At 56.3% G+C, this 56844-nt stretch carries 52 protein-coding genes and 1 pseudogene (2 of these 53 running past the window's edge); 29 read left to right on the top strand and 24 right to left on the bottom strand.

Annotated features, from left to right (window positions below; all coding sequences use genetic code 11):
• A protein-coding gene (locus tag VHE34_RS21775; RefSeq protein ID WP_325591818.1) for an ABC transporter permease crosses the window boundary here: on the bottom strand, positions 1-2307 show its 5' portion. The gene continues 81 nt to the left of window position 1, outside the view; only the first 2307 of its 2388 coding nucleotides appear in the window; its start codon is at positions 2305-2307; its stop codon lies beyond the left edge, outside the window.
• A 162-nt stretch (positions 2308-2469) separates the two neighbouring features.
• Between VHE34_RS21775 and VHE34_RS21770 the strand changes: the two genes are divergently transcribed.
• Positions 2470-2937, top strand: coding sequence for a DUF6934 family protein (locus tag VHE34_RS21770; protein WP_325591817.1), 468 nt, complete (start codon positions 2470-2472; stop codon positions 2935-2937).
• A gap of 60 nt (positions 2938-2997) precedes the next feature.
• Positions 2998-3186, top strand: a complete 189-nt coding sequence (locus VHE34_RS21765) for a hypothetical protein (protein WP_325591815.1) — start codon at positions 2998-3000, stop codon at positions 3184-3186.
• An 8-nt stretch (positions 3187-3194) separates the two neighbouring features.
• On the opposite strand, the gene VHE34_RS21760 is transcribed toward VHE34_RS21765, so the two are convergent.
• Positions 3195-4745, bottom strand: a complete 1551-nt coding sequence (locus VHE34_RS21760) for a serine hydrolase (protein WP_325591813.1) — start codon at positions 4743-4745, stop codon at positions 3195-3197.
• Between the two features lie 54 nt (positions 4746-4799).
• Between VHE34_RS21760 and VHE34_RS21755 the strand changes: the two genes are divergently transcribed.
• From VHE34_RS21755 to VHE34_RS21745, 3 genes and pseudogenes are all read left to right on the top strand, one after another.
• Positions 4800-6059 carry an ectonucleotide pyrophosphatase/phosphodiesterase gene (locus VHE34_RS21755; protein WP_325591811.1) on the top strand — a complete coding sequence of 420 codons (1260 nt, stop codon included), beginning with the start codon at positions 4800-4802 and terminating at the stop codon, positions 6057-6059.
• A 2-nt stretch (positions 6060-6061) separates the two neighbouring features.
• Entirely contained in the window at positions 6062-6850 is a 789-nt protein-coding gene (locus VHE34_RS21750) for an NIPSNAP family protein (protein ID WP_325591809.1), read from the top strand.
• A gap of 124 nt (positions 6851-6974) precedes the next feature.
• Positions 6975-9353, top strand: a pseudogene (locus VHE34_RS21745) (ABC transporter permease); the annotation flags it as partial.
• On the opposite strand, the gene VHE34_RS31195 reads toward VHE34_RS21745, so the two are convergent.
• Positions 9350-9397 (bottom strand): hypothetical protein, encoded by a 48-nt coding sequence (locus tag VHE34_RS31195; RefSeq protein WP_414709927.1) that lies wholly within the window; start codon positions 9395-9397, stop codon positions 9350-9352. The pseudogene VHE34_RS21745 and the gene VHE34_RS31195 sit on opposite strands and share 4 nt — an antisense overlap.
• A gap of 60 nt (positions 9398-9457) precedes the next feature.
• Between VHE34_RS31195 and VHE34_RS21740 the strand changes: the two genes are divergently transcribed.
• Complete coding sequence (locus VHE34_RS21740) at positions 9458-10195, top strand: ROK family protein (protein ID WP_325591805.1); 738 nt, start codon at positions 9458-9460, stop codon at positions 10193-10195.
• Positions 10196-10237: 42 nt separating this feature from the next.
• Here VHE34_RS21740 and VHE34_RS21735 read toward each other — a convergent pair whose 3' ends face one another.
• Positions 10238-11116 (bottom strand): sugar phosphate isomerase/epimerase family protein, encoded by an 879-nt coding sequence (locus VHE34_RS21735; RefSeq protein ID WP_325591804.1) that lies wholly within the window; start codon positions 11114-11116, stop codon positions 10238-10240.
• 84 nt (positions 11117-11200) lie between these two features.
• Between VHE34_RS21735 and VHE34_RS21730 the strand changes: the two genes are divergently transcribed.
• From VHE34_RS21730 to VHE34_RS21695, 8 genes are all read left to right on the top strand, one after another.
• Positions 11201-11668, top strand: coding sequence for a RidA family protein (locus VHE34_RS21730; protein ID WP_325591802.1), 468 nt, complete (start codon positions 11201-11203; stop codon positions 11666-11668).
• A gap of 4 nt (positions 11669-11672) precedes the next feature.
• Complete coding sequence (locus VHE34_RS21725) at positions 11673-12824, top strand: D-TA family PLP-dependent enzyme (protein WP_325591801.1); 1152 nt, start codon at positions 11673-11675, stop codon at positions 12822-12824.
• A gap of 357 nt (positions 12825-13181) precedes the next feature.
• Positions 13182-14498, top strand: a complete 1317-nt coding sequence (locus VHE34_RS21720; RefSeq protein WP_325591800.1) for an inositol-3-phosphate synthase — start codon at positions 13182-13184, stop codon at positions 14496-14498.
• Positions 14498-14965, top strand: a complete 468-nt coding sequence (locus VHE34_RS21715) for a phosphatidylglycerophosphatase A (protein WP_325591798.1) — start codon at positions 14498-14500, stop codon at positions 14963-14965. Before VHE34_RS21720 ends, VHE34_RS21715 begins: the two co-directional genes overlap by 1 nt.
• Positions 14962-15333 (top strand): GtrA family protein, encoded by a 372-nt coding sequence (locus tag VHE34_RS21710; protein WP_325591797.1) that lies wholly within the window; start codon positions 14962-14964, stop codon positions 15331-15333. Before VHE34_RS21715 ends, VHE34_RS21710 begins: the two co-directional genes overlap by 4 nt.
• Positions 15334-15339: 6 nt before the next feature.
• Positions 15340-17883, top strand: coding sequence for a DUF5686 family protein (locus VHE34_RS21705; RefSeq protein WP_325591796.1), 2544 nt, complete (start codon positions 15340-15342; stop codon positions 17881-17883).
• Between the two features lie 178 nt (positions 17884-18061).
• A complete protein-coding gene (locus VHE34_RS21700) occupies positions 18062-19474 on the top strand; it encodes a DUF4833 domain-containing protein (protein ID WP_325591794.1) in 1413 nt (470 codons plus the stop codon).
• 4 nt (positions 19475-19478) lie between these two features.
• Positions 19479-20456, top strand: a complete 978-nt coding sequence (locus VHE34_RS21695; protein ID WP_325591793.1) for a phosphatase PAP2 family protein — start codon at positions 19479-19481, stop codon at positions 20454-20456.
• On the opposite strand, the gene VHE34_RS21690 is transcribed toward VHE34_RS21695, so the two are convergent.
• On the bottom strand, positions 20453-21058 hold the full coding sequence (locus VHE34_RS21690; RefSeq protein WP_325591792.1) for a TetR/AcrR family transcriptional regulator: 606 nt from the start codon (positions 21056-21058) through the stop codon (positions 20453-20455). The two genes, VHE34_RS21695 and VHE34_RS21690, sit on opposite strands and share 4 nt — an antisense overlap.
• A gap of 46 nt (positions 21059-21104) precedes the next feature.
• On the opposite strand from VHE34_RS21690, the gene VHE34_RS21685 reads away from it, so the two are divergent.
• Entirely contained in the window at positions 21105-21602 is a 498-nt protein-coding gene (locus tag VHE34_RS21685; protein WP_325591790.1) for a response regulator, read from the top strand.
• Here VHE34_RS21685 and VHE34_RS21680 read toward each other — a convergent pair.
• Positions 21599-22033, bottom strand: a complete 435-nt coding sequence (locus VHE34_RS21680; protein ID WP_325591788.1) for a CBS domain-containing protein — start codon at positions 22031-22033, stop codon at positions 21599-21601. The genes VHE34_RS21685 and VHE34_RS21680 overlap by 4 nt on opposite strands.
• 91 nt (positions 22034-22124) lie before the next feature.
• On the opposite strand from VHE34_RS21680, the gene VHE34_RS21675 reads away from it, so the two are divergent.
• Positions 22125-23951 carry a glycoside hydrolase family 9 protein gene (locus tag VHE34_RS21675; protein WP_325591787.1) on the top strand — a complete coding sequence of 609 codons (1827 nt, stop codon included), beginning with the start codon at positions 22125-22127 and terminating at the stop codon, positions 23949-23951.
• Positions 23952-23957: 6 nt separating this feature from the next.
• Here VHE34_RS21675 and VHE34_RS21670 read toward each other — a convergent pair whose 3' ends face one another.
• On the bottom strand, positions 23958-26378 hold the full coding sequence (locus tag VHE34_RS21670) for an ABC transporter permease (protein WP_325591785.1): 2421 nt from the start codon (positions 26376-26378) through the stop codon (positions 23958-23960).
• A 230-nt stretch (positions 26379-26608) separates the two neighbouring features.
• Between VHE34_RS21670 and VHE34_RS21665 the strand changes: the two genes are divergently transcribed.
• Both VHE34_RS21665 and VHE34_RS21660 read left to right on the top strand, forming a co-directional pair.
• Positions 26609-28993 (top strand): ABC transporter permease, encoded by a 2385-nt coding sequence (locus VHE34_RS21665; RefSeq protein WP_325591783.1) that lies wholly within the window; start codon positions 26609-26611, stop codon positions 28991-28993.
• 11 nt (positions 28994-29004) lie between these two features.
• On the top strand, positions 29005-31422 hold the full coding sequence (locus VHE34_RS21660) for an ABC transporter permease (protein WP_325591782.1): 2418 nt from the start codon (positions 29005-29007) through the stop codon (positions 31420-31422).
• A 30-nt stretch (positions 31423-31452) separates the two neighbouring features.
• Here VHE34_RS21660 and VHE34_RS21655 read toward each other — a convergent pair whose 3' ends face one another.
• Positions 31453-32262, bottom strand: coding sequence for a DUF1080 domain-containing protein (locus tag VHE34_RS21655; RefSeq protein ID WP_325591780.1), 810 nt, complete (start codon positions 32260-32262; stop codon positions 31453-31455).
• Positions 32263-32457: 195 nt separating this feature from the next.
• Between VHE34_RS21655 and VHE34_RS21650 the strand changes: the two genes are divergently transcribed.
• Both VHE34_RS21650 and VHE34_RS21645 read left to right on the top strand, forming a co-directional pair.
• Positions 32458-34032 carry a carboxylesterase/lipase family protein gene (locus tag VHE34_RS21650; protein ID WP_325591778.1) on the top strand — a complete coding sequence of 525 codons (1575 nt, stop codon included), beginning with the start codon at positions 32458-32460 and terminating at the stop codon, positions 34030-34032.
• Positions 34033-34128: 96 nt separating this feature from the next.
• On the top strand, positions 34129-34713 hold the full coding sequence (locus tag VHE34_RS21645; RefSeq protein ID WP_325591777.1) for a hypothetical protein: 585 nt from the start codon (positions 34129-34131) through the stop codon (positions 34711-34713).
• Between the two features lie 2 nt (positions 34714-34715).
• On the opposite strand, the gene purE is transcribed toward VHE34_RS21645, so the two are convergent.
• Together purE and VHE34_RS21635 are read right to left on the bottom strand one after the other, a co-directional pair.
• Positions 34716-35234 (bottom strand): 5-(carboxyamino)imidazole ribonucleotide mutase, encoded by a 519-nt coding sequence (gene purE, locus VHE34_RS21640; RefSeq protein ID WP_325591775.1) that lies wholly within the window; start codon positions 35232-35234, stop codon positions 34716-34718.
• 12 nt (positions 35235-35246) lie between these two features.
• Positions 35247-36458: a 5-(carboxyamino)imidazole ribonucleotide synthase gene (locus VHE34_RS21635; protein ID WP_325591774.1), complete on the bottom strand. Its 1212-nt coding sequence runs from the start codon at positions 36456-36458 to the stop codon at positions 35247-35249.
• A 305-nt stretch (positions 36459-36763) separates the two neighbouring features.
• Between VHE34_RS21635 and hppD the strand changes: the two genes are divergently transcribed.
• Complete coding sequence (gene hppD, locus VHE34_RS21630; protein ID WP_325591773.1) at positions 36764-37897, top strand: 4-hydroxyphenylpyruvate dioxygenase; 1134 nt, start codon at positions 36764-36766, stop codon at positions 37895-37897.
• A gap of 146 nt (positions 37898-38043) precedes the next feature.
• The gene (locus tag VHE34_RS21625) at positions 38044-39273 is read left to right on the top strand and encodes a L,D-transpeptidase family protein (protein ID WP_325591771.1); all 1230 of its coding nucleotides are present in this window, start codon (positions 38044-38046) and stop codon (positions 39271-39273) included.
• A gap of 25 nt (positions 39274-39298) precedes the next feature.
• Here VHE34_RS21625 and VHE34_RS21620 read toward each other — a convergent pair whose 3' ends face one another.
• Positions 39299-40561 carry an aspartate kinase gene (locus VHE34_RS21620; protein ID WP_325591770.1) on the bottom strand — a complete coding sequence of 421 codons (1263 nt, stop codon included), beginning with the start codon at positions 40559-40561 and terminating at the stop codon, positions 39299-39301.
• A 78-nt stretch (positions 40562-40639) separates the two neighbouring features.
• On the opposite strand from VHE34_RS21620, the gene fbp reads away from it, so the two are divergent.
• The gene (gene fbp / locus VHE34_RS21615; RefSeq protein ID WP_325591768.1) at positions 40640-41650 is read left to right on the top strand and encodes a class 1 fructose-bisphosphatase; all 1011 of its coding nucleotides are present in this window, start codon (positions 40640-40642) and stop codon (positions 41648-41650) included.
• On the opposite strand, the gene VHE34_RS21610 is transcribed toward fbp, so the two are convergent.
• Entirely contained in the window at positions 41640-41858 is a 219-nt protein-coding gene (locus tag VHE34_RS21610; RefSeq protein ID WP_325591766.1) for a GNAT family N-acetyltransferase, read from the bottom strand. The two genes, fbp and VHE34_RS21610, sit on opposite strands and share 11 nt — an antisense overlap.
• Before the next feature lie 38 nt (positions 41859-41896).
• On the bottom strand, positions 41897-42202 hold the full coding sequence (locus VHE34_RS21605) for a hypothetical protein (protein ID WP_325593086.1): 306 nt from the start codon (positions 42200-42202) through the stop codon (positions 41897-41899).
• Between VHE34_RS21605 and VHE34_RS21600 the strand changes: the two genes are divergently transcribed.
• From VHE34_RS21600 to VHE34_RS21585, 4 genes are all read left to right on the top strand, one after another.
• Positions 42090-42458, top strand: coding sequence for a CAP domain-containing protein (locus tag VHE34_RS21600; protein ID WP_325593073.1), 369 nt, complete (start codon positions 42090-42092; stop codon positions 42456-42458). The two genes, VHE34_RS21605 and VHE34_RS21600, sit on opposite strands and share 113 nt — an antisense overlap.
• Before the next feature lie 92 nt (positions 42459-42550).
• A complete protein-coding gene (locus VHE34_RS21595) occupies positions 42551-43318 on the top strand; it encodes an ABC transporter ATP-binding protein (protein ID WP_325591764.1) in 768 nt (255 codons plus the stop codon).
• A 46-nt stretch (positions 43319-43364) separates the two neighbouring features.
• Positions 43365-43901 carry a YfiT family bacillithiol transferase gene (locus tag VHE34_RS21590; RefSeq protein WP_325591762.1) on the top strand — a complete coding sequence of 179 codons (537 nt, stop codon included), beginning with the start codon at positions 43365-43367 and terminating at the stop codon, positions 43899-43901.
• Entirely contained in the window at positions 43902-44468 is a 567-nt protein-coding gene (locus VHE34_RS21585; protein ID WP_325591760.1) for an NUDIX hydrolase, read from the top strand.
• A gap of 90 nt (positions 44469-44558) precedes the next feature.
• Here VHE34_RS21585 and VHE34_RS21580 read toward each other — a convergent pair whose 3' ends face one another.
• The 11 genes from VHE34_RS21580 to VHE34_RS21530 form a co-directional block, all read right to left on the bottom strand.
• A complete protein-coding gene (locus tag VHE34_RS21580) occupies positions 44559-45845 on the bottom strand; it encodes a folylpolyglutamate synthase/dihydrofolate synthase family protein (protein WP_325591758.1) in 1287 nt (428 codons plus the stop codon).
• Positions 45846-45864: 19 nt separating this feature from the next.
• Positions 45865-46752, bottom strand: a complete 888-nt coding sequence (locus tag VHE34_RS21575) for a hypothetical protein (protein WP_325591756.1) — start codon at positions 46750-46752, stop codon at positions 45865-45867.
• 77 nt (positions 46753-46829) lie between these two features.
• The gene (locus tag VHE34_RS21570; RefSeq protein ID WP_325591754.1) at positions 46830-47036 is read right to left on the bottom strand and encodes a hypothetical protein; all 207 of its coding nucleotides are present in this window, start codon (positions 47034-47036) and stop codon (positions 46830-46832) included.
• A gap of 42 nt (positions 47037-47078) precedes the next feature.
• On the bottom strand, positions 47079-47795 hold the full coding sequence (locus tag VHE34_RS21565; RefSeq protein WP_325591752.1) for an SDR family NAD(P)-dependent oxidoreductase: 717 nt from the start codon (positions 47793-47795) through the stop codon (positions 47079-47081).
• Between the two features lie 17 nt (positions 47796-47812).
• Positions 47813-49108 carry a radical SAM protein gene (locus VHE34_RS21560; RefSeq protein ID WP_325591750.1) on the bottom strand — a complete coding sequence of 432 codons (1296 nt, stop codon included), beginning with the start codon at positions 49106-49108 and terminating at the stop codon, positions 47813-47815.
• Positions 49109-49198: 90 nt separating this feature from the next.
• Positions 49199-49801: a hypothetical protein gene (locus tag VHE34_RS21555; protein WP_325591748.1), complete on the bottom strand. Its 603-nt coding sequence runs from the start codon at positions 49799-49801 to the stop codon at positions 49199-49201.
• A 50-nt stretch (positions 49802-49851) separates the two neighbouring features.
• Positions 49852-50421: a hypothetical protein gene (locus VHE34_RS21550; RefSeq protein ID WP_325591746.1), complete on the bottom strand. Its 570-nt coding sequence runs from the start codon at positions 50419-50421 to the stop codon at positions 49852-49854.
• 8 nt (positions 50422-50429) lie between these two features.
• On the bottom strand, positions 50430-51473 hold the full coding sequence (locus VHE34_RS21545; RefSeq protein WP_325591744.1) for an agmatinase family protein: 1044 nt from the start codon (positions 51471-51473) through the stop codon (positions 50430-50432).
• 152 nt (positions 51474-51625) lie between these two features.
• The gene (locus tag VHE34_RS21540; RefSeq protein ID WP_325591742.1) at positions 51626-52378 is read right to left on the bottom strand and encodes a LytTR family DNA-binding domain-containing protein; all 753 of its coding nucleotides are present in this window, start codon (positions 52376-52378) and stop codon (positions 51626-51628) included.
• A 1-nt stretch (position 52379) separates the two neighbouring features.
• Positions 52380-54014 (bottom strand): sensor histidine kinase, encoded by a 1635-nt coding sequence (locus tag VHE34_RS21535; RefSeq protein WP_325591740.1) that lies wholly within the window; start codon positions 54012-54014, stop codon positions 52380-52382.
• On the bottom strand, positions 54014-55219 hold the full coding sequence (locus tag VHE34_RS21530) for a TPR end-of-group domain-containing protein (protein ID WP_325591738.1): 1206 nt from the start codon (positions 55217-55219) through the stop codon (positions 54014-54016). Before VHE34_RS21530 ends, VHE34_RS21535 begins: the two co-directional genes overlap by 1 nt.
• 112 nt (positions 55220-55331) lie before the next feature.
• Here VHE34_RS21530 and VHE34_RS21525 point away from each other — a divergent pair, with 112 nt between their 5' ends.
• Both VHE34_RS21525 and fabF read left to right on the top strand, forming a co-directional pair.
• Complete coding sequence (locus tag VHE34_RS21525; protein WP_325591736.1) at positions 55332-55952, top strand: TetR/AcrR family transcriptional regulator; 621 nt, start codon at positions 55332-55334, stop codon at positions 55950-55952.
• A gap of 11 nt (positions 55953-55963) precedes the next feature.
• On the top strand, positions 55964-56844 hold the 5' portion of the coding sequence (gene fabF, locus VHE34_RS21520) for a beta-ketoacyl-ACP synthase II (protein ID WP_325591733.1). Its footprint extends 361 nt past the window's final position; only the first 881 of its 1242 coding nucleotides appear in the window; it begins with the start codon at positions 55964-55966; its stop codon lies off the right edge, out of view.

Below are 56844 nucleotides of genomic sequence, written 5' to 3'. Positions count from 1 at the left end.
CAGCGACAGCCCCGCCGTCACCCCAAACACCCACCACGAGATAGGCGCGCGGTACGCAAAATCGCTCAACCATCGGTTCATCACCCACCAGCCGATCGGCGAAGCGATCAGCAACGCCAATCCCACCAGCCGCAGGAAATCTTTTGACAATAAGGTCACGACCGACGCCACCGAGGCTCCCAGCACCTTTCGCACCCCAATCTCCTTCCGGCGCTGGATCGTGCTGTAGGACGCGAGTCCCAGCACTCCCAGGCAGGAGATAAAGATCGCCAGCGCCGCGAAATAAAAGAACAATCGGCCGAACCCCGCCTCTGCCGCATACTTCTTTTTAAAAGCTTCATCTAAAAAGATGTATTCGAATGGCCGGGTAGGGATCAGGCGGTTCCAGTTCCGTTCGATCGCCGCAATCGTCGCCGGCAGGTTTGCCGCAGAAACCTTCACCGACACATTCAGCCAGGCCCAGGTCTCCACCCGCATCACCAACGGCGAAATACTTTCCCGCAGCGATTTATAGTTGAAATCCCTCACCACCCCGATGATCTTCCCCTTGCGCCCCCACTGATCGAAATCGCGGCCGACCGCTTCCTGCGGACTCCGGTAGCCGAGCATCCGCACGGCGCTCTCGTTCATCACCATCGCGGCGCCCGTATCGCTGGCGTACGCCGGCGAGAATGCCCGTCCCGCCAGCACTTTCAAACCATACTGCCGCATAAAATCGAAGTCCACCAGGTACATATCGATATTCAGTTCCTGCATCTTGCCCTGCCGGTTCTCCAGCTTCGTATACGCCGATGTGACGCCGTTGTTGCCGGGGGCTCCGCTGGCGATACAAGTTGAAAGCACGCCGGGGATACCCGCCAGCGAAGCTTTGAAGGCATTGGCATTGGGGTCGAAATTCGTATCGATCTCTATCTCCTGGTCTTTGGCAAAACCAAGGTCCCGTGTCTCCATATATCTTACCTGTCTGTAGACGACGATCGTCCCGATGATCAGCACGGTCGAGATAAAGAACTGGAACACCACCAAACCCCTCCGTAGCAGCATTCCCTTTGTGCCCGTGGCAAAGCGGCCCTTCAGTACGGTCACCGGCCGGAATGCCGACAGCACCAGCGAAGGATAGATACCTGCCAGGATCCCGATCGCCAGCGAAAGCACAAACAACAGCGCAATATCCCGGGGATGCATGAAGACGGCCGTGCTCACCACCTTTCCCGCCAGGGTGTTGAACGCCGGCAACGCAACGCCCGCCAGTAACAGCGACACCGCAAACGCCAGCAGACAGATGAGCACCGACTCGCCGACGAATTGACGCGCCAGTTGCAGGCGGCCGGCGCCGATCACCTTTCTTACCCCCACTTCCCTGGCCCGCTCGGTGCTGCGGGCCGTTGTAAGGTTGACAAAATTGATGCAAGCGATCAACAGGATAAAAATGCCGACCGTCGAGAAGATCCAGACATTCCGGATGCTGCCCGTTACAAATCCGTCCAGTTTGGATCGCAGATAGACATCCCGAAGCCGCTCCAGGTGCAATACGTCGGACATCTGCAGTTGCCTCGCCTGCTCGCCGGTATGCCGTTCGAGGAAATCCGGCAGTTTCCGCTCGAATGCCGCGACGTCGGTATGCGGCCGGAACAACAGATACGTATAGTAGGCGTGGTTGGTCCATTCGCTGTCGGGTATCGGCCGGCCATAGAGTGCGCGGTAGGAAGACAGGGACACGAAAAGATCGGCCTTGATCTGTGAGTTTTCCGGGATATCCTTCATCACCCCCGTGACGGTCATCGGAGTCCCGCCGCCGCCGACCAGCAGCTCTTTGCCCATGGCGTCGGTGTTGTTGAAATATTTTCGCGCCGCCGACTCGGTCAATACCACACTCCCTGACGCCGTCAGGGCCGTATTGCGATTGCCCGCGATCAGCGGGAAATCGAAGACCTTAAAGAACCCCGAATCCGCCAGCACCGTCTTACGTTCAATAAAATGCTTCTCGCCTTTTCGGACGAGGATCCAGTCGGTGCTCAAACGCACCGCCTCCTCCACTTCGGGATATTCCTTTTTCAGATTCGGCCCGATGGGAGTGAAGGTCATCGCCTGTGAATCTACGGTCGCCGGCGTGCGCGTCGTCGACGTGATCCGGTAGATGCGGTCCGCCTTGCTATGGAAATTATCATAGCTGGTCTCGAGGTTTACCCAGGAAAAGATCAGGAAAAAGGCGGTCAGTCCCACCGCCAGCCCGAGAATGTTGATGAAGGAAAAGGCGCGGTTCCGCCAGAGATGGCGAAAGGCGACGACGAGGTAGTTCTTTAGCATGCTCGATTCCCCGCGAACAAAATGCCAAATTTGTATGTCGTTGTAAGCCAATTATAACCATTTTACTCCAAAAGAAAAATGTTCGGTTTTGATACTTGGCTTGTACCATTTTCATAGTTCAATCTTCAACTCGTCTTTTCTTATCAGTATCTTTAGTGCTTTATGTTCGGGCTGGAAAAATATAGTTATACCTCTGATAAGACACTAAGAGTCTATTCTTTCATTAGTAACGGACCCAGCGGACCTATCCGGAAAATCGCAAAGTTTACGAAAATAGGACAGAGCATTTTCAATTTTGGTTTTGGAGATCTTAATCCAATGACAAATGATATTTCCGATACCAGCATAAGTAATAATCAGGATACTGACGTTGTCATGGGGACGTTAGGCAGTATCATTTATGATTTCACAAACCTGTTTTTGGATGCTGCGATTTTCATACAGGGTACTAACAGAGCCCGTACCAGACTCTATCAAATGAATATTAATAAGCATTGGGAGAGGATTTTACCAATATTCGAGGTTTTTGGCCTCAAAGAAGACCAATGGGAACCATTCAAAAAAGGAGTTAATTACGATGCATTCTTAGGGCGCCGAAAAAGCGCCTCTTTCGTTATTGGTATTCAATAATTTAAGCGATTTGAATGGAAAATAGCAGCATAGGGTGGAATTTGATTATCTTTGTAGTGGATGGCACGTAAAGAAAAAAAGGCAATCTCAAAAGGAATCGGTACCAAACCTTTGGTTACTGTTGACCCTTCTTTGCCCTCCTTTGAGGGGAATGAATATTTTGAGAAGAAGGCTAATGCCGCCAAAAAGCTGTTGAAAAAGGTTGGTCTTCCTAAAGAACTAACACAGAGGCTAAATACGCCTCGGTAAGCCAGGTCTTATTTAACCGTTCCCTTGATCGTCATTTTCTTCTTCCCATAATCAAAGCTCGCCTCATCATCCATCGTCACGGTGTTCCCATCGAAATGACAGGTCATGGTCTCCGTATGCGGGCTCTCGATATACCGTAACACCAGCTCCAGCGTATTCTCGTCCTTCCAGTGGTAGCTCCCTGCCGTCATCACCGCCGGCATCCCCGCGAAATGATTTTGGGCATGATCCGTCAGGTTCGGCCCCAGCCGCGTGGTTGAGGTCCGCAGCCACTTGCCGTCGCCGAAGGGGAAGGAATATTCCCCCCTGGCGTCCTTGATCGCCACCTGCCAGGAGTTGTCGTCATTCAGCCGGAAGCCGATCGAGGTCATCTTCTTGTCGTTCGATTCGAGCGTGTAAGTCTTACCGTTAATGTTGAAATCGGCCCCCGTCGCATTCGCCTTCACCGGCGGCAGCGCCAACCCTGAAAGCATCGTCTTCAGCTTCGCGTCGGCATCCGCGTTGGCGTCCAGCGACCAGTTGACCATCGGCGGCAGCAGGTATTTCCAGACCAGGTTGATCTCGTCCTGCATATCCGGCGTCTCCGCCTGTATGGCCACGACGGCATCCTGGTCCGGCAGCATGATAATGAACTGCCCAAACGCCCCATCGGCCCGCACGCCATTGTGCCGGCAACGCCACATCTGGTAGCAATATCCCTGCACCCAGTCTCCATCGTTATCGGTTGGTGCGGAGATGGCCGGGTTTTGGAGGATCTTCGCCGTCGTCGCCTCTTTCACCCAATCCCTGGGGAGAATCGTTTTGCCCTTCCACTTGCCGCCCTGCAGATACAATTGCCCGAACTTCGCCATGTCTTCGGTCTTCAGCCGAAGCCCCCAGCCGCCGGTGTTCACGCCTTGCGGGCTCGTCTCCCAATCCTCGCCGGTGATCCCCAGCGGATCGAACAGCCGCGGCCGCAGGTAATCGATGACTTTCTCCCCCGTCACTTTTTGAACGATGGCCGAGAGCATATAGGTCCCCGCCGAGTTGTAGAGGAATTTCGTCCCCGGCTTGTTCACGATCGGCGTCGCCAGGAAGGCCCTGGCCCAATCCGGCGATTGGTCCACCGTACCGGTTGGGTCGGGGTCCATCCCGTCGGACATGATCAGCGCATCCTTGACGGTCAGCTCTGCCAGGTACGGGGGAACGGGGCTGGGCAGCTCTTCGGGGGGGAAGAAGGAGACCACCTTATCGGTCAGCTTCAATTTTTTCTCGGTCAATGCAAAGCCCACCGCCGCCGCGGTAAAGCTCTTGCTTGTCGAATACAGCGTATGCTTCAGGTTGGGCGCGTAGGGATTCCACCATCCCTCGGCGATGACCTTACCATGCCGGACGATCATGAAGCTATGGAGCTCGTTCTTGCTCTTACCGGCCGCCTGTACAAAGTCCATGATCGCCTGCGCAGGCACCCCTTCTTTCTCCGGCGTGCTACGGGGCAGCGGATCGATCTGGGCAGCGGCGTGCAGGGCGACAAAAAGGAGGAGAACCCAACCTTGTTTTATAATATTATAAGCAAACATATCGACTGATTTTTCAAACAAATTTATCGGTATGTTTGACGCAAACAAATTCATATGCGTTTTTATTTGCTCCTCGCCCTGGCCCTCAGCCCGGCGGCCCTCTCCGCCCAGATCGCCGATAGCACGCAAAAGGTGATCCCCGGCCGGTCCAACAGCAGGGAGCAGGAGCAAAAGCCGTATGTCATCTTTATTTCAGCCGATGGTTTCCGCTACGACCTCGCCGACAAATACAAGGCCACCCACCTGCTCGCCCTGCGCGCGCAGGGTGTCCGCGCCACGTCGATGACCCCCTCGTTCCCCTCCGTTACCTTTCCGAACCACTATAGCCTGGCTACCGGCCTCTACCCCTCGCACCATGGTCTCGTCGACAATAATTTCTTCGATGTGAAGAAGGGTAGGGGGTATACTATCCGCGACAGGGCCGCCGTCGAGGATCCCGATTTCTATGGAGGAACCCCCATCTGGGTCCTTGCCGAGCAACAGAAGATGCTCACGGCCTCCTTTTTCTGGGTAGGCTCCGAAACCGCGATCGATGGAGTCCGGCCGACGTATTACTACCGGTTCAACGACAAGATATCCCTCGACACCCGCCTCAAGGCCATAAAGGACTGGCTTACCCTGCCGGAGGCGCGGCGGCCGCATCTCATCACGTTCTATCTCTCCTGGGTGGATCACGCCGAGCATTTGTATGGACCTGAGTCGCATCAGGCGGAAGAAGCCGTTCACGAGGTGGATGATGCGATCTTTCGCATGACCCGGATAGTCGACTCCCTCCATCTGCCCGTCAACTATGTCTTCGTATCCGACCACGGCATGGCGCAGGTCGATACGACGCATGGGATTCCCCTCCCGGATGTTATCGACACCAACAAGTTTATCATCTCCGTGGGCGGCACCATGGTCCATCTCTATGCAAAGGAAAAGCAGGACATCGCCCCCACGTATGCGGCCCTAAAGGCCATCGCCACGGACTATTATGTCTATCTCCCTTCAGAAACCCCGTCGCGCTGGCATTACACCGACAAGGACGATCGCTATCATCGCATCGGCGACATTATCCTCGTCGCCCATTATCCCCTCATCTTTCACACCAAGGGTATGCGGATGATCGCCGGCGAACACGGCTATGACAATGCGGTCCCCGACATGGGCGCCACCTTCTACGCCTGGGGTCCTGCTTTCAAAAAGGGGATGACCCTTGCTCCCTTCGAGAACGTCAATGTCTATCCGCTGATCGCCCATATCCTGGGCCTGAACATCGCCGAACCTGTCGATGGATCGTTAAAAGTTCTCAGTAACACGCTCAAAAAATAACCATGAACAGACGCAATTTTGTCCGCTCCGCCCTCGTCACCGGCGCCGCTCTCCCGCTAAAAAACAACCTCATGGACGAATCCCGCACCCCCAAACAGCAGTGGTACGAACTCCGGACCTATACCTTCGCCGATACTGCGCAGCGGGACCTCACTTCCGGCTATCTCGAGCATGCCTATCTCCCGGCCCTCAACCGCGCCGGCTTGGCCAATATTGGCGTTTTTAGCGAGTCGCAGCCTGAATCGGGTGTTCCAAAAATGATTCTGCTGATCCCGTTTGGATCCATCGGGGACTTTGCCGGTATAAATGGGAAATTGACGCGCGATAGCGCGTATATCGCGGCTGCCGCCCCCTACCTCGATGCCCCGGCCGCGGCGCCGGCTTACCAGCGCATCGAAAGCGGTCTCCTAAAGGCATTCGCCCATATGCCCGTGATGGAAGTCCCGGAGAAGAAACCCCGGCTCTTCGAGCTTCGCCGCTACGAGAGCCCCACCGAGGCCGCGGGCCGGAAAAAGATCGAGATGTTCAATGACGCCGGGGAGATCGACATCTTCAAAAAGGTCGGCGCCCGCCCCGTCTTCTTCGGCGAGACCCTCATCGGGCAATATCGCCCCAACCTCACCTATATGCTCACCTTCGACGATATGGCCGATCATGACGCGCGGTGGAAAGCTTTCGGCAGCGATCCCGACTGGAAGACCGTCAGCAAAAGGCCCGAATACTCCGACGCCCGCCTGATCTCGAAGATCACCCGCACGTTCCTTACGCCAGCACCCTATTCTCAGGTATAGATCGCACACCGATCGTATCAAAACCGAACAACGGCGACCGGTGGCCAACCTGTAATGGCTTGAAAGACAATCCGGGTGATTTCCGGCACCTTCTTGGGTGTCCACAAGGTCCAACGCCAACTATATGCTAACAACCTATTTCCGTAACGCCGCCCGCGCTTTCCGCAGCAGCCGGCTCTTTAGCGTCATCAACATCCTCGGTCTTTCCATCGGCATCAGCGCCGCCCTGGTTATCTTCTGGGTCGCCGACTATGAACTTTCCTTCGATCGATTCGAACCCAACCGCGACCGCATCTTCGAGGTTGTACAGGAAGGCTCTTTCAACGGCAACGCCGCCCATGCGGGCGCCGTCCCGGGTCCGTTGGGTGAAGCCGTCCAAAACGAACTCACCGGTCTTGAACTCGCAGTACCTTATTTCACGTACCAGGTGGACGGCACGGCCAAAGTCATCGTTGGCGGCAATAAGCCCACGGAATTCAAAAAGCAAACCAACATCGTCTATACCACCCCCGAATATTTCACGCTCGTCCCGCATCGATGGCTGGCCGGCTCGCCGCAGGCCTCGATGAGCGATCCTTTCCGGGTCGTCCTGACCGAAAGCCGGGCCCGGCTCTATTTCCCCAATGAAACGCCGGCGGATGTCGTCGGCAGACAGCTCAGCTACGACAAGATGCTCGTGACCGTATCGGGGGTCGTAAAGGACGAAGACGAGCATACGGATCTTGGCGCCGCCGAATTCATCTCCCATGCGACTATTGCAAAAACCTGGTTACAGCATGAATTCATGATGAACAAATGGGATGACTGGATGGGCTATAACCACCTCTACGTGAAACTGGCTCCCGGCGTCACCCGGGCCCGCGCCGAAGCCCAGCTCGACGCGCTGTACCGAAAATACAATCCCTCCAGCGCCAAAAGCAAGGACGGCTGGCATCTCAAGCTGCTTGCCCTGGCCGATATTCATTTCGACCCGATCTACCACAGTCCGGGTCGTCGCGTCGCTTCCAAATCGGCGCTGTACGGTCTTCTGGCGATCGCCGCCTTCCTGTTGCTGCTGGCCACCATCAATTTTATCAATTTGTCCACTGCCCAGGCTACGCGCCGCGCAAAAGAGATCGGCGTCCGGAAGACCATGGGCGGCTCGCGTGGGCAGCTCATCCGGCTGTTCCTTGGCGAAACCTTCTTCCTCGTCCTGGTTGCTACCGCCCTTTCGATGGCCCTCACGCCCGTGCTGATCGAAGCCTTCTCCGGCTTTATTCCTCCCGATCTCCATGCCGATTGGTTGCGCCATCCCGGCAGCCTGCTCTTTCTCGCCTTACTGGTCCCTGTTCTGACCGTTTTGTCAGGCGCTTACCCTGCCTTCCTGCTATCGGGTTTCAACCCGGTAAGGGTCCTGAAGGATCAGCATTACTGTCCTGCCAGCAACACCAGCGGCGCCCGTCTTCGCCGAATCCTCACCGTAGGACAGTTCGTTATAGCCCAGTTCTTCGTCATTGCCACGCTGCTGGTCGGCAAGCAGATCTATTACGGCCTCAACCAGGACCTCGGCTTTCGTCGTACGGCCATCCTTACGTTCAATACCCCCTGGGATTCGGTGGCCACCCATAAAAAGCACTTGTTCGAGCTGGTTAAGGCTATTCCCGGTGTAGCAATGGCCAGCCGGGGGTTCTTTAGCCCGGGTGGCGACGGCGGCGCGGTCGGCGGGGTCAGTTTCAAGGCCCGGCCGGATATCAAGGCGGATGTATTGACCCGCTGGGGCGACAGCACCTACCTGCGTCTCTATGACATCCGGCTGCTTGCCGGCCGCAATCTTCGCAACAGCGACACGGCCACCGAAGTTCTCATCAACAACACCTATGCGCGGATCCTCGGGTTCAATAAACCTGCGGATGCCCTGGGCCAGCGGTTGACCTTTTATGGGAAGAAGGACATGCCCATCGTAGGCGTCATGGCAGACTTCCATGAGGAATCCATGCATGAAGCCATCCAGCCACTGGAGATGACCAATCGCGCAGGGGACATTTTTCATATCCGGCTCGCTTCGCTCGCCGTAGCGCCCGGCGTCATCGACCGGCTTCAAAAAGCCTTTCACGAGGTCTATCCCGACGGCGACCTGGAATATTCCTTCGTCGATCGCAAGATTGCCCAATGGTACAAAGCCGAGCAGGATATCATCCATTTGCTCTATTGGGCCACCGGCCTCACTATCGGCATCAGCTGCCTGGGCCTGTTAGGACTTGTCGTCTATACTACCAACTCCCGCACCAAAGAGATCGGCATCCGCAAGGTCCTCGGCGCCACTGTCGCCAATGTCATCGCCATTTTGTCGGCCGAGTTCCTCCGGCTCGTTCTGCTGGCCTCCGCTATCGCGATCCCCGTCGCCTGGTGGGCAGCCGACCGTTGGCTGAGCAACTTCGCTTACCGGACCCCGATGAGCGCCTGGGTCTTCGTCGCCGGCGGCGTGGGGCTGCTGCTGGTTGCTCTTGCGACCCTCAGCTTTCAAACGATCAAGACGGCGCTTGCCAATCCCGTCGAGAGTCTTCGGATCGAATAGGGTAGGGAGGCGGCCTAATTGTTGCAATCCCGTACCTTTATTAAAACAATTCAATGGACGCGACCGGCAACATCCTCGCCATCGACATTGGCGGCTCACATATCAAAGGCACTATCCTCGACCCTCAGGGCCATCAGCAGACCGAATACAAGAAATTCGTCACGCCGCCGCAGGTGACCTCCGGCGGCGTCTTGGATATCGTTCGCCAGATCGCGAAAGATATGCCGCCCTATGAGAAAGTCTCCGTCGGCTTCCCTGGCTACGTTCGTAACGGGATCGTATTCACCGCCCCGAACCTGTTCACCGAGCATTGGAAGGAGATACCCCTGGGACAGCGGATCGCCGATGCCCTGAGGACACCCGTTCGTCTCGTCAACGATGCCGATCAGCTCGGCCTTGGCGTCGTCAGCGGAAAGGGGTTCGAGCTCGCCGTCACCCTGGGTACCGGTTTCGGAACCGCCGTCGTCATCGACGGCTACCTGCTTCCCCACCTGGAGCTCGCGCATCATCCCATCAGCAAAGGCCGCGACTACGACGCCTACATCGGCGCGGCCGCGCTGGAAGAGGCGGGAAAAAAGAAATGGAACAAAAGAATGGAAAAGGTCTTCAAGGTGTTGAAGACCGTCTTCAACTACGACCGGCTCTATGTCGGCGGCGGCAATGTGGACAAGCTCAAACTGCCCGTCGAGCCGAACATCCACCGGTTTTCCAACCTGGACGGCATAAAAGGCGGCGCAAAATTATGGCTGTTGGAAGATAGATATCATATCACAACCAACTATCCTTCCTGAGGTGGCCGGATGGCGTATGGCCGGCATCGCGGGCAACGGGCTTTACAATTTGCGGATATATTTCGCGCTGTCCTCGAAGGTGTCGAAGCTCATTTCGACGAAGAAATTCTTCACCCCGCCCGTCTTCGCCGCGGCAAAGAACTCCTTCCAGTCGATAACCCCTTGGCCTACGGGTACTTCTTTCTTGTCGGCGGTCCAGTCGCTTAAATGGGATGAGATGAACCGGCCGGGATATTTATTAAAGTACGTCGCCGCCTTGTAGCCCAGGTTGATCACTTCGGTCTGGAACTGCATCCTGACCAGTGAGGCATCGAAGGCCTTCATCAATGCGTCGTAGATGAGCGTTCCGTCGAGGGTGGCAAACTCGAAGTCGTGGTTGTGGAAGCCGGCTTGCATCCCGGCGGCCTTTATCTTTTCGGCCGCTTTGTTCAGTTGCTCCGCGTGATCGGTGTAGTCCTTCAGCGTACTCGTCTTCGGCAGCCAGAAGGTGCTGCAGATCATCTGGCTAAGACCCAGCGCATGGGCGAACTCGATGGTCTTGTCGATCTTATCCGGCGCGAACTCGCCAAAACCATAGTGGCAGCTTGGACATTCCAGTCCCGCGTCGTTGATCGTCGCCTTTATTTCCTGCCCTGTCTTTCCCTTCAGGAAGCCGAACCCGATGGTCTCATAGCCCGCCGGTGAACACAACTCGGCCAGTTTATAGCCAAGACCCGCCATCGTCTTCAAGGTTCCGGGAAAGTCTTTGGCCATCCTCTCTTTTACCGCCCAGGTCTGAAAGCCAATTGGGATATTCATCATACGGGCGGCCTCCATGATGTGTCCGGTCCCGGCGATTCCCTTAAACGCGGGAAGGCCGGCAATCGCACCCAGCGTCAGCGCGGTGCGGGAAAGAAAATCTCTGCGGGATGTCTTTTTCATGATTACAAGCGTTGTCGTTAGTGTCTCTAAATATACTACATTCGCCAGCAAGTTTTTTATACAACCACCCACTAAGGTAAAAACATGAGCACTACACCCGAGCAGAATTTCGCGGCCCTCAACTTATCCCTTCCCCCCGCCCCGGCTCCCATGGGCGTCTACAAACCCTGTCTCACCGATGGTAAATATTTATATGTGTCCGGTCATGGCCCCTTGCGTGACGACAAGACCCTCATTGTCGGGCGGGTTGGCCAGGATCTCGACGCTGACCAGGGCAAGCTGGCTGCCCGTCAGGTGGGCCTCGCGATTCTCGCCACGGTCAGGGCTAACCTCGGCAGCCTCGACAAGGTCAGGCGCGTGATCAAGACGCTCGGCATGGTCGGCTGCACGCCCGATTTCGAACGCCATCCTTATGTGATCAATGGATGCAGTGAACTCTTCGCCCAGGTCTGGGGGCCTGATAATGGGGTAGGAGTGCGCAGCGCCGTCGGCATGGGTTCCCTGCCGGGTAATATTCCGGTTGAGATAGAAGTGATTTTTGAGCTACATTAGTGGTATGGACTGGTATCGAATTGCAAACGTCGAAACGCTGGACACTCCGGCGCTTGTCGTCTTCCCCGAGCGGGTGAAGGAAAACATCCGCGCCGCCATTGCGATGACGGGCAGCGCCGATCGCCTGCGGCCGCATGTCAAGACCCACAAGAGTCCCGATTGCACGCGCCTGCAGCTGGCCGCGGGCATCACGCGCTTCAAGTGTGCGACTATCGCCGAAGCCGAAATGCTCGCCATCGAAGGAGCTCCGGATGTGTTGCTTGCTTACCAGCCTATCGGTCCGAAGGCTGAGCGGTTTGCGCAACTCATCCGGAAGTATCCCGCCACACTCTTCTCCTGCCTGATCGACAACCCCGATGCTGCAACGGCGATGGCAAAAACCTTCGCGGGTGCGGGTTTGGATGTTCCTGTCTACCTGGACATCAACGTGGGGATGGACCGCACGGGCATCGCGCCCGGCGACGAGGCGATACAGTTGTATCAGTTGGCGGCAGAGACAAAGGGCATCACACCGGTCGGCCTGCATGCTTATGACGGTCATATCCGCGATGCCGATGTTGCCGAACGCACCCGCAAATGCGACGAGGGGTTCGCCAAAGTCGAAGCGCTGCGAGAGAGCATCGGCGCCATTGCCGGTGTAAAGGCGGCGCGGATGACCATTGTCGCCGGTGGTTCACCGACATTCCCGGTGCATGCGAAACGCGCCGCGATCGCCGATGATGGGGCGCGGACTCCGTCTGCGCCGGTCCAATGCAGTCCCGGCACCTTCGTCTACTGGGACAAAGGGTATGGCGACGGCTTCCCCGACCAGCCCTTTCAGCCTGCGGCCCTGGTCGTCAGCCGGGTGATCTCCAAACGAAGCGGAACCCGCTTGTGTCTCGACCTTGGTCACAAATCCATCGCCGCCGAGAACGAGCTTAGCCGCCGCGTCTTCTTCCTCAACGGCCCGGACCTGAAGCCCATCGGTCAAAGCGAAGAGCATCTGGTCGTCGAGACCGATGCAGCCGCGATGTGCCGGGTCGGCGATGTGTTCTATGGGGTTCCCTATCATGTATGTCCCACCGTCGCCCTTTACGACCGCGCCGTCACGGTCGAAGACGGCCGTGTCACCGGAAGTTGGAAGAACATTGCGCGCGACCGGGTCCTAACTATCTGAGCGCCGCAGCTTACCCTGCCAATCCGGCAATTCGCCCTCCAATCCCGACCGTTCGCCGACTTTAACTATCTTCGCTGGCCGTCCCCCGCTATCTTGTGACCCCAACTGCCTGCTTGCCATAGATAAACACCCGGTAATCCGCTAACTCGAAAATTTTAGCAAAATTTTTCGACCAAAAAACAATTTTGTTCGAAAATTGATTATTTCGATAATTTTGCCCATTCAACTCAAATTCAACTCTGCCCGGCAGGCCTCACAGCTGCCGGCCGAAGGCCCATCATTAGCCGTGCACCGGGGATGGTCACCTTCGGATCAAAACCATCCCGGCGCACGATTCACGCAAAAAACCAATCAACAATGGAAGTAAAAGAAGCGACAGGGCGTCTGGGCGTGTTGCTCCCCGGCATGGGCGCGGTGGCAACAACCCTAATCGCAGGCGTAGAAGCTATCAAGAAAGGCATTGCTCAACCGATCGGCTCTCTCACCCAGATGGGAAACATCCATCTCAACCGCAAGACGGGAAACAACTATCCGAAGATCAAGGATTTCGCGCCTCTCGCCAGCCTGAATGACATCGTATTCGGCGGATGGGACGTCTATGAAGATAATGTATACGAAGCTGCAAGCCGGGCAAAAGTGCTCGAAGCGGGCACCCTGCTGGCTCTCCGCAGCGAACTGGAAGCCATCAGGCCGATGAAGGCTGTTTTCGACAAGGCCTATATCAAAAATCTCGACGGCACCCATATCAAGCAGGCCGACACCAAAATGGCCCTCGCAAAAGCCCTCATGGAAGACATGCAGGCCTTCCAGGAAACAAGGGGCTGCGATCGTCTCGTCATCGTATGGTGCGGCAGTACCGAGAAGTACACCGAAGTATCCGACGTTCACGAATCGCTGGCAGCCTTTGAAAAAGGCCTGAAAGAGAACGATCCGCGCATCGCCCCCAGCATGATCTATGCGTATGCGGCGCTGAAGCTGGGCGTGCCGTTCCTCAATGGCGCTCCCAACCTGACCGTCGATATCCCTGCCCTCACCGAGCTTGCAGCCATCACGAGAACACCGATTGGCGGCAAGGACTTCAAGACCGGCCAGACCCTCATGAAGACCATCCTTGCTCCCGGTCTGCAAGCCCGGGCCCTCGGGGTAAAGGGCTGGTTCAGCACCAACATCCTCGGTAACCGCGATGGCTATGTGCTTGACGAACCGGATAATTTCCGCACCAAGGAGGTTTCCAAGCTCAGCGTTCTTGAAGATATCCTGAGGCCGGAGCTGTCCCCCGAACTCTACAGCGACCTTTACCATAAGATCCGCATCAACTACTACCCTCCACACGGCGACAACAAGGAAAGCTGGGACAATATCGACATCTTCGGCTGGCTGGGTTACTCCATGCAGATAAAGATCAACTTTCTCTGTCGCGACTCGATCCTTGCAGCCCCCCTGGTACTCGACCTGGCGCTTTTCGGCGACCTCGCCAAAAGAGCCGGCCTCAGCGGTGTACAGGAATGGCTGTCGTTCTATTTCAAGTCGCCGCAGACCGCTCCCGGATTCCGTCCCGAGCATGACATTTTCAAACAGCTGACGGTGTTGCAGAACGCCCTGCGAAAACTCATGGGAGAAGAGCTGGTCAATCCTGACCGCCTGACCTTCGCGGAGGAAGAAATCACAGCCTGATGGCGTTGATCCATAGACTCATTTCCACTTGCCTGGGAATAGGCTATACTCCAAAGGGTGGGGGAACAATTGCCGCTGCCGTCTGTTGTATAGCTTGGTATTTTGCCTGGGCGGGTGGAAATGAGCATTTTAGTGAAATGGCCCTCCAGTTGGGTGTCACCGGCGTTTTTTGGGCTCTCGGTGTCTGGAGTGCAAATAAAGTTGAGGCGGAATGGGGGGAAGACAGCTACCGGGTTGTTATCGATGAAGTGGCCGGAATGTGCCTTACCCTGTGTTTTGTGCCCGTCCGCTGGCCGTATATAGCCATCGGACTGCTGCTTTTTAGATTTTTTGACATTGCTAAACCGTTGGGTATCCGTAGGATGGAGCATTTGAGAAGCGGGTGGGGCGTGATGATGGATGATATGCTGGCAGGAGTCTATGCCAACCTGTTGCTGCAAGTCGTCGTATTGAGTAAATTGATATGATAACCTTTACAAAAGCTCAAGTCGTCTCCCTGCTCGCCACCGGCGTTGACTTCCTGGTGACCTTCCTGCTGATCCGTTTCGCGGGAGCGCCAATTGTAGCCGGCGGTGCAACGGGAACCCTCTGTGGAGGTGTCACACATTTCATGGTCAGCCGTAACTGGGTATTCAACGCCCGGGAAGGGAAATGGGCGGCACAGCTGAACCGCTACGTGCTGGTTTGGATCGGGAATTTTTTGCTGAATGTATCCGGGCTCTGGTTGATCACCCATTACACGGGAATAAAAGATATGCTCGCCAAGGTGATCGTCGCCACGACGGTTGCCGTATGTTATAACTATACACTGCAGAAAAGATTTGTATTTAAATAAAAAAGGATGATAAAGCCTGGATGTAGTTTCAAAGCCTGGATATTATTTTCATTGATCTTCGCTGCCGCCCTGCGAACGCAGGCGCAGGACGTCACGTTGCGCGGTTTCGTCAAGGATTCCGCGACCCAAACCATTATTACCAACGCCAGCATCTCCATCAAGGGATTGCGCGGCGGGGCCCGTTCGAACAATGAAGGCCGGTTCCGGATACCCACTCCTCAGCATGCGGTCACCATCACCGTCACCAGCGTCGGGTACAATTCAAAGACCCTTCATCTCGACTCGGTGCCGGCGGAGGAGATCGTCTTTTCCCTTTCCCGGTCGTTCAAAGCGCTGGCCGAAGCCAAGGTCGTCAACAAGAGGCAACGGTATCGGAATAAAGGCAATCCCGCTGTCGAATTGATCCGCCAGGTCATCGACCATAAGGATTCCAACCGCATGGAGGCCTATACTACGGCCACCTACCAGAAGTACGAGAAGCTCGTCGTCTCCGTGGACAAGGTCAACGGCAAGATCGAGAAGAGCGGCCTGCTGAAACCCTATCACTTCCTTATCGAGAACAGCGACACCACCAAGCTCGAAGGCCGTCGTCTTTCTCCTGTCTACCTGGAGGAGACCTACTCCGACAATTATTACCGCAAGAGTCCCGAGAAGACGAAATCCATCATCACGGGCAAACGGAACGTGGACTATGGCGAGCTGATCGATATGAAGGGGATCAGCATGTACCTCAACCGGCTCTACCAGGACTTCAATGTCTATGACAACAATATTTCCGTCTTTACCAACCTCTTCCTGAGCCCCATTGCCGAGTCGGCGCCCACCTTCTACATGTACTTCATCGAAGACACGACCGAGGTGGACAACATCAAGCTCATCCGGCTCAGCTTCCGTCCCCGCAACCCCAACGATCTCCTGTTCCGCGGGACGATGTGGATCACCCTCGACGGCCGGTACGCCATCCAAAAGTTGAGGCTTCTTGTCAGCAAGAGCATCAACTTCAACTTCGTCCGGGGAATGAACATCAACCAGGATTTCACCCGGCAGCCCGATGGCCGGTACCTGCTGACCAAAAGCGATGTGCTGGGGGACTTCGGGATCACCAAGTCGGGTACCGGTCTATATGGGGAACGCGTCGTCTCCTTTGTCAATTTCAAGGCGAATATGCCGCTTTCGGACAGCCTCTTCAAGGGTCCCGGCACCGAGATCCTGGACAGCGCCGAATCGCAGCCCGATTCATTTTGGGTAAACAACCGCGCCGATACGCTCACCAAATATGAAGGCAAGGTATACGCGAATGTGGACAGCCTGAAACGCATGAAGTCCTTCCGCCGCCTGGTGGACTGGAGCACATTTCTGATCGCGGGGTATAAGCAGGCCGGTCCTGTGGAGCTCGGTCCTGCCAGCACTTTCTACAGCTTCAACCCCGTCGAAGGTTTCCGCCTTCGCTTCGGCGGCAGAACGACCACGCACTTCAGCACCCGGTATTATTCCGAGGCTTATGCGGCGTATGGCTTCAAGGACCAGAAATGGAAGTACTTCGTGAGCGGCACCTATTCGCTGAACAACAAGTCGGTCTACGGCTTTCCACAGCACTATCTGCGGGTGTCGTATCAAAAGGAGACCCAGATCCCCGGCCAGCAGCTGCAGTTCGTCCAGGAGGACAACTTCCTGTTGTCTTTCAAACGCGGCAACAATGATAAGTGGATCTACAACGACAACTTCCGGATCAACTATATGCACGAGCTGCGGAACCATCTGTCCTATGCCTTCGGCTTCCGCTGGTGGGAGCAGACCCCGGCCGGCACGATCTCCTATGTCGCGAAGAATGGCGCCGACACCATCCGGACGATCACTACGACGGAGGTGTCCGGGGAGATCCGCTGGGCGCCCCACGAGCAGTTCTATATCGGGAAGCTCTACCGCGTTCCCATCATCAACAAATATCCCATCATCGATTTCAACGTCACGCAGGGCATCAAGAATGCTTTCCGGGGCCAGTACAACTATACCAACCTCGACCTCAATTTTTACAAACGGTTTTACGAGTCGGTCATCGGTTATACGGATGTGACGCTGGACTTCGGGTACGTCGTCGGGAAGGTCCCCTTTCCGCTGCTCGATATCCACCATGCCAACCAGACCTATGCCTATCAGCTGCAGTCGTACAACCTGATGAACTTCCTCGAGTTCGTCAGCGATCACTACGCCGCCGCCTATGTCGACCATTATTTCAATGGTTTCTTCTTCAACAAGATCCCGCTGCTGAAAAAGCTCAAATGGCGGGAGGTCATCGAAGGCAAGATCCTCTTCGGCGGGGTTCGCGATGAGAACAACCCTCTCAGGAACCCGGAGTTGGTGAAGTTCCCGCTCACCAACGGCAAGACGGAGACCTTCTCGCTCTCCAATACTCCGTATATCGAGGCGGGCTTTGGCATTGCCAACATCTTTAAGTTGATCCGGGTGGATTTCATCAAACGGTTCACATACCTGGATCATCCGGAGATCGCGCAGTGGGGCATCCGGGTACGATCGAAGTTTGATTTTTAGAACATACCCCGGGCGTCGCCGGACCTGCTTAGAACCTCACCGGAGCTGCTTCGCCACGCTCCGGTTCGTTCGGGCCCTTCGTCCCTCGGGCCCAGTCCTCCTCGCTCACAACCATCGCTATGCCTGGTTGCCACGACCGAAGATTTTTTAGTAGATTTGCCAATTGTTCGACTGACCCATGAGTACGCGAAAGAAATTACAGCTTGGAATATATAAGGTCATCAATCCGTTGGTGAGATTGTTGATCAGGATGGGCCTGACCCCCAATATGGTCACCACGATCGGGCTTGTCCTCAACATCGGCGTCGCCGTCATCTTCATCAGCGGCGCCGAAGAGGGCCGTCGTGGAGACCTGTCCTATGTAGGGTGGGCGGGGGCGCTGATCCTTTTTGCGGGCCTCTTCGATATGCTCGACGGGCAGGTCGCCCGTCTGGGGAATATGAGCTCGCCGTTCGGCGCTCTTTATGACTCGGTACTCGACCGGTATAGCGAACTGATACTATTCCTGGGCATCTGCTACTATCTCGTCGCCCACCACTATTTCATGAGCAGCCTCTTCGCCTTCATCGGCCTTATCGGCAGCATGATGGTCAGCTATACGCGCGCCCGTGCCGAAGGCCTCGGCATCGAGTGCAAGGACGGCCTGATGCAGCGGCCCGAGCGGGTCATCATCATCGGCGTTTCGGCGTTGGCCTGCGGCGTCGCCTCCCGCTGGATGGGCGGCGACTACAAGATTGCCTGGCCCAACAGCAATTTCCCCATCTTCGAGACCATCTCCATCTTTACCATCCCGCTGACTATTATGGCCTTCCTCGCCAACTGGACCGCCATCGGCCGGCTCCGCGATGCAAAGAAGACACTCGAGGCCCGGGCTGTCGCTGCCAGCGCCCCCGGCCCAACGGCTGCCGCCAATCCCAACGGCGCCGCCAAAGCGCCTGCTGCCGCCAAATCGGCCAGCAAGTCCTCCTTGCCCGGGGCTACTGTGCTAATAATATTTTCCTTATCGCTCATCGCAGGCATGCCCACCGGTGCGCAAACAGCCTCCGCGGCCACACCCGCGGTCATCACACCCGTTTCGCCGGGCGTGCTCCATCCCCGGCCTGCCGTGATCAACGACCCCGTCGACACTTTCCCGATCCCGCCGACGAACTCCAACTCTTTATTCTATCTTCAGCGTACGCCCAACACCAATACCATCATCTGCGAGCTGAACCAGAAAGACGGCGCTCTCGACAGGGATGAGCCGGTAAAAGTGTTGTGGATCCGGTATACGGAACAGCGCCAGCGGGCCGAACTTTCCTGGATCCAACGCCACTTCGCGTATGGCCTCAAGGAAAAGGATATGGGCAACGGCACCTACGAACTCCGGTTCGTGTCCTGGAAGAAGACACCTATGTACCTGATGAAGTCTTCCGCCGACAGCCGCTATCACGTTTATGTCAGTATCGATGGCCGCCAGGCCGTCCTCAACCGGGTGTATATCCGCATCGACCCCGGCGGCACCTTCTGGTCCCCCAATGTAAAATATCTCGAGCTGAAAGCTGTCGATGTTCAATCCGGCAAAGAGGTTGTCCAACGGATAAAAGTGTAGTTTTATGGATACGACGCTTTCATCGGCCTCCTCTGCCACCGGCACCCCGCTGACCCTGCGTACCGCGCTGACCGCCCTTGGCATTTCCGCGCTATACCTCATCCTCGCCGCGGCGCTCCTCGGCTTCAAGACCGATCAGCTCATCCTCGCCGGCCTGTTCAACGGCTTGTTTTTCCTTTCCGGTCCCACGCGCCGCTTTATCCTCGGCTTCACCGTCTTCATCGTATTTTGGGTGCTGTTCGACTCCATGAAGCTCTTTCCCAATTACCGCTACAACACCGTTCATATCGCGAGTCTCTATCATCTCGAAAAAAGCCTGTTTGGAATAAAAGGCGCCGACGGCGCGATCCTGACTCCCAATGAATTCGCGTATATCCACCGCAGTGAGTTGGCCGACATCCTCGCCGGCTGTTTCTATCTCTGCTGGATACCGCTTCCGCTGGCTTTCGCGGGTTATCTCTTTTATAAGGATAAAAACGCCTTCTTCCAGTTTGCGTTGAGCTTCCTCCTTGTCAATCTCCTCGGCTTTATCGTCTACTATGCCTGTCCTGCGGCGCCGCCCTGGTATGTCCAGTACCATGGCTTCGGCTTCAACGCCCATACTCCCGGCAACACGGCGGGCCTTGGCCGTTGGGATGAGTATTTTCATGTCCATGTATTTGCCGGTCTGTACGCCAAGAGCAGCAATGTCTTCGCCGCTATGCCTTCCCTGCATGCTGCCTATCCTTTGACCGTATTGTATTATGGGATAAAATTCCGCCTGCGTTGGATCAACCTGCTTTTTGCGGCGATCATGGTGGGTATTTGGTTTGCTGCCGTCTATAGCAGTCATCATTATGTGCTGGACGTCCTCGCCGGCATCACCTGCGGGACCATCGGAATTCAGCTATTTCAGTATTTGTATCGGAAGGGTGGGGGATTCACCCGGATGATAGCGCGCTGGGTACGTGCCGTGGAAGCGCCCGGAAAGGCCGCCGCCTAGCGGCGGCCGATGCCCTCGACCATGATATCCACTATGGAATCGATCTGCAGATCCAGTTTCGGACTTTGTGCTTGTCCCACCATCAACGGTACGGCCAGTCCGCGAAAGCTGCTGACCATCAGGTAGGCGATGAGTTCGATATTGTCCTCGTTGATCTTCTTGAACTCTCCGTTATTGACCCCTTCGGCCAGGATACCTTTCACGAGCTCTACGTGGGTCGTATCGAACCGGCTCTTCATCTCCGCCATAACACAATGCAATTCAGCAATTTCACTCTTCAATGCATCGCTCAGGTTACACAGCTGGCTTAGCTTTTCCAGCCGGCACCGGCAGTAGGCCGTTAGCTTGTCCTTGGAGGTGGTGGCCTGGCCCAGGGCATAGTGGATGGTTTCCAGCAATTCGTCCATTTCGGCATAGATCACTGCCTCGAAAATGTCCTCTTTGCTGGGATAATAGTAGTACAGGGAGCTTTTCGCCTTGCCCAGGCTACGGGCGATATCACCCATCGTCGTTTTTTTGAACCCCGATTTTTTAAACAGGGCCCTGGCCGTATCGACGATCTCCTTTACGACTATTTCATCCCGTTGAAGCGTTTCAGCCATACGGGCAAATTTACACGTTTTCCGTCCCAATGTTGGTTAATAGCTCGTGAATCTTGTATCTCTGGAAGACAATCTCTACATTTGTCATACCCCATCCGCCACCGGCAAAGCAACCCCCGCGTATTCTTCCATTCAACCTCTGCAAAACATGGGTACTCCATTGAACTGCATCCTGCTGATCGACGACGATGAACCGACCAACTTTTTGAATCGGCTGACCCTGGAGCAGGCGGGCTGCGCCCGGCACATCCGCATTGCTCAAAGCGGCCAGGAAGCCCTCGATTACCTGCAGGACGCCACCCCCCGGCCGGACCTCATCTTCCTCGATATCAATATGCCTGCCATGGATGGCTGGGAATTCCTCGAACGGTATCGTCATCTGCCGGCGGCCCGCAAGGCCGATATCGTCCTGATCATGCTCACCACTTCCCTTAATCCCGACGACGAGATACGCACCCTTGCGATCCCCGAAGTCGCGGGGTTCGAACACAAGCCCCTCGGCCAGGAACAGCTCGATGTTTTGCTGAGAAAGTACTTCGCCTAGATGCCGGAATGAAGATAGTCCTTCAGGTGAGTTATCGTCTCCTCATGCGTCCGGATCGTTTCGCGGACGAGATCATTGATCGAAACGATCCCGACAAGCTTCTCACTCTCGAAAACCGGCAGATAGCGGATATTCTTGTCCGACATCAGCTCCATACAATGCTCCACCGTATCGTTCGGTGTCACACCGGGAACATCCTTCGACATGATATCGGCGACGGGTGTGTCGGTAGATGATTTGCCCTTCAGGATCACCTTGCGGGAATAATCCCGTTCGGTCATGATCCCGACGTAATTGCTTCCATCGACCACCATGACCGAACCGATGTTTTGGTCGGCCATGATCCGAAGGGCGTCCAGGACTGTTGTTTGGGGTCCGACGGAGGTGATTCGGGCTCCTTTGTGGGAGAGGATGTCTGCTACTTTTCTCATTTTTGCCTGGTTTTAGTCCATATATTTCAATTTACGAAATATTTGATAAATCTCCAGCAATTCTATCTTTGCCTGCATCAACCACCTTCCCATGCGCAAAGCCCGTCCGCTCGCTCTCCTGATCTTCCTCCTGACGCCAGTTTGCCTCTTCGCACAACCCACAGCTACCCCTCCCATCCCGCCCCCCGCCATCGTTCTCAATCAATCAGGCTTTTACGCGGATGGACCCAAACAGGCCGTGGTCACCGGTCTTGCTCTAAAGGATGTATTTTATCTTGTTTCCGTCCATGACAATGCGCCCTCCTGGCAGGGGCGTGTCGATACCGTTTTCTTTGGCCGGTTAGGCCCCGGCACCGCGTCCGCGAATTCTTCGGTCGAGACCCGGCTTGCCGATTTCAGTACTTTTCGCCACCCCGGGACGTACCGTGTGGTCGTTCCCAACTACCCCAATTCCTGGCCGTTCACTATTGGCGCCAACCGGTTCACCCCGTTGACGGCCGCCGCCTTGAAGGGATATTACTACCAGCGTTCGGCGATGGCCCTGACCCCAGGTTATGCTGGTGAGTGGAGCCGGCCGGCCGGGCACCCGGATACGGCGGTGCTTGTCCATCCGTCCGCTGCCTCCGCGGAGCGACGTGCCGGCACTGCCGTCTCCACGCCCGGTGGTTGGTATGACGCCGGAGACTATAACAAATATATCGTCAACTCCGGCATTACCATGGGAACCCTGCTGGATGCCTGGGAAGACTTCCCCGGGTACTTCGATACCCTGCGCACCGACATACCCGCGTTGCCCATGCCCGCCGGCGCCCGCGATGCAGCGTCGCGCGTCCCTGACCTGCTCAACGAGGCGCTCTACAATCTAAGGTGGATGCTGACCATGCAGGACCCCAACGACGGGGGTGTCTATCATAAATGCACAAACGCAGTTTTCGATGGGATGGTCATGCCCGGGGTGACAAAGGCTCCGCGGTATGTCGTCCAGAAAAGCACCGCCGCTACCCTCGATTTTGCGGCGGTGACTGCGCAGGCCGCCCGGATCTTCGCGAAATTCCCGCGGCAGTTTCCCCGGCTTGCCGACTCCTGCCGCCGCGCCGCCCTCGCTGCCTGGCAATGGGCCCGTCAGAATCCGGCTGTCATCTACGACCAGGAGGCGATGAACAGGGCTTTCCAACCCGCCGTCACCACCGGCGCCTATGGCGACCGCCAGTTGGACGACGAATGGTTTTGGGCTGCCGCCGAGCTGCTCGTCACTACGGGCGATACGGCTTGCCTTTCCGTCGTGGCGTCGCAGATCGGCAGGCCCCTGTCCCTTCCCTCCTGGTCCAATGTCGCGATGATGGGTGACTATTCCCTGCTGCGTCACCGGGCGGTGCTGCCACGGGGTCTCCAGCCTGCCGTTGACAGTCTCAATCGGCAGCTACTGGACATGGCCGATGCCTATGTAAAGAAAATGCCCGCCACCGCTTTTCACACCGTGATGGGCGAGTCCACAAAAGACTTTATCTGGGGTAGCAATTCCGTTGCGGCTAACCAGGGCATGCTGCTGATCAATGCCTGGCTGTCGCAGCATGATCGAAAATATCTTGACGCGGCGTTGAGTAACCTCGATTATATCCTCGGGCGTAACGCTCTCAACCTTTGTTTTGTGACGGGTGTCGGGAGCCGTTCGCCGCTGCATCCGCATCACCGGCCGTCGATTGCCGACGGCATCGATGCGCCCGTACCGGGTCTGCTTGCGGGTGGGCCGAACCCGGGGCGCCAGGATCATGAGAATTATGTGTATACCGAGCCGGAGACGGCGTACCTGGATCAGAATGGCGCTTACGCGTCCAATGAGATTGCCATCAACTGGAATGCGCCGTTGGTTTACCTGGCAGGGGGGTTGGAGGCGTTGCAGGGATATTTCGCGCGTTAGCGGTCCTTATTCCGTTCGCAGCGCTTTTACCGGATTCTGCCGGGCCGCCCGTACGGTGTTGAACGCGATGGTCGCCACGGCGATCCCGATGGCCGTCGCGCCAACCAGCAGGAACATTCCAACCGTGATGTCGATCCGGTACGGATAGTGCTGCAGGAATTTGTCCATCAGCAGCCAGGAGATCGGCGTGGCGATCGCCACCGCCAACCCTACGAGGGCAATAAACTCCCGGGATACCATCACCGAGATGCTGCGCACACTGGCGCCAAGGACCTTCCGGACCCCGATCTCTTTTACCCGCCGCTGGATCATCAGCAAGACCATCGCCAGCAGCCCGCTACAGGATAACGCGATCGAGATCGTTGCCGCAATGCTGAAGATCAGCGATGCCCCCTTCTCATCTTTATACCAGTCCTCGACATTATCATCCACAAAGCTGCCGTTGAAATCCTGCCCCGGCTCCAACTCCGCCATCTCCCGCTTTATCGTCGCCATCGCCCCCAACATGTCCCTGCCGGTGGTCTTGATGAACACATAGGGGATCTGGGCGTTCATGTCCAGGCTGAGCGTCAGCGGCTCCATCTGTTCGGCCATCGTATACAAATGAAAGTCGGGGAACACGCCCACGATATGCCAGCCTTTTTTGTCCGCGCTGTCCGGGTAGATCGTCTTGCCCACGATCGCGCTGTCTCCCAGCGATTTGGCCATACTCTCGGAAATAATGCAGCCATTCGTCGTATCGGTCCCGTAAGCCGGGTCGAAGTCCCGTCCGGCCAGCGGTTTCACCCCGATGGTTTTCAGGTAGTCATAGTCTACCCATGCACGCAGTGTGCTGACGTCCCGGCCGTGATACGGAAAATTGGTGCCGATCTTCACCGTCCGGTGATCCGATCCCCGTCCCAGGTTGATATTGCTTCCCGAAACCGAAACAATGCGCGGATCGGCCGCCAGCCGGGTCCGCAACCTGGCAATGACGGCATGACCTGCGGCGGGCGAATGCAGCGGGACACTGATGATCGTTTCTTTTGCCATTCCAAGGTCGGCATGGGCCAGGAACCGGTATTGACGATACAGGATGAAGGTACAGCTGATCGTTACACAGGCGATGACGAACTGCAGTACGATCAGGCTGCGGCGCAGCGGACTCCGCCGGTGGATTTTCACGTTCCCTTTCAGGGTCTCCACCACTTTGAAGCGGATCATCACCAGGGCAGGGTATCCGCCTGCCATCAGGGAAACGAACAGCAGCAGACCCGCCATCAGGCCGATAAATCCCGGCCGCCACGCGAAATCCGCCAACGATATGCGCAGCACCTGGAAGGCGGGAAAGGAATGCAGGAGTATATTCAGCAGCACCAGGCTGAGGGCAAACGACAGGACACATACCAGCATGCTTTCCCCCCACAGCTGCCCGAACAGGCGCCACCGTTGCGCACCAAGACATTTCCGGACGCCCATCTCCCGGCTCCGGGTAAACGCGCCGGCCAGGCTGATATTGACAAAGTTGAAACAGGCGATCAGGATGATGAAGAGTCCCACCGATGCCGATATCAGCACTTCCGAGACCGATGTAGCCCGGTGGCCGTTCACCGTCGTATTGAAATACACGTCTTTCATCGGCAACAGGCGGGTTGCCCACACATCCCCCAAGGCATCCGGTTTCGCGCCTTTTTTCCGCAGATCGGTATAGATGTCCGGCACATGTTTCCGGTCGGCTTCCCGCAATTGCCCTTCAGCCAGCCGCTGCCCGGCGCTTTCCTTCAACTGGACATATAAGGAGACACTATGATCTTCCCAGTTATTCTTTTTCCGTGCATAGTCGGGCGCGTTCTCCAACCGCGCCAGCACCTGGAACCGGATCGTGCTTCGCACGGGATCCTTCACCACCGCCGACACCACCAGGTCCTGCATTCTGTCTCCCACACTCGCTCGGATATGCTTCCCGATCGGGTCCTCATTGCCGAAGATGGTTTTTGCAGTCTCCTCCGTCACCACCGCGTCCGTCAGGTCTCTGAGAGCGTCTGCCCCACGGCCCTTCACGACCGGGAAGGAGAACATGGACAGGAAGTCCTCGTCTACCGTCGTCAACGGGATCGAAATATCGCGTCCCTTGTATTCGATATGGTTCCCGCCGTCGCCGATCCGGGTCATCCGTTGGATCGCCGGCGCCTCCGCCTTATAAGCCGGCCCGGGGCCCAGGGAGAAGGAATTCTCATAAACATCTCCGGCAGGGTCGTGCGCCACCGTATAAACCTCGTAGAGCCGTTTCCCGTCATACTGATGATTGGTCTGGAATTGCAGGAACACGATCAGGATATCCGCGATCCCGATGGTAAACCCGATGATGAGCCCACCGATATTGATCGCCGAATGCAGTTTGTTGCGGAAAAGATTGCGCCAGGCAATCTTCAGGTTGTTTGGCAGCATGTGGAGTAGTTTAGAAATGCTTTTGAAAAGGTCCAAAAAGATGCCTGAAGAATACCGGGCTCTAAATCAGCCGGTTAAAGAATCCGGCGGACGGGATACTGTCCGATTCCGATACAGCCCCTGAACAAAATCGCACATCGACGAAAATGTTCGTATGTTCAACCGGCTGATCTTCAATAGGCTTATGAACTGGTACCATCTTGGCTGCGGCATCCCCACAATCATTCTTCATGCTTCAAAACTTCTTCACCATCGCCTGGCGCAACGTCCGGAAGAACAAGGCCTATGCCGGCATCAATATCCTCGGGCTCTCGCTGGGCATCGCCTGCAGCCTGCTGATCTTTACCCTCGTCCACTATCATCTCAGCTTCGACAATTTCCATCCCGGCAAAGATCGCATCTATCGGGTCGTTACCGAATGGCATGACGAAGCCACTTCCTATTCCCAGGGAACCCCGTCACCGCTGGGGAAAGCCGTCCGCAACGATCTCACGGCGGCCGAAAAGGTCAGTCGCGTTATTCAGTATACCGATCTGATCACCATTCAGACGGCCAGCGAAACAAAGAAATTCGAAGAAGGCTTCGCCTATGCAGAACCCGAATACTTCGACATCTTCAATTTCCCCCTGGTCCGTGGTGACAAAGCGACCGTACTCAGGGCGCCCAATCAGGCCCTCGTCACCGAGAAGCTCGCCAAAAAATACTTCGGCGCCACCGATGCCGCCATGGGCAAGACCATCCGTCTCGCCAACAAAACCGACTTTCTCATCGTCGGCATCCTCCGCGACATCCCGGTGAATACCGATCGGCCACAGCAGATCTATCTGTCCTATTCCAACCTGAAAGAACGCAATGCCCGTCTTGGCGGCGACAGCAGCTGGGGCAGTGTCTACAGCCAGTGTATGACCTTCGTCCGGCTGAAACCCGGCATGACCGTCGCCCGGATGAACCAGGGCCTGGCAATGATCGGCAAGAAATACCAGAAGGGCAGGGACGCAGGCACCGTAGTATTCCGTCTCCAACCCCTGGCCGATATCCATTTCAATCCCGATTTTGATGGGTCCGTCGACAAAAAATATCTTTGGGCGCTCGGCCTCATCGGGCTTTTTATCCTCATCACCGCCTGTGTCAACTTCATCAACCTCGCGACCGCCCAGGCGCTCAACCGCAGTACGGAAGTCGGTATCCGAAAGGTGCTCGGCGGGTTGAGCCGCCAGCTGTTCTGGCAGTTCATTACGGAGACGGCCCTTATCGCGATTTTCGCGGTGATCATCGGCTTCCTGGTGGCGACCGCCGTCTTACCGGCCCTGAATACGCTGTTCAAGACCGAGATCAGCCTCGGCTTCCTCACGGATCCGGCGGCCATTGGATTTGGCCTCGGCCTGCTTGCATTGGTGGTCTTTTTATCCGGCTCCTATCCCGGCCTGGTGCTGTCCCGTTTCCAGCCCGTATTGGCCCTCAAAAGCAGGCTGTCGCAAAAGCAGGTCGGTGGTTTCCCGCTTCGCCGCATCCTGGTGATCACCCAGTTCACGATTTCTCAGCTGCTGATCATCGCCGCGATCGTTGTTGCCGGTCAGCTGAATTTTGTCCGGACTACCGATCTGGGCTTCAACAAGAACGCCATTGTCCTGTTGCCCGTTCCACATAACGGCAGCGCCGAACTCAATACCCTCGATGTCCGCCTGCGCGAGATCCCGGGCGTCCAAAGCCTCAGTTTTTGTCAGACGGCGCCGGCCTCCGAAGCCAATAACTCCACCAACGCCCGCTTCGACAACCGCGCCGAGGACGAACATTTCGAAGTGTATACAAAAGATGGGGATGATCGCTATCTCTCCCTCTTCGGACTCAAGCTCGTCGCCGGCCGCAATTTCTTCAAAGGCGACTCGGTGGTCGAATTTCTCGTCAATGAGACGATGATCCGCCGCCTGAACCTTCATTCGCCCGCCGATATCATCGGCCGTCAGCTCACCATCGGCAGTAAGGTCAAAGGACCCATCGTCGGAGTCGTGAAGGACTTCTTCGACCAGTCTCTGCACAGTGAACAGAACGCCATCGCCATCCTGCCCGCCCGGTACAACTATTTCACCTGTGCGGTGAAGCTCGATCCTGCCAATATCCATGGCAGCCTGGCCGCCATCGAAAAGGTTTGGAACAGCACTTTCCCCGACTACCTCTATTCGTATAAATTCCTCGATGACAACATCGCGGAATTCTACGCGACCGACACCTCACTGCTGACCATGATCGAAGTTTTTGCCGCGATCGCCGTCTTCATCGGCTGTCTCGGCCTCTACGGTCTCACTTCGTTTATGGCGGTGAGGAAGACGAAGGAGATCGGCGTCCGAAAGGTCCTCGGCGCGGGCATCCCCAGCATCCTCTGGCTTTTCGGCCGCGAATTCACCCGGCTCGTTCTCATCGCGTTTGTAGTCGCTGCACCGATAGGTTGGTGGGTCATGCACAACTATTTGCAGGATTTTAAATACCGGATCACGATCGGACCGGGTATCTTCCTGCTATCGATCGGGGCTACCGCCGTGATCGTTCTGCTGACCGTCAGCTATCAGTCGGTGCGATCCGCCCTCGCCAACCCGGTTAAATCCCTTCGCACCGAATAATCTGCTCAACCATGCTAAAAAACTATCTAAAAACCGCCCTCCGCTTCCTGCGCAACAACAGGAGGTTCACGTTCATCAATATCATCGGTCTTTCCCTCGGAACACTCTGCTGCCTGTACATCCTGCTCTATGTCGGACAGCAGTACAGTTACGACCGGCATGAGGCCCAGGCCGCGGACATCTACCGGGTCAACACCGATATGAAGGTCTCCGGGGACCACCATCTTTCTTCCTGGTCCTCACCGGTGATCGTTCCCGCGATGAAAAAAGACTTCCCCGAAGTGCGGGAGGAGACGCGGGCCTTCGATGCGAGTCTTTTCGGCGCCGATAAGCACCTGCTGATATATAAGGATCGGTCTTTTTTCGAAAACGAAGCCCTTTTTGTCGACTCGAACTTCTTCGATGTCTTTACCTATCGCTTCCTGGAGGGGGATGCCCATACTGCATTGGTTGAACCCCATACCATTGTGCTGAAACGGGCCACCGCCGTCAAGCTCTTCGGTAAGGAAGATCCTATGGGTAAGATCATCCGCATCAGCAATAAGGCCGGGGATGAGACCCTCAAGGTGACCGGTGTCGTGGAAAGCCTTGGCAAGTCCCACCTGGAGGCCAATGCCTTTATCACCCTGAATAGTGGTCTCATCGGCGATATCATCCGCAACCGGATCACCAGCTGGGCGGGTGGAAATCTCATCTGGAGCTTTGTAAAGCTGCGCCCCGGCGCCGATCCCAGGGCATTGACGGCACTGTTACCTGCATTCCTGGAAAGTCATGGTGGCCAGGATATGCGGAATCTCCATATAGAAAAGCGCCTAGAATTGCAACGCATCGCGACGATCCATACCACGACCGGCTACGAGCATGAACCGACGCCGGCGGTCACTCCCTCCTTTCTCGGTCTGCTGCTGCTCATCGCTATCCTGATCCAGCTCATCGCCTGCATCAATTTTATGAACCTCTCCACGGCCCGGGCCACCAAACGGGCGAAGGAAGTGGGTGTCCGCAAGGTCATCGGAGCGGTGAGAGGCAATCTCATCCGGCAGTTTCTCGGAGAGTCGTTCCTGCTTGCGCTTATCGGCATCGCGTTGGCGCTGCCTTTGCTGGCCCTTGCCTTGCCCTATCTCAATGCGATCACGCGGGCCGATATTGCGCTCTCCGCGTTGCGAGACTACCGGATCGTGCTGCTGCTCGTCGCGCTCGTCATTGGCACCGGCCTCGTGTCCGGGAGCTATCCTGCCTTTTATCTTTCGGCGTTCAATACCGTGAAGGTGATCAAGGGCAATTTCACCAACCGCGTCTCGGCCGTTGGTCTCCGGCGGGCGCTCGTGGTCTTCCAGTTCTCGCTCGCCATCCTCCTCATCACCGGCATTGTCGTCATTTATAGCCAGCTGCATTATATCAAACAGCGGGACCTTGGCTACGACAAGAGCCAGAAGCTGGTGTTCAATGCCTATGCGAGCGGCGCCAATGTCGGTGGATTCGCCGAGGGGCTTCGCACGCTCGCCGGCATCCGGACCGTCACCCGCACCAATAGCCAGATGGGCCGTCCCGTTATCCAGGATCGCGGCGTTTATGTCTATGGCAAGACGAAGACCGATGAACAGATCGCCCAGGACTTCGTGACCGACCAATATTTTCTCCGAACCCTGGGAGTGAAGTTGATCGCCGGCCGCGACTTTCGCGATACCGACTCCGGCCGCGTGCTGATCAACGAGACCCTTGCCGCGCGTCTCGGCCTCGATCCGGCAAAAGCGCCCGGAGTAAGGCTTCATTCCAGTTATGATTCCGCGGTGTCCTATGAGATCGTGGGAGTCATCAAAGACTTCAACTTCAGTTCACTCCGCGAGTCCGTCAATTCGTTCATGCTGCTTTATGATCCCGATTTCGCCGGTAACTGCACCGTTACGGCCAACTGCAGCACCTCCGATTACCGCTCCCTGCTGAAACAGGTTGCCGCCGTCTGGCGCAAGAACGTCCCGAATGCGCCCTTTGAATACGCTTTCCTTGACGACGAGGTCCAAAAACAATACGAGGCGGAGATCACGCTGGCCAATATCATCAATTCCTTTACCGTCATGGCCATTTTTATCTCCTGTCTTGGCCTGTTCGGGCTTGCTGCGTTCAGTGCCGAGCAGCGTAGTAAGGAGATCGGCGTTCGGAAGGTTCTCGGCGCCGGTGTGAGCGGAATCATCCGGCTGCTGAGCACCGATTTTCTCAAACTGGTGGGGGTTGCGCTGCTTATCTCCATACCGGTCTCCTGGTGGGCGATGCACAAATGGTTGGATAGTTTCGCTTACCGGACGCCGATCCGGTGGTGGATGTTTGGGCTTTCCGGTGCGCTTGCTCTATTGATTGCATTTTTAACGGTCAGCTTTCACACGATCCGCGCGGCGAATGCGAACCCGGTGCGAAGTTTGCGGTCTGAATAAAAAAAAGCCCCGCGACCGCGGGGCTTTTTTTTATTTCAACGGCTCCAGCGGCCTTATCCAGATATTCCTGAAGCTGATCGGCTCACTCTTATCCCCATGCGCCTGCAGCTTGATCGGCGAAGGCCCGTGCGGCTTATAGTAGGGCTTGCCGATATATCTTGTCTCGCCCTTCAGTTCAAAGCAATTCTGTACCAGAACGCCGTTCAGGAATGCCGTCACCTTAGCGGGCGACGCCAGGGTCCCGTCGCTGTTGAATACGGGCGCCGTCCAAACGACATCGTAGCTGGACCATTCCCCCGGTTTGCGGCTGGGATTGGCCAGCGGAACACTCTGCTTGTATACGCTTCCGACCTGTCCGTTGGTATAGGTCTTGTTGTTGTAGTTGTCGAGTATCTGCAGCTCATACCCGGCATCGCCCTTGCCCGTTGACGCGAGGAACAGCCCGCTGTTGCCCCTTGCCTGGTCTTCCCCGGTGATGTCGGCCGGGATACGGAACTCGAGGTGCAGCTGGTAGTTCGTAAAGCTCTGTTTGGTTTGGATATTCCCCGATTTTTTATTGACGGTCAGAATGCCATTGCTAACGATCCAGTCCGCGGGGGAACCATCGGCAACCTTCACCCATGCGTCTTCATTTTTGCCATCGAACAGGACAACGGCGTCGGAAGGTGGCGCGCCGACCGTCGCGGCGGGCGTCACCACGGGAGGAACGGGGCTGTAGATCTCGGTGGCGCGGTGGTCCGTAGAATCGTATTGAGCCATCACAAGGGTAGTGCCCGCCAACAGGCCGATCGGAAGCAGGGCAAGCGCTTTGGCAAGGGAGGGACAAGCAAAATGAGTCATATGTCAAATGGTATTAAAAATGCGCGGATAGGGCTTTCCGGTCAAATTAGCCCTATCCGCGCAAACAGCTAATGTCTGACCTTTGGTCGAACCGCTTCCAGCGGTTGTTCAATGTGCGGACAATTTAGGACAAATTTTTAAATTCCCTCCTCGCTAAAAACTCCTAAATTACGTGTATATTAAATTCTCCTGCACATGAGACGGCTTGCCCTCCTCTCCCTCACGTTGCTCGCCTCCGCGGTTTCCCTCACCGTTGCGGCGCAACCTGATGCAACAAGTGCCGCTGCTGCGGCAGACGCTGCTCCCCGTATCAAAGTCGCCAACGGCCTCCTCGAAGGAGTAACCGAAGCCAGCGGCGTCCGAGTGTACAAAGGCATTCCCTTCGCCGCCCCGCCGGTAGGCAAACTCCGTTGGCGCGAACCGCAACCCGCCGCCAGTTGGCAAGGCGTCCGCAAAGCCGATCATTTTGCCGCAAAGGCCGAGCAACTGCCCATCTTCAGCGATATGCAATTTCGCGCCTCGGGAACCAGCGAGGATTGCCTTTATCTCAATGTCTGGCAGCCCATCGAAGCCGGGCCCGGCAAGAAGCCGGTCCCCGTGCTCGTGTATTTCTATGGCGGCGGCTATGTCGCCGGAGACGGCTCCGAATATCGTTATGACGGCGAAAGCATGGCGACAAAAGGCATCATCGCCATTACCGTCAACTATCGTCTCGGCATCTTCGGCTTCTTCGCGCATCCTGAGCTCACGAAAGAATCTCCCCATCATGCCTCGGGCAACTATGGCCTCCTCGACCAGGCTGCCGCGCTGAAATGGGTGCAGGAAAATATAAAAGCCTTTGGCGGCGACCCCACGAAGATCACCATTGCCGGCGAGTCCGCGGGCTCTACTTCCGTCTCCGCCCAGATGGCGTCGCCGCTGTCGAGGAAGATCATCGCCGGGGCGATAGGGGAGAGCGGCTCCCTGCTCGGCACCCTTACGCCCGTGCCGCTTGCAAAGGCGGAACAGACCGGGGAAGAATTTGCCAGGTCCTGTGGCGCCGCCGATCTCGCCGCTCTCCGCGCGATGACTCCCGAACAGATCTTCGACGCGATGAAAAAAGGGAACCCCTTCCGCTTTTCGGTGGATGTGGATGGGTATTTCTTTCCCAGGAGTCCATACGCCATCTTCGCCGCCGGCGAGCAGGCGCATGTTCCACTCCTGGTCGGTTGGAACGCAGAAGAATCCGGTTATCAAGGCATCCTGGGCAAAGATTCACCCACGCTGGCCAATTATGAGGCGGCCGTAAAAAGATTGTATGGCGCCGCCGCCGATTCAGTGTTGCAGGTGTATCATGCCGCCACCGACGATGAGGTAAAACTCGTCGCCACCAACCTCGCCTCCGATCGGTTCATCGGATTCAGCACCTGGAAATGGTCCGACATGCAGATAAAGACGGGCGGGGGAAAACCCGTCTATCGGTATTATTTCGAGAAGGCGCGTCCCGGCGCCACCGCCTCGCATTCCGCCGAGATCGAATACGCCATGGGCAATCTCCCCACCAATAAGGTGTATGCGTGGACGACCGATGACTTCAAGGTCTCCGCCACGATGCAAGGGTATTTTGCCAACTTCGTCAAGACGGGCAACCCCAATGGTCCCGGCCTCCCCGAGTGGAACGCCGCCAACACCCCCGGCACCCCCGTCATGCATATCAATGTCGAAAGCCGGACCCGTCCCGAAGAACATCGTGACCGCTATCTGTTCCTGGATGGCAGGGTGGGGTGGTAAATGGACCGCCCGGTCCGTAAATTGCAGGTACCGGTAATTGGGGCCGACCGCCGACACTGTTTTCCCGTTTGTCCTCCCTTCGTCAACACAATGACTATGAAACCTTCGAATCAAGCCTGGCTGCGGCGGCTTTTGGGTGTTTCCGCAGCGATCGTCGCCCTTGCCTTCGCGGGCTATGGTCATCATTCCGCAGTGATCTACCCCCATCTGTCCTACTTCCACGGCTCGGGCGAAACGGTCTATATCGACAGCATGGACGCCCGGGTGGCCATGGATTGCGAGCCTCCCGAGCCGGCTCGTTACGGCAACCCGGCGCCCCGGGGGGCAGCCCAAGGCAACAGCACCAACGCCAATCGCACCGCCACAAGCGGCAGCTCTCTCCGGCCACACCTCAGCTGTTTTCTAATGAGTTGGTCGGACAATATCAAATATGATGATGAGATAGGAATGGTGCGACGCGAGAAGTATATCCAATTCGGAATACGCCGGGACTGGGTCGCACTGGCGGGCGGCGACTCCATCTATGCCAACTTCTTCCGGCAACGTCCCCTGCTGGAGCGGCACCTCCACCAGTGGGCACTCGTTTACCCCGTCCCTGCCGGCCGCCGCATCGACACACTTGTTTACACCGGCAGCGAAACGGCCTGGGGCAAACGCCTTTTTATTTTGAAAAGGGGTTGATCTTATTGATCGAATGCATTCCCCCAACCCGCTTCCCTGAGCTTATCCACCTTCGACAGCACCTCCTGCTCCAGCTGTTTCTTGTAGGCCGTAACCCTGGCGCTGACCAGTGGGTCGAATGCGCCGATGATCTCTCCTGCCAGCACCCCTGCATTCTTGGCCCCATTCAATGCGACCGTCGCCACGGGCACGCCGCCGGGCATTTGCAGGATCGACAGGATCGAGTCCCATCCATCAATGGAATTGGAAGACTTCACAGGAACGCCGATGACCGGTAGCGAAGTCAAGGACGCGATCATCCCCGGCAAGTGGGCTGCCCCACCCGCGCCGGCGATGATCACCTTCAGTCCGCGGCCGGCCGCCTGCGTGGCATACTCCACCATCCGCATGGGCGTCCGATGCGCCGAAACCACCGTCAATTCAAAGGGAATACCAAATTCTTCCATCATATCGGCCGCAGCCTTCATCACCTGAAGATCGCTGTCGCTGCCCATGATAATACCTATCAAAGGATTGCTCATATCGAATGTTGTTTACCGCCCCCCGGTCGTCATAGCCCTCGCCTCCGATGCCTCTTCCTCGCTCTTCCTCGCTGCCTCGGCAGCCAGTTGCGTATGCGCCTCTTTATTAATTACCCTCAACGTATTTTTTATCTTATGCGCTTTATAGACAAGATCCTGCTTCTCCCGGCTGATGATCGTCACATGTCCCATTTTCCGCCCGGGCTTTGTTTCCTTTTTGCCGTAAATGTGCACAAACACATTGTCCATCGACAGCACCTCTTCCAGGCCTTCGTAGTGGACTTCGCCGGAACAACCTTCGGCCCCGATGAGATTTACGATGGCCCCGGGCAAGATAGCTTCCGTATTCCCCATCGGGTAACCCAGGATCACCCGCCATAGCATATCAAACTGCGAGCTATAATTCGCCTCGATCGTATGATGACCGCTGTTATGAACCCGCGGCGCCGTTTCGTTGACGTAGACGTCTCCCTGCTTGGTCACAAACAGTTCAACCGCGAAGATACCCGGGCTCTTCAGCTCCTTCACCGCCCGCAGCGAGATCGCCTCCACCTTCCACAGCACGCTCTGCGGCAGATCCGCCGGGCTGATCTGATAATCCAGCAGGTTCAGCCGCTGATCGAAGACCATATCCACCGGCGGATAGATCGCCGTCTCCCCTTTATCGCCTATCGCGATGATCTGCGCGATCTCCTTGTCCACCACGACCATCTTCTCCAGCACTCCCGGCTGCTCGAATCCCTTCTCTACATCCTCCTTTGTCCGCATCATCTGCACCCCCTTGCCATCGTATCCTCCCATGCCCAGTTTATGCACAGCCGGAAGCATATCCATTCTCGCCCGGACCCCATCCAGGTTCTGCGTGATGATATATTCGGCGGTCGGGATGCCGTGTTGGGTATAGTATTGTTTTTGCGTGATCTTGTTCTTTATCGTCCGAAGGGCCGACGGCCGCGGATATACCCTGACCCCTTCCGCTTCGAGCCGCTCCAGCGCGTCTTCGTTCACCGACTCGATCTCGATCGTCAGCGCATCCAGGCCCTTGCCGAACCGGTAGACATCGTCGAAGTTCCGGATATCGCCTTTCACGAAATGATGACAGAGATGCGCCGCGGGAGCGGCCTCATCGTTTTCCAATAAGTAGGTCTCCACAGGGTAGTTGGCCGCTGCCTGCAACAACATTCTGCCCAATTGGCCTCCGCCTAAGATTCCTACTTTCAGCATCTTTTTTTATTTATAGTCGAAGATAGGGTAAAAACCCTCGGCCGACCGGAAAAATACGGTTTTGCGGGGGCCGTTGTCGGGATTGATCCATACCCCATTGATAAATGTCAAAAATAGTGCTACCTTTAATCATCCTGAACATGCGTCCCGACTATTCGCATAAAATTTTCGATGACAAGCGATTGCATCATTTTCTCCGGATGGAGGCGCTGGCTCGCACCCGCCCCTGAACGCACCCTGCCCCGACACTCTACTCCTACCGACCGCCGCATCAAGAATTTCTTTAATCTAAATAAGATCTCATCATGTCCATTGCTTCCGCAAAAGACGTCCGCAAACCGGCTGCAGCCGCCGACTTCCTTCCCCTGCAGGGGACCGACTACGTCGAATTCTATGTCGGCAACGCCAAACAAGCCGCGCACTATTATAAGACCGCTTTTGGGTTCCAGTCAATCGCCTATAGCGGCCCCGAGACAGGGAATAAGGACGCTGTGAGCTATGTCGTCCGCCAGAACAAGCTCACCTTTGTCTTTACGACCGCGTTGAGACCGGAGCATCCCATCGCCCAGCATACCCACCTCCATGGTGACGGGATCAAGGTCCTGGCGCTTCGTGTTGATGACTCGGCCGGCGCCTGGCGCGAGACCACCGCCCGTGGCGGAAAGAGCTATATGGAGCCGACGACCATCACCGATAAATTCGGAGATGTGACCCTGAGCGGGATCCATACCTATGGAGACACCGTCCATCTCTTCGTCGAACGGCAAAATTATAAGGGCGCGTTCATGCCCGGCTTTCGCGAATGGCGCACCCTGTACAACCCACCCTCCACCGGCTTACTCTATGTCGATCACTGCGTCGGAAATGTCAGCTGGAACCAAATGAACCCCTGGGTTGGATTCTACGAGAAAGTGATGGGCTTCACCAATATCCTCTCCTTTGACGACAAGGATATCTCCACCGAATACTCCGCCCTGATGAGCAAGGTCATGAGCAATGGCAACGGATTTGTAAAATTCCCCATCAACGAACCGGCGGAGGGAAAAAAGAAGTCCCAGGTGGAAGAATACCTCGAATTCTATAAAGGAGAGGGGGTTCAGCACGTCGCCCTCGCCACGGCGGACATTATCGACACCGTAACGCAGCTGCGTGACAGAGGGGTCGAGTTTCTGCAGGTTCCCGGCAGCTATTATGACGAGCTGCTGGGACGGGTCGGCGCCATCGACGAAGATCTCGAGCCGCTAAAGCAGCTTGGCATTCTTGTTGATCGGGATGAAGAAGGCTATCTGTTGCAAATATTCACCAAGCCTGTAGAGGACCGGCCGACGGTATTCTTCGAGATAATCCAGCGAAAGGGCGCGAAGAGTTTCGGGAAGGGCAACTTCAAGGCCTTATTCGAAGCCATCGAGCGCGAACAGTCGGCGAGGGGAAACCTCTAGTACCTGCGCGAAAACGCCTATCCAGATGCAAAAAAACCGTTATACGTGCCCGCCAAATGGCGCGGGCACTATAAAATATGGCAGGTTTTTTGTTTCTTGTGATCGTTTTGCAGGAAGATGTAGCGGAAACAATTTTACCCTATTGTATGCATGTAAAAAAACAATTTGTCGCGCTGGTGGTGATGGCTTTCGCGGGATTGCTGATGACCGGCCGGCTTTCCGCTCAAAACTCCGCTTCCCAAATCCATTTTATTGATTATCAGCGTTCAATTCCCAAAATAGGGGAGATGCTTCGTCGGAAGGAGGACACCCTGATGAAGCAGTTCCGGGAAAAGGGGCTCGCCTGGCCGGCCCGTTATGTTTACATTCGCAGCTTCAAATACGACAGCCAGCTCGAGGTTTGGATCAAGAACACCAAGGAGGAGAGATACCGGTTGTTCAAGACCTATAAGATCTGCGCATTGGCAGGCACGCTTGGTCCCAAGCGCCTTGCGGGGGACTACCAGGTACCCGAAGGGTTCTATTACATCAATGAGTTCAACCCGAGAAGCGAGTATCACCTTTCCCTCGGTCTCAATTATCCCAATGCATCCGATCGTATCCTGAGTGATTCGTTGGCCCCCGGGAAGGACATTTACATTCACGGCAGCTGTGTCACGACAGGCTGTATCCCCATCACGGACGGCCAGATAGAAGAACTGTATATCCTTGCCGCCCACGCCAAGGACATGGGTGAGGATTTTATTCCTGTCCATATCTTCCCCGTCAATTTCAACAACGCGAAGAGCGTCGATTATCTGAACAAATATTTACAGACCTTTTCCGAATACACTCCTTTTGCCAGGAGCATGCGCAGCGCCTTCTATTACTTCGAGAAGTATCGCGAGGTGCCTTTTGTCATGGTCAATGGGAGGGGCGAGTATGTCACCGAGGAGGTCTCGCCGAACGAGGCGCAGGTGAAGATCCCCAACGTCGAGCCCGTGGTTGTGGCTACGCCGGTCGTCCGGAAGACCCCGGCCCCTCCGCGGCCTGTCCGGGTCAACCCGATCCCCGAAGACAAGCTTGCGAGGTCGGTGGATCATCTTCCGGTATATCCCGGGGGTAATGAAGCCTTCCAGGATTTCCTCAATAAGTTAGGGAAGGAAGAAGTGAAAGATCTCGATGCCGGTCAGACCAAGGCCTTTATCATGGTCGAATATGTGATCGACGAGGGCGGGAAGCCTGTCTACGCCAAGGTCATTCGCGGTGGGAACGACGGGCTCAACACAAAGATCGAAGACGCCTTTCTGGGAATGCCACACTGGTCTCCCGCCGCCCACTCGGGCGTTCACGTCCCCATCCGGTTGAAACAGACGGTGATGATCGGGATCAACTGACGGCCTGGAAGCCTGTCGTCGAAATTCAATGCATCAATATCTGAACTGTTTCGGGCGTCTGTTGCCGCAGTACCTCCTGCCGCCCGGCGGTCAGCCGTTGCAGCACCTCGCCGTTATAATGGCGGATCGTCAGCAAGGTCAGCCCCCGTTCCACCTGCACGTCGAACAAGTCCGCCGCGGCAAGCGCCAGGCGTTGGATCCGGGCCGGCCGGTCGTCAAGGCAGACCCGGATGCTCACCGCTCCGCTCTGGATCAGGTTTGGCTTTACGCGCAACTGCCCGAAAAGATCATAAAGCCTTGCCGTGCCCGTCTCCCCGACAAAGGAAAAGTCCTTCGAATGTAATTGCACCTGCACCTGGTCCTGTTTGAGCACAATGATCGGCGGCAACCCTTTCAGGGATTTATTGTGAATGACCGTCCCCGGCAGCGAGGGGTCGAGGAAACATTTGACATAAAGGGGAATGCCCTTGTTCTGCAGCGGCTTGATCGTCTTGGGATGGATCACCTGGGCCCCGTAATAGGCCATTTCGATGACTTCATCGTAGTTCAGCTCGCGGATGAGCCGGGCGTCCGGGAATTGTTTTGGATCGGCGTTCATCACCCCTTCCACATCTTTCCATATCGTCTGACTTTCCGCGTTCAGCAGGTTCGCGAAGACCGCGGCCGTATAGTCGCTTCCTTCCCGGCCCAGGGTCGTACTTTCATTGTCCGAGGTGGCCCCGATAAAACCCTGCGTTACGATCAGGTCGTCTTCCGCAAACAGCGGCAGCACGTCCTCCCGCACCTTCCGGTCCGTCACATCCCAGTCGATGGCTGCATCGCGAAAATTGGCGTCTGTCCGGAAAATATCGCGAACGTCGATCCATTGATTGCCGATGCCCGATTCGGCCAGGTAAGCACTCATGATGGATGTCGACAGCAGCTCGCCGATGCAGACCAGCTGGTCGTAGTAGTAGTCGAAATCGCGTACCGGCTTATCGTGGAGCAGCCATTCCGCCTCGGTGAAGAAGTCCTTCAGCTGTGCCTCGCAGGCGAGGTAGTTCTTTACCAGGAGGTATTTGGCCGTTGTGAGGTGTTGTTCTTTGATCTGGGCGAAAAGTTGCAGGGCCTCGGCGGGATGGCCGGCGTAGAAGGCTTCCGCCACTTTTTCCAGGGCATTGGTGGTCTTGCCCATTGCGGAGATGACGACCAATATCTTTTCCCCGGCGAATTGCCGCAGGATCACCGGCACCTGCCTGATCCGGTCCACGCTGTTGACGCTGGCTCCGCCGAATTTGAAAATTTGCATGGCGCAAATATAAGAGCTAAAACACGCTAAATATCGGTTTGCCCCCTTACTTTTGTCGGGTAAAAATTGCCCGCCCACATGAACGTCAATAGAAAAGTACTCACCCTCGACGAGTTTACGCTTCAACAGCTCCGCAACTTTCCCAACGCTACGGGCGAGTTGAGTAACCTGCTTCGCGACATCGGCCTTGCCGCCAAACGCATCAATGTAGAGGTCAACAAGGCCGGGTTGGTCGATATCCTCGGGGATGCCGGTACCGTCAACGTGCAGGGTGAGGACGTCAAGAAGCTCGATATCTATGCCAACGATCAGTTCATGGGTGTGCTGCGGCATGGCATTTCCTGCGCCGGGATCGGCAGCGAAGAGCTCGAAGACAGCGTCATCTTCGACGACGAGATCAGCAACAACTCCAAGTATGTTTGTTTGTTCGATCCTCTCGACGGCAGCGGCAACATCGACGTCAATGTCTCCATTGGGACGATCTTTGGCGTTTACCGCCGGATCAGCGAAAAGGGGAAACCCTGTACGAAGGCCGATTTCCTCCAGCCGGGGCGGAACCAGGTGGCGGCGGGATATATCGTCTATGGATCATCGACGATGATGGTCTATGCGACCCGTCGGGGCGTCAATGGGTTTACGCTGGATCCTTCCATCGGCGAGTTCACTTTGAGTCATCCCAATATCAAGTGTCCCGAGGTTGGCAAGATCTATTCGGTCAACCACGGCAATTTTTTCCAATACGACAAACGCGTACAGGACTATATCGATACCTGCCAGCGGAAGACAAAAGAGAACGGCGGTCCCTATACGCAACGCTATATCGGCAGTATGGTCTCCGATGTCCATCGGAATCTCATCAAGGGGGGAATATTTATGTACCCCGGCACCGTGGGCCGTCCCGGTGGCAAGTTGCGGTTGCTTTATGAGTGCAATCCCTTTGCGTTCATCACCGAGGTGGCCGGTGGTAAGGCTACCGACGGGAAGCAGCGTATCCTCGATATCCAGCCGACCACCCTGCATCAGCGTAGTCCTTTCTTTGTCGGCAGCCGGACGATGATGGAGGAATTGGAGACCTATCTCAATCGGTGATTCCACCCTGCCCCCGGTCCGCCTGGTCGCCGATCTTTTTCACGCGGTAAAAGGAAATATCCCTCCGGTGACGAAACCCGAGGTGCTCGTATAGCCGTAGGGCGCGGGTGTTGGCTTTGGAGACGTGCAGATAGGGCTGGACGCCCTCTGCCGCCTGCACCGAACAAAGCGCCGACCATGCAGGGTTATCGAGCGGATGTGGTATCATATTTGCCCAATTTATCGCATTTAAGGTGTTTTTATGCGTCACGCCGTTCTCTTTCTATTGATACCCATTTCTTTCGCGTTTTTTTCGCCGCCGCACACCGCAGTATCGCGCCCGCCTGCCGCCTCTACGCCACCCGCTGCTGCCTCTACGCCGCCCCCTGCCGCCTCTGCGCCGCCCGCTGCTGCCTCTACGCCGCCCCCTGCCGCCTCTGCGCCGCCCCCTGCCGCCTCGGTGTCCGGCGAGATCCTTCGACTCGTCAACCAGCATCGCCGCGCTATCGGCCGCCCGCCGCTGCAAGCCAACTCGTTCATCTCTTCCGTCGCGCTGGGCCACAGCCGCGACATGCTCTCCGGTAAGACCCCCTTTGGCCATGACGGCTTCCGCGACCGCATCGACCGCATCCGAAAAAAGCTCGGGCCGCTTCACGTCGCGGCCGAAAATGTCGCCTCGGGCCCCATGTCCGCACGTGAGGTCGTCGACGGGTGGCTTCACAGTCCCGGTCATCGACGGAATATCGAAGGCGATTTCCGCCTCACCGGTATCGGCCTCGCCTTCGGACGCAACGGCAATATCTATTTTACTCAAATATTTGCCAGGTAACGGTATCTGCAACTCCCCGTTCCGCAACAGCCGCCCCCAACCGCTCGCATAAATTGCCCGCTAAAAAACGCCGTTTTCCGTAATTTGCGTTCATGGCAGCGAAAACGATCATCTCCGTCAACCGTCTCACAAAAAAATACGGCGATTTCGAAGCGGTAAAAGGCATCAGCTTCGAGGTAATGGAAGGCGAGATCTTTGGTCTCCTCGGTCCCAACGGCGCCGGGAAATCGACGACCCTCGAGATCATCGAAACGTTAAGGGATAAAACCGGTGGGACGATCACGGTCGATGGCTTCGACCTCGACAAGGAACCCGGCGAGATAAAGAAGATCATCGGAGTTCAGTTACAGACATCCGGCTACTATCCCGGTCTCAACCTGAGTGAGCTCATCCAGCTCTTCGGCGGATTGTATAACCAGAAGGTCGATGCTCTCGAGCTGCTGGATCGTGTCAACCTCCGCGACAAGGCAAAGGCCAAATTCAAAGAGCTCAGCGGCGGTCAAAAGCAACGTTTCTCCATCGCAACGACCCTCATCAATCAACCTCGCATCATCTTTCTGGACGAGCCCACCACGGGTCTCGATCCCCAGGCCCGCCGTAATTTGTGGGAGCTGATAAAAGACATCCGGTCCAAAGGAACGACGGTGATCATCACCACGCACTATATGGATGAGGCGGAGATACTCTGCGACCGCGTCGCGATCATCGACTCCGGCACCATCATCGCCCTGGAATCCCCCGACCGGCTGATCGATAATCTTGTCGCACAGGGATTCGAACGGCCGAAGGAGGTGAAGAAGGCGAATCTCGAGGATGTGTTTATCCATCTTACGGGTCACGAACTGCGCCATGAGGACTGACGCCGGAGCATCCGCACCCGCCCCGATTCAAAAACAACTAAAGGATATGAGCACCACCACCATTGACCTGCGGTACCCCATCGGGACCTACGAGCCAAAGCCCTATTCCGAGCATCAGAAACAGGAATGGCTCAATGACATCCGTTTCCTCCCCCAATTGATCGAGAATGCCGTGCTCAACCTCGACGAGGCCCAGCTCCTGACCCCGTATCGGGACGGCGGTTGGACCATTCAGCAGGTCGTGCACCATGTCGCCGACAGCCATATGAATGCCTTTTGCCGGTTCCGCCTCGGGCTCACCGAGAACAAGCCCGCCATTCGTCCCTACGACGAAAAGTCCTGGGCGATGCTCAATGACGTGCAGACCATCCCTATCAACGTGTCTATCACCTTGCTCTATGCCCTTCACACGCGGCTGTATGCGACCATCAGCGATCTTACGCTGAGGGATTGGGAACGCGAGGTCTATCATCCCGAGGCCGATCGCATCATGACCTTATGGTACCTGCTTGGCAACTATGCGTGGCATGGCCGGCACCACGTTGCCCATATCACTTCTTTACGCGAACGGAAAAACTGGTAAATGGTGCAGGAGAAAGATCTGAGCTGGAAGACCCTTTCATCGGAATATCTGTTCAGGGATACATGGTTCACGCTTCGAAGCGACACTTGCGAGACCCGGGATGGGAGGATCATCAAGCCGTACTATGTTTATGAGTTCCCCACGTGGGTCATCGCCGTCGCGCTGACCGACGATGGGAAGTTCATTTTCGAACGGCAGTATCGCCATGCGTTGGGTGTCACTACGCTTGAGCTGCCGGGAGGTTGCGTCGACGCTACGGATGCCACCCTCGACGCCGCGGTCCGGCGCGAGCTGGTCGAAGAGACCGGTTATACCTTCGAGAAAGTCGAATATCTCGGTAAGACTTCCGCCAATCCATCTACCAATAACAACTGGGCGCATTTTTTCCTCGCCACCGGCGGCCTTAAGATGCAGGAGCAGCATCTCGACTTCAACGAGGAGATCGAGGTCTGCCTGCACTCTGCAGACGAGTTGAAGCAACTGCTCCGCTCGGGCGGCATCGTCCAGAGCATGCATGTCACGGCCCTGTTCTACGCGCTTACGCGCATGGGATTATTGGATTGGTGACAAACCGGGCCACGGGCCCGGTGGCCGAAGGCCTAGCATTGGATGATCGTGCCGGGGGCCTATTTTCCCCCAAGGCCCGAAGGCTCGATCCTACGCTTCTGCTACCACGAACACGCTGCCACAGACCACGACCAGGTCGCGGGGCCGGGCGTGCGCCTTAGCCTCCGCCAGCGCCTCCGTCACGGTAGGGTAGGAGCGCCCCTGAAGGCCGATGGCATTTGCCTGCGCGGCCAGCTCGGCCTCGGGCAGCGCGCGGGGGATCCGGGCTCGGGTGAAATAGTAATGCGCATTGCGTGGGAGCAGGCTCAGCACGCCGTCGATGTCCTTGTCCTTTACCAACCCCAGGACGACGTGCAGTTCCTCATGATCGCTCAGCTCCACCTGCCGCAGCACCTGCCGGATGCCGTCCTCGTTATGGGCGACGTCGAGCACTACGTCGGGATGTTCATGGACCAGTTCCCAGCGGCCATGTAGCCCGGTTAGCTTTTTGACCCTTGCCAGCGCCCGAAGGACGGTCTTTTGATCCAGCTTCCAGCCCTTGCCCGTCATCACGTGGATGGCTTCGAGGACAGTCACCAGGTTTTTGGCCTGGTAGATGCCGGCCAGGTCGAGGGTATAGAAGGTGACGTCGTCGGCTAATGGGGAGGTGGCCACCTCTGCCACCAGGCTATGACGTTGATATTTCCAGTCGGTGACATAGCGCTGCTGATCGGCAAACCGGATCGGCGCTTCTTCCTCGTGTGCGCGTTGGCTGAAGATGGGGGATGTTTCCGGATGCGTTTCACCAATGACCACGGGAATTCCTTTTTTGATGATCCCGGCCTTTTCGAAGGCTATCGCGGCCAGTGTGTTGCCCAGCATATTCATATGGTCGAAACCGATATTGGTGATCACCGACAATTCGGGGGTGATGATATTGGTGCTGTCCAGCCTTCCCCCGAGGCCTACTTCGATGATGGCAATATCCACTTTTTGTTGAACGAAGTAGTCGAAGGCCATGACGACTGTTATTTCGAAGAATGACGGGTCCATCTGTTCGGATACGCCGCGGATGCGTTTGACGAAGTCGACGACGAATTCTTCGCGGATCATCTCCCCGTTGATCCTGATGCGTTCGCGGAAGTCCTTTAGGTGGGGAGAGGTGTACAGACCTGTTTTATAACCTGCTTCCTGGAAAACGGCGGCCAGCATATGGCTCGTCGAACCTTTGCCGTTAGTTCCGGCGATATGGATGCTTTTGAATTTTCGTTCCGGGTTGCCGATGGCATCGGTCAGTTGCCAGGTGTTGGTCAGATCCTTCCGGTAGGCTGCCGCGCCGATGCGGCTATACATGGGGAGCTTGTTGAATAGGTATTCGACTGTCTGTGCATAGTCCATAGAAGGGCAAAGGTAGGCCCTAATTATGTATCTTGAAATTGAAGATGATGGTGCCGACGGACTCTCCGTCGCCGCTGCTGAACTTCACCTGCCGGGCTTTGCGTTTGGCGATGGCGACCATGTTGCCGTCCGATGTCGTCGATCCGCGCATCTGGTAATCTACGTCCGTTACATTTCCACCCGCATCCACATGGACGTCCACAGCCACCTTTGCGTTTTCGTTAAAATCGTCGGTGAAAGAGGGCGTGCTGACAATGTGCCGGCCGCCAAGCCCGCGTGAAATAGCCACACCGCCGCTACCGTGGCCGCCACCCACATAATTTTTGGAATTCGGATCACCGCCTGGTGCGCCCTGGTCGCCGCGGCCGCCCGCGATCCCCTGGTTGCCACCGGGTTTGAAGTCATCGGCCGCGTTGCCGCCTGTACCGTTCCCGTTCACGCCGCGGAATACGGCTTTGGGCCGGGGCGGAGCCGGCTTCTCGGGAAGGGTCTCCGGATGTTTTACGGGCTTGACCCTGGTCTTTGTAATTTCTTTATCGGGAATTTTGGTGGCGTTTGGCTTGGTAACGATCGCCTTTTTTACCACCGGTGCATCTTCCTTGTTATTGTCATCCGTCTCGACGTCCTTTACGGGCTCTTTCACGACGGCCGCCTGTTTGGGCGGAGTGTATTTCTCTTTTTCGACGGCGGAAGGTTCTCCCGGCAGATAGGGTTGATTGTCGCCAAGCCCTTTGTCGCTGTTGCCCAGGTTCACCTCGATCCCTTCTTCGGTAACGGGGGGCGGGTTCACCGGCTGGGTCCAGCTGACATAGAGCAGGACAAGGAGCAGAAGCACGCAAATGCCGAGGGTCAATCCCCCGGCCTTCATGTTTTTCTCGGATTCGAAACTATCTTGCCTTTCGGTCATTGAACAAATTTACCAATAATGTAGTTAGTAACGCAGTAAAATGGGGGAGAATTGCCCCATGGCGCCTTGGCAAAATGTTAAAAATGCGAGTCCCGGTGACCATTGTGACGTTTGTGCCGGCGATACTTCACCGGGTAGCGGATATCATAGGCCATTTCATAGCCTGCGTTGGCGACAAAATCCTTCCGTCTTTGTGCCTTGCGCCTGCTAAGCAGCCAGAGGGTCACGCCCGCGGCGAGGGTAGTTGTAAGGGCTGTCAATACGATGGCTTGGGACTTCTTCATACAGGTTCTTTGTCCTTTATTTGCAATCTCAGTGCCAAAAGTTTAGCCGATCCGGTGATACAACCAGGAGGGGATCCACTTTGCGATCTTTGCAATGATCCACCAGCGATGCGTAACATATACGCGCCAGCGGCGCCGGTTGATCGCCTGAAGGATCTGCCGGGCAGCCTTCTCGGGCGGCGCCACCCAAAACCGGCCGGGGCCTTTGGCCATTTGGGTGTCGACAAAACCCGGTTGGACATCGGTGAGGTAAAGGGGAATTTTCATGTGCCGCGCCTTGATGGAAAGTCCTTCGAAATAGGTGCTCTGGAAGGCCTTTGCCGCGCTGTAGGCAGGGGAGTGGCGGTTGCCGCGGATCGAAGCGATCGAGGAGAGCGTTACCAGGTGGCCATGGCCCTGGTCGACGAAGATGCGCCAGGCGAAATGTACGGCCTCCAGGAAGCCGTTCACGTTCACGTCCACCGTTCCTTTGTCCACGGCCCAGTCCAGGCTGTCCATGATCTCTCCCCAGCCTGCGCTGTAGACAAGCAGATCGAGCCCGCCCAGTTTCCGTGTCAGGGATTCGAGATGGGCCGTGGCCCCGGGACCGGTGATGTCAAAGCATTCCGTAATGACGTGATTGGGAAATTCGAGTTGCAGCGTGTAGAGCAATTCCTGGCGCCGCCCCGTTGCGCCGACGAGATGTCCGGCGCCGGCGTACAGCCGGGCCATTTCCCGGCCGATCCCAGAAGTGGCCCCAACGATGATGATCTTCTGCATGTGACAAGATAGGCAATTTAATGGGCAAAATCCGCTTCATAGCGTCCGCGGATGCGTTCCATCGGCGGATTGAAGTAACCGAACCGGACCCTGGGGAATTCTTCGGCGATGAGTTCCATCAGTTGTTTGACCCCCATGAACTCCCCCGTCTCGACCACGCCGATCTTGCCGAGGTACCAGTCGGGGTCGATATTGAAATTGCGCCACTGGATCATCGTCAGATCGGTATCGCCGATGAGTTTCCGGAGCGCTTCGTATTCTTCGACACTGTCCGTCATGCCGGGGAAGACGAAGTAATTGATCGAGGCCCAGCCGCCAAAGCTGCGGACGACCCGCAGGCTTTCGACGATGTCTTCGAACCGGTAGTTGTTGGGCCGGTAGTAGGCCTCATATACCGCGGCCCGCGCCGAGTTCATGCTGACCCGGATGGAATCGAGTCCTGCTTCGCAGAGGGCGCGTACTGCGGCGGGTTTGCTGCCGTTGGTATTGATATTGATGCTGCCGCGGGGCGTGTGCTTTCGCATTTCGAGGATGGATTCGCGGATCGTCTCCCACATCAGCAGCGGTTCGCCTTCGCAACCCTGGCCAAAGCTGACGATCGGGTAGGGCGCTTCCTGCAGGTGAGGAACGGTGAATTCCACGATCTCTTCCGCGGTGGGTTTGAAGCTAAGCCGGTCCTGGGTCGATGGAATGGCCTCTTCCTGCGGTTGGAAAGAGATACAGCCGATGCAATTGGCGTTACAGGCCGGGGAGGAGGGGACCGGGCATTCCCAGCGGCCCATGAAGTAATTGCGTGCTGCCGGGCAATGATAGGTCAGGCAGCAGTTCTCCGCGAGATGTTTGATCAGCCGGTTTTGCGGATAGGCCTTGAGGATATTCTCTACCCCGGCATTGATGACGTCCCAATCGTATCCTGCGCAGTCCTGGCGGACATCCTGTTCGATCCTTACGGCCGGAACATAGAATTGCCCATCGTGCCAGCCCGCGGCCGTATAGCAGAATAGGGGGAGGGTGGGTGCATCGGGGCCCGTTTCGTAGGCGGCCAGATAAAGCCCGGTATGCGCCGGCGGGATGAAGGCGGCTACGGCCCAGCCTTTCTCGCACAGCCTCATTTCGCCGGTGATAACATCGATGCCGATGCCCCTTCTGCCCGGGAGTTCGTAAAGGGAGCCGCCGTCGGGGAGCAGGATCCAGTCCTCTGCGGGTACCGGGATGGCGTCCCAGCCGCTGCGGCCGGTGGTATAGAGCGAGGTGTCCTCGAAGATGTTCCCCTTTCCGTCGGAATAGAGGATGAATGGCGATGACAAGAGCATCCGCGAAATTACGCAAATTCGCCGAGCTTCTACCGATGCCTTCGGCATCTGGCGGGGCCTATGATGGGCCTTCGGCCAGCCTCGCTGTGCTCAGCTTTCGCCCAAATAATGGTGGCAGAAAGCCTTCACATGCTCGAGCTGATCGTAATCCAAATTGACCCTTAGGGCAAATTCCAGCTCGTCCTGTCCGGCGGTCAGGATATCGATGTGGTCGTAGGCCGTATTAACCCCGTTGACATGCGTCCAATAAAGGAAACGGCTTTCCGGCAGGCTTGGGATGGTGATGCCGGTATGGTGGAAGGAGAGGGTTTCCGTTTGGCGGAGGGCCCGTTCGCAATAGAAGAGATAGCCATAGGCGATGGTCAGCAGGAAATGGACGATGCCGGTGAGTTCGTTTCCCTCGTTGATCATCAGCACGCCAATGCAAAAGAAGAAAATGATCTCGATACACCGGAAGAAGAGATTCAACCGGGGCAGTTGCGCGAGGAGATCCCTACCTGCGATCACCAGCAAAAAGATATCGAGTGAGATGAACAGAAGGCACCAAAAGTACAGGGTATGGGTGTTCTCGCTGCGGAAATGGCTGAAGGCATGGGCAAGCAGCAGGGTGGCGGCGAGACTATGGAGCCAGACGCCATTGCGTTTAAGCCGTTCGAAGGCCGGGGAGACGACGGGGAGGGAAATGGAATCCATAAGCGCAGTTTTTGCCTGGATGCGAAACTGCCCATATTCCATAAGGTTTTTTATGCGCGCGCGGCGGTCAGGCGGGCCCGGCAGTAGGCGTTGAACTCCTCCTCATCTGCATCATCGTCTTCGTCATCGTCTGCAACTTCCCTCTGTATCAGGCGGTTACTTTTGAAATCAAGGGTGAGCAAACCGTCCTTTAAGATGACGTTATTGAAGGCTTTCCAGTCGAATTGTTGTTTAAAAAGGGTGTTGATGACTATGCGATCCTGGTCGAAGCCGATCTCGAGGGGGCGCTTTGTCTGGTATTCGAGGAAAGTGAGCAGGAGGAAGAGGGCGCCGACCCAGGCTGCGGGTGTGAAGAACATCCAACCCATTGCTGCCAGCAGCAAGAGGTAACGGTAGCGGACCTGGTCGGGGCGCCTGTGGCGCCGCCACCACAGGGTGAGGATGAGGCCGATGAGCAATAAGAGGGCAATGGCGAGGATGAGGAGATCGGGCCGATCGCGTTGCGATCGGAAGGACATATAGAAGAATGTAAAAGAGGAGAACAGGCAGAGAAGCGCGCTCAACACATCCGTTGCCCGTTGGCCGGTCTTCTTCAGAATAACAACATATTGATACTTCATGGCGTGGCTCAGGAGTTGCTGGCCATAAGCAAATTAGACAATTTCCAGAGAACGCGCGAGCCGACGTTGGCGTCCCATTCGGTGTCTCCCACGCCAATCTCTACGAGGTCGAACCCGATGAACTGGCGGCCGCTTTGAACGATCTTCCGGATGATATAGAATATCTGCTGTGCCTCGAAGCCTCCCTGAACGGGTGTTCCGGTGTTGGGACAGAGTTTGGGATCGAGACCGTCGATGTCGAAGCTGATGTAGACCTTGTCGGGGAGGTGGCTGACGATCTCATCGGCGATGTGTCGCCAGTTCTGGCCTTCGTAACCGCGTTCTTTGATATCCTTGTCGAAGTAGGTGATAACCTTGTAATTGCTGTTCTGGATGAACTGCCATTCGTCGAGGGAATAGTCGCGGACCCCGATCTGTACCAGTCTTTTTAGTTGAGGTATTTCCTGTAATGCGTTGTACATCACGCTGGCGTGAGAATAGGTGAAGTCTTCGTAGGATTTGCGCAGGTCGCAGTGTGCGTCGATTTGGAGGATACCGAAGTCGCCGTGTTTTTCGGCGATCGCTTTGAAATAGCCGAGTGGGGTGCTATGGTCGCCGCCGAGGAGGCCGACCAACTTTCCCTGGTCGAGGAGTGTTTTGGTTTGTTCGTAGACCCATTTATTGAGATTGGCGCTGCCCTCGTTGATCTCCTTGAGCGATTTGCACATGAAGCTGTTCTTTTCGACGACCTCGTCCTTGGAGGTAAAGTTGATGTACAGCTCGGCTTCTTTGCGGAGATAGTCGCTTTTCATCAGCACTTTCTTGTCCGGCTGCCGCATATACAATCCCTGGCGCCAGGCGTCGTCCGTCTCGGCGTCGAACAGGTCCACCTGCATGCTGGCGCGGAAGACGTGTTCACAGGCTCTCGAAGTTCCGGCTCCATAGCTCACCGTCACTTCCCAGGGCACCGGCAGGATGACCAGCCGGGCGTCTTCTTCTGAGAAAGGTAAGCCGAAGATATTGTTCTTAGGGTTGCTTGGACCATTCGAATCAAAGTGCGATAAATCTGTCATAGCGATGATAGCTGGGGGCGCCGCCCCAATTTCGGAAGCGCCTCGTTTAAGCGTCGCTCCAATTTCGGAAAACGCCACGCAAATTAGTGTAGTATGGACACATAGCAAAAAAAGGGGATAAAATAATGTTGGAACGTTGACGGGGCGAGGCTTTAGAAGCCCAATGCCTGCAGCACCGCTTCTTTTTTTCCGCGGGAGACCGGAACGGTGTCGCCATTGTTGAGCAACAGATAGCCGCCATCCTCGCGGATCCAGCTGCGGATGTGCTGCAGATTGACGAGATGGGATTGGTGACAGCGGATGAAGCCGTAGTCTTTCAGCAGGGGTTCGAATTCGTATATTGGCTTGGAAACCAATATTTTTTCGCTGTTATCCAAAAAGAAATAACAATAGTTGTTATCCGATTCGCAGCGGATGATCTGCCGGGTTTGGAGGAAGCGCGTCTCTTTTAATGTCGTCAGTGCGATCCGGTGTTCTTCCTTGAAGGGTTGGCGTTGGAGTAGCTGCAGAAGATTTTCGAGTTGGGCGTTGCGGCTTCGTTCGCCGTGCCGGAGCATGGCTTTGTGAACGGCTTCCTGCAGTTCCCGGGGGTCGATGGGTTTCAGCAGGTAATCGACCGCGGCGAACTTTACGGCCTGGATGCCGTATTGGTCATAGGCGGTGACGAAGATGAGCTGGAAATCGAGACTGGGCAGTTGCTGGAGCAGTTGCAGGCCAGTTTCCCCGGGCATTTGGATATCGAGGAAGACCAGTTCAGGGTGTTGCGTGGCGATGAGTTGCCTGCCGGTGGATGCATTCGTGGCGGAGCCGATGACCTCTACTTCGGGGCAATACTGGGTCAGCAGCCTGTCGAGATTGTCGAGGTTGTTTTGTTCGTCATCTATGAGAACAGCGGTTATGCTCATGCTAGGTCCACCAGTTTGTGAATTGCAGCCGGATCGTGGCGCCTCTGTCCGGTTGCGATCGGATGGTCAACGTGATCGGTTGTTGGGGTGACAGTTGGTTCAGGAGGCTGATCCTTTCTTTTGTGAGGCGAAGGCCGTATCCTTTTGCCTCTGCCGTTGTATCCCAGCCTTTACCGTTGTCGGTCACCTCCGTGATGAAATTAGCATTTTCCCGGGAGAAGGCGATGCGGATGAAACCATTTTCGTGCAAACCGGCAACCCCGTGCTTCACGGCATTCTCCACAAGGGGTTGAAGGAGGAAGGCCGGGATCTCGGTCGTGCCGACGGGCAGACCGGGAGCGGTTGTGATCTCATACCCAAACCCGAAACGAAGTTGTTCGAGGAGGAGGTAGGTGTTGAGGATGCGGATCTCCTGAGGCAACGGATGGCTGTCCTTATCGCTTCCGGCCAGGCTATCCCGGAGAAGTAGACCGAAGTCAGAGAGATAGCGGTTGGCGGCTTCGATCTTGTTGTTATTAACCAGGCCCTGGATCGAGCTAAGGGCGTTAAAGATGAAGTGGGGGTTTAGTTGGGAGCGGATGTAGCCGAGTTCAAGACCAAGCCTTTCCCGGGCATTCTTCTCGCGTCGGGTTCGCCGGCGTTGTCGGAACAGAATGACCAGGAGGATAACGGCGATGAGTGATGCCCCTTCGAGGGCGCCGAGACCAAAGCGGAATAGCTTTGTTTCATACCAGGCAGGCCGAATTGCGAAAGTATAGCTGGAGACATTGTGCCGTTGAGCGCGAAGCCTTAACTGCAGGGTATATTGGCCCGGCTGGAGGTTTTGCAAAAAGATGGCGTTGTTGTCAAAGTCGTTTGGCTGCCAGGGCCGGTCCGGGGAGCCGTCATGGAGCAACTGGTATTCGAGAGCTTGTCGTTGATAGACCTGTGCGTTGACATAGAAGATGAGAGTGTTGTCCCGGGGTTGCAGTTGAAGTCTGCCCTGCGCCAGGGCGGCGAGACGGCTGGTCATGGCCGAATCGGGTTGTGAGTCCCCGTAAGGGCGTCTGCCGCCAATAAGGTTCTGCAAGTTCTGGGCGGTATATAGGCGGGAGAGAGAAGGGTGGGCATTGCGCCAGATAACCATCGCCGACGATATGATGGTTTTTGTCGCCTTTTCGCGGAGATCGACGATGACGGAATGTCCCCAGGTGTTTTTATAACCGCCGAGAAAACCATATTGGTCTTTGAATTCGTTCAATACTTTGCCGGGATCGGTGAACCGGGTGATTGGACCCCAGGGTAGGAGGAGGGTCTTTTTGTCCAGAAGCACCCGGAATTCGTATTTATCCGCGTTGTTCCGGTGGGTACCCGGGGCAAGGAAGTAGACGTATCCCGAGTCAATGGTATAGGATACGCCGAAATGCCTGGGGCGTTTTTCTTCAGGGGCTAAATGGCTATCGGCGAGGCTGGAATCTTCGGGGGTATTCGAAGAGTAACTGGCGCCGCCATAGATGCCGTTGTAGGGAATAGCGGTGACGAGCACTGGGTGCGTCCCTTCCTTGCCGTTGCCCTGGAAGGAGGTAGAGTAGTTCATCCAGTCGATCTGGGCGTGGACCATAGTGGGCAACAGCAGCAGCAGAAATAGTTTTTTCATCAGTTTGGAGTTGCCCAGAAGAGTGTGGGGTTATTGGTGTTATACATAGCCCGGCCGGGTTTTTGCCGGAAATAGTCGAGGGGGAGCAGTTGGATGTACGTGACCTCCTTTCCGGGGGCGGCGGTTTCCAGGTCGTAAGCGCTGTTGACCGGGCAGATCAGCCGGTAGAGGTTTTTTGACATATAGTAGCCAAGATAATCTTCTTTTGTTACGGCAGCGCGATGATTCCAGTTGGCATCCGGGTTGACGACCAGGGGTTGGTGGGTGATGAGCCGCAGGCGGACCTCTTCGATGCTCAACAGGTCGCCTTTTTCATTCATGACATAGGCGTCGTTGGTGGGGTCGATCCAGATCCATTTCTTCAGCGAGGGGATATAGACCGTATTGATCACATGGCAGTCGGGATCGGTGCCGAGGCTATCCTTGGGCATACAGGTGACATATCGTGAACGATAGCCCAGGGCAAGATAGCATTCGTTGAGGGCGATGGCCAGGCCGCGGCAGTTGAGCCCGCGGTGCTCGCGTTTACAGACCGCTACGAGACTCATGGCGTTGCGGACGGCGGGGTTGGCGTGGTTGCCGTCGTGTGGGATGAGATCGTGCATCCAGTGAAGAAGACGGATGACCCGGTTGACGTCGCTGCCGCTGCCGGCGATGGAGTCGAGGTTGAGGCCTTTTCGGAGGGCGATGAGATTGGTGTCGGTGGCTGCCTGATACTGGAAGGCGGGGAGGGCGCGATGGTCGTCGGGGTCGTACCGGGCTCCTTTTTCGAGGATATAGGGATAGTCGCCGACTTCGCGAAGCGGAGCGAGAAGGGCGCGGTAGCGCGGGCTATTGTGAAGCGAGACCAGGTCGTCGTCATGGATGACATGGGTGTAGTTGGTGAACCCTGCACGGATCGATCTTTCGAAGCAGTCCAGCGCGGGGCCGGGCTGGTTGACCAGGGCATAGGTGCAGGCAAGATTGTACAAGGCATCGATGCGATAGCCGGCATAGGTTTTTCGGGAAGCGGAGTCGAGATCGTTCCAGCGGGTGATGAAATTGTCGAGCAAGCGCCGGTAGCCGGGAATATCGCGGTGTTGGTAAGCGGCGATCATTTGGGCATGACTGGTATCGGCGAAGGCGGCGAAGTCGGGCGGGGCCTGGGCGTGGGCGACGCTGAAATATAAGGAAGTGGCGATGAGGGGGATGATTAGTTTTTTCATGCGGTTAAAATTCAGGTATTTTAGCACGAGCTAATGCGGCACTGTGAATTTGGCTTTATCGGCTGTGAAATTTGCTTACCTACCAGTAAGTAAGTATCTTGCGGCGGCGAGTATGAGTGAAACGCGGGAGCATATTATCCGGCTGGCAGACCGGTTGATCCGGCAAAGGGGGTTCAACGCCTTTTCCTATGCCGACATCGCGGCTGTGCTGAATATCCGCAAAGCGGCCGTCCACTATCACTTTGCGACGAAGTCCCTGCTTGGGCAGGCGGTGATCGAGGAGGAGCTGAGGCGGGTGGAAGGGTATCGCCAGGCGCATCCGAAGCTTGGTGGAGATTTGCAGATCAGGCACCTGGTAGGGGTGTTTTTCCATAATTCCCAATGTAATGCGGTTTGCCTGATGGGCGCCCTTACCCCGGAATTTGCGACCTTTGATGCGGGGATGCAGGCGATGGTGCAGCGGCTGTGTGTTGCGATCCGTGAATGGGTGGGGGATTGCCTGGAGGACGCGCGAAGTGCGGGTTGGATGCGGTTTGGCGGATCGGCGATGGATCGGGCGGCGTTGGTGGTATCGACATTGTTATCGTCGTTGTTGTTATCCCGGGTGGAGGGGGCTGGTTTGTTTTGCAGGATGATAGACCGGCTGCTGGAGGATCTGGGTGCGGGATGGCGGGTCGGCGATTTGCCGGCCATAGGGCCGGCCAGGCAGGAAGGGCTATATTCGTTTACTTGAAAAAGATCATTATGAAAAGAGTTGTAGTTACCGGAATGGGCGCGATCACTCCCCTGGGCAATGATGTGGTTACGTATTGGCGCAATATGTTGGCGGGCGTAAGTGGGGCAGGGCAGATCACCCATTTCGATGCCAGCCGGTTCAAGACCCGTTTTGCGTGCGAGGTAAAGAATTTCGATGCTTCGGGGTTGCTGGACCGGAGCGAGCTGAAGCGGACCGATCTTTTCACCCAGTATGCGCTTGCCGCTGCCGATCAGGCCATCAAGGACTGCGGGATCGACTTCAAGGCCATGGACCCCTTCGATACGGGTGTCATCTGGGGGTCCGGTCAGGGTGGGATGGAGACCTTTGAAGAGCAGGTGAAGGAATACGCGGCGGGGGATGGTACGCCCAGGTTCAGTCCGTTCTTTGTGCCCAAGCTCATCGCCAATATGGCTTCGGGGATGATCTCCATCAAATACGGTTTTATGGGCATCAACTATACGACCGTGTCGGCCTGCAGTACTTCGAATACGGCGTTCATGGATGCGTTGAACTATATCCGCCTCGGGAAGGCCAGGGTGATCGTTGCGGGGGGCAGCGAGGCGCCGATCACGGCGGCGTCCATCGGCGGGTTCACAGCGATGAGGGCCATGTCGACGCGCAACGACGATCCGCAGCATGCTTCCCGGCCTTTTGACGTCGACCGGGACGGTTTTGTGATGGGTGAGGGCGCCGGGGCACTGGTGTTGGAGGAATATGAGCATGCGAAGGCGCGGGGCGCGCATATCTATGCCGAGCTGGCCGGTGCTGCCATGACGGCCGACGCCTATCATATGACGGCCACGCATCCGGAAGGGGCGGGGGCGTTCCGGGCGATGCAGGACGCGTTGAAGGATGCGGGGGTTACCCC

Source organism: Puia sp., assembly GCF_035546395.1.
In the GTDB taxonomy this organism is placed as follows: Bacteria; Bacteroidota; Bacteroidia; order Chitinophagales; family Chitinophagaceae; genus Puia.
Note: the sequence above shows the minus strand (reverse complement) of the source record. Positions and strands in the feature narration are given on the sequence as shown.

What these genes read in the sequence shown, in the direction of transcription:
- VHE34_RS21645 (WP_325591777.1), top strand. Translation starts at nt 34,129, where the DNA reads ATGAAACCTTCGAATCAAGCCTGGCTGCGGCGGCTTTTGGGTGTTTCC.
- VHE34_RS21705 (WP_325591796.1), top strand. Translation starts at nt 15,340, where the DNA reads ATGATAAAGCCTGGATGTAGTTTCAAAGCCTGGATATTATTTTCATTG.
- VHE34_RS21530 (WP_325591738.1), bottom strand. Translation starts at nt 55,219, where the DNA reads ATGAAAAAACTAATCATCCCCCTCATCGCCACTTCCTTATATTTCAGC.
- VHE34_RS21565 (WP_325591752.1), bottom strand. Translation starts at nt 47,795, where the DNA reads ATGCAGAAGATCATCATCGTTGGGGCCACTTCTGGGATCGGCCGGGAA.
- VHE34_RS21680 (WP_325591788.1), bottom strand. Translation starts at nt 22,033, where the DNA reads ATGAGAAAAGTAGCAGACATCCTCTCCCACAAAGGAGCCCGAATCACC.
- VHE34_RS21570 (WP_325591754.1), bottom strand. Translation starts at nt 47,036, where the DNA reads ATGAAGAAGTCCCAAGCCATCGTATTGACAGCCCTTACAACTACCCTC.
- VHE34_RS21535 (WP_325591740.1), bottom strand. Translation starts at nt 54,014, where the DNA reads ATGAAAAAACTATTTCTGCTGCTGCTGTTGCCCACTATGGTCCACGCC.
- VHE34_RS21690 (WP_325591792.1), bottom strand. Translation starts at nt 21,058, where the DNA reads ATGGCTGAAACGCTTCAACGGGATGAAATAGTCGTAAAGGAGATCGTC.
- VHE34_RS21650 (WP_325591778.1), top strand. Translation starts at nt 32,458, where the DNA reads ATGAGACGGCTTGCCCTCCTCTCCCTCACGTTGCTCGCCTCCGCGGTT.
- VHE34_RS21585 (WP_325591760.1), top strand. Translation starts at nt 43,902, where the DNA reads ATGGTGCAGGAGAAAGATCTGAGCTGGAAGACCCTTTCATCGGAATAT.
- purE (WP_325591775.1), bottom strand. Translation starts at nt 35,234, where the DNA reads ATGAGCAATCCTTTGATAGGTATTATCATGGGCAGCGACAGCGATCTT.
- VHE34_RS21625 (WP_325591771.1), top strand. Translation starts at nt 38,044, where the DNA reads ATGCATGTAAAAAAACAATTTGTCGCGCTGGTGGTGATGGCTTTCGCG.
- VHE34_RS21610 (WP_325591766.1), bottom strand. Translation starts at nt 41,858, where the DNA reads ATGATACCACATCCGCTCGATAACCCTGCATGGTCGGCGCTTTGTTCG.
- VHE34_RS21575 (WP_325591756.1), bottom strand. Translation starts at nt 46,752, where the DNA reads ATGACCGAAAGGCAAGATAGTTTCGAATCCGAGAAAAACATGAAGGCC.
- hppD (WP_325591773.1), top strand. Translation starts at nt 36,764, where the DNA reads ATGTCCATTGCTTCCGCAAAAGACGTCCGCAAACCGGCTGCAGCCGCC.
- VHE34_RS21620 (WP_325591770.1), bottom strand. Translation starts at nt 40,561, where the DNA reads ATGCAAATTTTCAAATTCGGCGGAGCCAGCGTCAACAGCGTGGACCGG.
- VHE34_RS21550 (WP_325591746.1), bottom strand. Translation starts at nt 50,421, where the DNA reads ATGAAGTATCAATATGTTGTTATTCTGAAGAAGACCGGCCAACGGGCA.
- VHE34_RS21655 (WP_325591780.1), bottom strand. Translation starts at nt 32,262, where the DNA reads ATGACTCATTTTGCTTGTCCCTCCCTTGCCAAAGCGCTTGCCCTGCTT.
- VHE34_RS21750 (WP_325591809.1), top strand. Translation starts at nt 6,062, where the DNA reads ATGAACAGACGCAATTTTGTCCGCTCCGCCCTCGTCACCGGCGCCGCT.
- VHE34_RS21560 (WP_325591750.1), bottom strand. Translation starts at nt 49,108, where the DNA reads ATGCTCTTGTCATCGCCATTCATCCTCTATTCCGACGGAAAGGGGAAC.
- VHE34_RS21765 (WP_325591815.1), top strand. Translation starts at nt 2,998, where the DNA reads ATGGCACGTAAAGAAAAAAAGGCAATCTCAAAAGGAATCGGTACCAAA.
- VHE34_RS21590 (WP_325591762.1), top strand. Translation starts at nt 43,365, where the DNA reads ATGAGCACCACCACCATTGACCTGCGGTACCCCATCGGGACCTACGAG.
- VHE34_RS21605 (WP_325593086.1), bottom strand. Translation starts at nt 42,202, where the DNA reads ATGTCGCGGCTGTGGCCCAGCGCGACGGAAGAGATGAACGAGTTGGCT.
- VHE34_RS21660 (WP_325591782.1), top strand. Translation starts at nt 29,005, where the DNA reads ATGCTAAAAAACTATCTAAAAACCGCCCTCCGCTTCCTGCGCAACAAC.
- VHE34_RS21735 (WP_325591804.1), bottom strand. Translation starts at nt 11,116, where the DNA reads ATGAAAAAGACATCCCGCAGAGATTTTCTTTCCCGCACCGCGCTGACG.
- VHE34_RS21665 (WP_325591783.1), top strand. Translation starts at nt 26,609, where the DNA reads ATGCTTCAAAACTTCTTCACCATCGCCTGGCGCAACGTCCGGAAGAAC.
- VHE34_RS21580 (WP_325591758.1), bottom strand. Translation starts at nt 45,845, where the DNA reads ATGGACTATGCACAGACAGTCGAATACCTATTCAACAAGCTCCCCATG.
- VHE34_RS21670 (WP_325591785.1), bottom strand. Translation starts at nt 26,378, where the DNA reads ATGCTGCCAAACAACCTGAAGATTGCCTGGCGCAATCTTTTCCGCAAC.
- VHE34_RS21555 (WP_325591748.1), bottom strand. Translation starts at nt 49,801, where the DNA reads ATGGATTCCATTTCCCTCCCCGTCGTCTCCCCGGCCTTCGAACGGCTT.
- VHE34_RS21545 (WP_325591744.1), bottom strand. Translation starts at nt 51,473, where the DNA reads ATGACAGATTTATCGCACTTTGATTCGAATGGTCCAAGCAACCCTAAG.
- VHE34_RS21675 (WP_325591787.1), top strand. Translation starts at nt 22,125, where the DNA reads ATGCGCAAAGCCCGTCCGCTCGCTCTCCTGATCTTCCTCCTGACGCCA.
- VHE34_RS21740 (WP_325591805.1), top strand. Translation starts at nt 9,458, where the DNA reads ATGGACGCGACCGGCAACATCCTCGCCATCGACATTGGCGGCTCACAT.
- VHE34_RS21760 (WP_325591813.1), bottom strand. Translation starts at nt 4,745, where the DNA reads ATGTTTGCTTATAATATTATAAAACAAGGTTGGGTTCTCCTCCTTTTT.
- VHE34_RS21725 (WP_325591801.1), top strand. Translation starts at nt 11,673, where the DNA reads ATGGACTGGTATCGAATTGCAAACGTCGAAACGCTGGACACTCCGGCG.
- VHE34_RS21540 (WP_325591742.1), bottom strand. Translation starts at nt 52,378, where the DNA reads ATGAGCATAACCGCTGTTCTCATAGATGACGAACAAAACAACCTCGAC.
- VHE34_RS21720 (WP_325591800.1), top strand. Translation starts at nt 13,182, where the DNA reads ATGGAAGTAAAAGAAGCGACAGGGCGTCTGGGCGTGTTGCTCCCCGGC.
- VHE34_RS21700 (WP_325591794.1), top strand. Translation starts at nt 18,062, where the DNA reads ATGAGTACGCGAAAGAAATTACAGCTTGGAATATATAAGGTCATCAAT.
- VHE34_RS21730 (WP_325591802.1), top strand. Translation starts at nt 11,201, where the DNA reads ATGAGCACTACACCCGAGCAGAATTTCGCGGCCCTCAACTTATCCCTT.
- VHE34_RS21695 (WP_325591793.1), top strand. Translation starts at nt 19,479, where the DNA reads ATGGATACGACGCTTTCATCGGCCTCCTCTGCCACCGGCACCCCGCTG.
- VHE34_RS21525 (WP_325591736.1), top strand. Translation starts at nt 55,332, where the DNA reads ATGAGTGAAACGCGGGAGCATATTATCCGGCTGGCAGACCGGTTGATC.
- VHE34_RS21715 (WP_325591798.1), top strand. Translation starts at nt 14,498, where the DNA reads ATGGCGTTGATCCATAGACTCATTTCCACTTGCCTGGGAATAGGCTAT.
- VHE34_RS21635 (WP_325591774.1), bottom strand. Translation starts at nt 36,458, where the DNA reads ATGCTGAAAGTAGGAATCTTAGGCGGAGGCCAATTGGGCAGAATGTTG.
- VHE34_RS21710 (WP_325591797.1), top strand. Translation starts at nt 14,962, where the DNA reads ATGATAACCTTTACAAAAGCTCAAGTCGTCTCCCTGCTCGCCACCGGC.
- VHE34_RS21595 (WP_325591764.1), top strand. Translation starts at nt 42,551, where the DNA reads ATGGCAGCGAAAACGATCATCTCCGTCAACCGTCTCACAAAAAAATAC.
- VHE34_RS21770 (WP_325591817.1), top strand. Translation starts at nt 2,470, where the DNA reads ATGTTCGGGCTGGAAAAATATAGTTATACCTCTGATAAGACACTAAGA.
- VHE34_RS21755 (WP_325591811.1), top strand. Translation starts at nt 4,800, where the DNA reads ATGCGTTTTTATTTGCTCCTCGCCCTGGCCCTCAGCCCGGCGGCCCTC.
- fbp (WP_325591768.1), top strand. Translation starts at nt 40,640, where the DNA reads ATGAACGTCAATAGAAAAGTACTCACCCTCGACGAGTTTACGCTTCAA.